The sequence below is a fragment of the Rhizobium sp. 01L419 genome (assembly GCF_056400025.1).
The window spans coordinates 1-55,523 of the sequence record NZ_JBFTSM010000007.1 but is presented as its reverse complement, the minus strand read 5'-3'; the positions used below and the strand labels follow the sequence as shown (position 1 = coordinate 55,523).

59 protein-coding genes (1 of these 59 running past the window's edge) are annotated in these 55,523 nt (G+C 60.9%); 33 read left to right on the top strand and 26 right to left on the bottom strand.

Translation table 11 applies throughout. The features are described 5' to 3' along the window. The 3 genes from AC1DUP_RS15275 to AC1DUP_RS15265 all read left to right on the top strand — a co-directional run. Positions 1 to 472 carry the 3' portion of a hypothetical protein gene (locus AC1DUP_RS15275; RefSeq protein ID WP_113312188.1) on the top strand. 53 nt of this gene lie to the left of the window's left edge, so the window shows 472 of its 525 coding nt (coding positions 54-525); its start codon lies off the left edge, out of view; the stop codon is at positions 470 to 472. 101 nt (positions 473 to 573) lie between these two features. Further along, entirely contained in the window at positions 574 to 966 is a 393-nt protein-coding gene (locus AC1DUP_RS15270; RefSeq protein ID WP_113302074.1) for a COG4315 family predicted lipoprotein, read from the top strand. 177 nt (positions 967 to 1,143) lie between these two features. Then, positions 1,144 to 2,493 (top strand): carbohydrate porin, encoded by a 1,350-nt coding sequence (locus AC1DUP_RS15265; protein WP_477833065.1) that lies wholly within the window; start codon positions 1,144 to 1,146, stop codon positions 2,491 to 2,493. Between the two features lie 30 nt (positions 2,494 to 2,523). Here AC1DUP_RS15265 and AC1DUP_RS15260 read toward each other — a convergent pair whose 3' ends face one another. Then, positions 2,524 to 2,976, bottom strand: a complete 453-nt coding sequence (locus AC1DUP_RS15260; protein WP_113302099.1) for an Lrp/AsnC family transcriptional regulator — start codon at positions 2,974 to 2,976, stop codon at positions 2,524 to 2,526. A gap of 120 nt (positions 2,977 to 3,096) precedes the next feature. Between AC1DUP_RS15260 and AC1DUP_RS15255 the strand changes: the two genes are divergently transcribed. Then, positions 3,097 to 4,074, top strand: coding sequence for a nucleoside recognition domain-containing protein (locus tag AC1DUP_RS15255; protein WP_477833064.1), 978 nt, complete (start codon positions 3,097 to 3,099; stop codon positions 4,072 to 4,074). A 237-nt stretch (positions 4,075 to 4,311) separates the two neighbouring features. Here the strand turns inward: AC1DUP_RS15255 and AC1DUP_RS15250 are convergent, their stop codons facing one another. After that, on the bottom strand, positions 4,312 to 5,193 hold the full coding sequence (locus tag AC1DUP_RS15250) for a hypothetical protein (RefSeq protein WP_477833238.1): 882 nt from the start codon (positions 5,191 to 5,193) through the stop codon (positions 4,312 to 4,314). A 292-nt stretch (positions 5,194 to 5,485) separates the two neighbouring features. Here AC1DUP_RS15250 and AC1DUP_RS15245 point away from each other — a divergent pair, with 292 nt between their 5' ends. After that, positions 5,486 to 5,692, top strand: a complete 207-nt coding sequence (locus AC1DUP_RS15245; RefSeq protein WP_115034688.1) for a hypothetical protein — start codon at positions 5,486 to 5,488, stop codon at positions 5,690 to 5,692. A 124-nt stretch (positions 5,693 to 5,816) separates the two neighbouring features. Further along, entirely contained in the window at positions 5,817 to 6,608 is a 792-nt protein-coding gene (locus tag AC1DUP_RS15240; RefSeq protein WP_113302070.1) for a potassium channel family protein, read from the top strand. Between the two features lie 69 nt (positions 6,609 to 6,677). Here the strand turns inward: AC1DUP_RS15240 and AC1DUP_RS15235 are convergent, their stop codons facing one another. The 3 genes from AC1DUP_RS15235 to AC1DUP_RS15225 all read right to left on the bottom strand — a co-directional run bounded on the left by AC1DUP_RS15235 (position 6,678) and on the right by AC1DUP_RS15225 (position 8,856). Further along, entirely contained in the window at positions 6,678 to 7,589 is a 912-nt protein-coding gene (locus AC1DUP_RS15235; RefSeq protein WP_477833063.1) for an ankyrin repeat domain-containing protein, read from the bottom strand. A gap of 104 nt (positions 7,590 to 7,693) precedes the next feature. Further along, entirely contained in the window at positions 7,694 to 7,897 is a 204-nt protein-coding gene (locus tag AC1DUP_RS15230) for a hypothetical protein (protein ID WP_477833062.1), read from the bottom strand. A 158-nt stretch (positions 7,898 to 8,055) separates the two neighbouring features. After that, complete coding sequence (locus tag AC1DUP_RS15225; protein ID WP_477833061.1) at positions 8,056 to 8,856, bottom strand: SDR family NAD(P)-dependent oxidoreductase; 801 nt, start codon at positions 8,854 to 8,856, stop codon at positions 8,056 to 8,058. A gap of 85 nt (positions 8,857 to 8,941) precedes the next feature. Between AC1DUP_RS15225 and AC1DUP_RS15220 the strand changes: the two genes are divergently transcribed. Continuing rightward, positions 8,942 to 9,856 (top strand): LysR family transcriptional regulator, encoded by a 915-nt coding sequence (locus AC1DUP_RS15220; protein WP_113302066.1) that lies wholly within the window; start codon positions 8,942 to 8,944, stop codon positions 9,854 to 9,856. Positions 9,857 to 9,982: 126 nt separating this feature from the next. On the opposite strand, the gene AC1DUP_RS15215 is transcribed toward AC1DUP_RS15220, so the two are convergent. Next, positions 9,983 to 10,402 carry a nuclear transport factor 2 family protein gene (locus tag AC1DUP_RS15215; RefSeq protein WP_113510447.1) on the bottom strand — a complete coding sequence of 140 codons (420 nt, stop codon included), beginning with the start codon at positions 10,400 to 10,402 and terminating at the stop codon, positions 9,983 to 9,985. A 284-nt stretch (positions 10,403 to 10,686) separates the two neighbouring features. On the opposite strand from AC1DUP_RS15215, the gene AC1DUP_RS15210 reads away from it, so the two are divergent. After that, positions 10,687 to 10,818 (top strand): hypothetical protein, encoded by a 132-nt coding sequence (locus tag AC1DUP_RS15210; protein WP_477833060.1) that lies wholly within the window; start codon positions 10,687 to 10,689, stop codon positions 10,816 to 10,818. Positions 10,819 to 10,824: 6 nt separating this feature from the next. Here the strand turns inward: AC1DUP_RS15210 and AC1DUP_RS15205 are convergent, their stop codons facing one another. Then, positions 10,825 to 11,505, bottom strand: a complete 681-nt coding sequence (locus AC1DUP_RS15205; RefSeq protein ID WP_477833059.1) for an RNA polymerase sigma factor — start codon at positions 11,503 to 11,505, stop codon at positions 10,825 to 10,827. Positions 11,506 to 11,671: 166 nt separating this feature from the next. Here AC1DUP_RS15205 and AC1DUP_RS15200 point away from each other — a divergent pair, with 166 nt between their 5' ends. From AC1DUP_RS15200 to AC1DUP_RS15140, 13 genes are all read left to right on the top strand, one after another. After that, on the top strand, positions 11,672 to 12,193 hold the full coding sequence (locus AC1DUP_RS15200) for a DUF4142 domain-containing protein (protein ID WP_477833058.1): 522 nt from the start codon (positions 11,672 to 11,674) through the stop codon (positions 12,191 to 12,193). Positions 12,194 to 12,207: 14 nt separating this feature from the next. After that, positions 12,208 to 12,528 (top strand): cupredoxin domain-containing protein, encoded by a 321-nt coding sequence (locus AC1DUP_RS15195; protein WP_477833237.1) that lies wholly within the window; start codon positions 12,208 to 12,210, stop codon positions 12,526 to 12,528. A 357-nt stretch (positions 12,529 to 12,885) separates the two neighbouring features. Beyond that, the gene (locus AC1DUP_RS15190; protein ID WP_113296972.1) at positions 12,886 to 13,125 is read left to right on the top strand and encodes a hypothetical protein; all 240 of its coding nucleotides are present in this window, start codon (positions 12,886 to 12,888) and stop codon (positions 13,123 to 13,125) included. A 30-nt stretch (positions 13,126 to 13,155) separates the two neighbouring features. Then, on the top strand, positions 13,156 to 14,841 hold the full coding sequence (locus tag AC1DUP_RS15185; RefSeq protein ID WP_477833057.1) for a portal protein: 1,686 nt from the start codon (positions 13,156 to 13,158) through the stop codon (positions 14,839 to 14,841). Then, entirely contained in the window at positions 14,841 to 15,194 is a 354-nt protein-coding gene (locus AC1DUP_RS15180; RefSeq protein WP_477833056.1) for a hypothetical protein, read from the top strand. Before AC1DUP_RS15185 ends, AC1DUP_RS15180 begins: the two co-directional genes overlap by 1 nt. Then, positions 15,178 to 15,882, top strand: coding sequence for a hypothetical protein (locus AC1DUP_RS15175; RefSeq protein WP_477833055.1), 705 nt, complete (start codon positions 15,178 to 15,180; stop codon positions 15,880 to 15,882). The genes AC1DUP_RS15180 and AC1DUP_RS15175 overlap by 17 nt, the downstream gene beginning before the upstream one ends. Before the next feature lie 6 nt (positions 15,883 to 15,888). Then, the gene (locus tag AC1DUP_RS15170) at positions 15,889 to 16,923 is read left to right on the top strand and encodes a major capsid protein (RefSeq protein ID WP_113296976.1); all 1,035 of its coding nucleotides are present in this window, start codon (positions 15,889 to 15,891) and stop codon (positions 16,921 to 16,923) included. A 62-nt stretch (positions 16,924 to 16,985) separates the two neighbouring features. Beyond that, a complete protein-coding gene (locus AC1DUP_RS15165; protein ID WP_113312289.1) occupies positions 16,986 to 17,396 on the top strand; it encodes a Bbp16 family capsid cement protein in 411 nt (136 codons plus the stop codon). Further along, a complete protein-coding gene (locus AC1DUP_RS15160) occupies positions 17,389 to 17,703 on the top strand; it encodes a hypothetical protein (RefSeq protein ID WP_477833054.1) in 315 nt (104 codons plus the stop codon). The genes AC1DUP_RS15165 and AC1DUP_RS15160 overlap by 8 nt, the downstream gene beginning before the upstream one ends. A gap of 176 nt (positions 17,704 to 17,879) precedes the next feature. Next, positions 17,880 to 19,805, top strand: coding sequence for an SGNH/GDSL hydrolase family protein (locus AC1DUP_RS15155; protein ID WP_477833053.1), 1,926 nt, complete (start codon positions 17,880 to 17,882; stop codon positions 19,803 to 19,805). Between the two features lie 285 nt (positions 19,806 to 20,090). Next, complete coding sequence (locus AC1DUP_RS15150; protein ID WP_477833236.1) at positions 20,091 to 20,816, top strand: class I SAM-dependent methyltransferase; 726 nt, start codon at positions 20,091 to 20,093, stop codon at positions 20,814 to 20,816. A gap of 215 nt (positions 20,817 to 21,031) precedes the next feature. Next, positions 21,032 to 22,969 carry a hypothetical protein gene (locus AC1DUP_RS15145; protein WP_477833052.1) on the top strand — a complete coding sequence of 646 codons (1,938 nt, stop codon included), beginning with the start codon at positions 21,032 to 21,034 and terminating at the stop codon, positions 22,967 to 22,969. A gap of 248 nt (positions 22,970 to 23,217) precedes the next feature. Next, positions 23,218 to 23,427, top strand: a complete 210-nt coding sequence (locus AC1DUP_RS15140; RefSeq protein ID WP_113335753.1) for a hypothetical protein — start codon at positions 23,218 to 23,220, stop codon at positions 23,425 to 23,427. A 54-nt stretch (positions 23,428 to 23,481) separates the two neighbouring features. Here the strand turns inward: AC1DUP_RS15140 and AC1DUP_RS15135 are convergent, their stop codons facing one another. From AC1DUP_RS15135 to AC1DUP_RS15125, 3 genes are all read right to left on the bottom strand, one after another. After that, entirely contained in the window at positions 23,482 to 23,988 is a 507-nt protein-coding gene (locus AC1DUP_RS15135) for a hypothetical protein (protein ID WP_113297107.1), read from the bottom strand. A gap of 55 nt (positions 23,989 to 24,043) precedes the next feature. After that, positions 24,044 to 24,448, bottom strand: coding sequence for a hypothetical protein (locus AC1DUP_RS15130; RefSeq protein ID WP_477833051.1), 405 nt, complete (start codon positions 24,446 to 24,448; stop codon positions 24,044 to 24,046). Positions 24,449 to 24,679: 231 nt separating this feature from the next. Then, complete coding sequence (locus AC1DUP_RS15125; RefSeq protein WP_113296983.1) at positions 24,680 to 24,940, bottom strand: KTSC domain-containing protein; 261 nt, start codon at positions 24,938 to 24,940, stop codon at positions 24,680 to 24,682. 350 nt (positions 24,941 to 25,290) lie between these two features. Between AC1DUP_RS15125 and AC1DUP_RS15120 the strand changes: the two genes are divergently transcribed. From AC1DUP_RS15120 to AC1DUP_RS15110, 3 genes are all read left to right on the top strand, one after another. Further along, positions 25,291 to 26,421 (top strand): acyltransferase family protein, encoded by a 1,131-nt coding sequence (locus tag AC1DUP_RS15120; RefSeq protein WP_113296984.1) that lies wholly within the window; start codon positions 25,291 to 25,293, stop codon positions 26,419 to 26,421. 171 nt (positions 26,422 to 26,592) lie between these two features. After that, positions 26,593 to 27,294 (top strand): GntR family transcriptional regulator, encoded by a 702-nt coding sequence (locus AC1DUP_RS15115; protein WP_113510457.1) that lies wholly within the window; start codon positions 26,593 to 26,595, stop codon positions 27,292 to 27,294. Continuing rightward, entirely contained in the window at positions 27,294 to 27,986 is a 693-nt protein-coding gene (locus AC1DUP_RS15110) for a GntR family transcriptional regulator (protein ID WP_113312203.1), read from the top strand. Before AC1DUP_RS15115 ends, AC1DUP_RS15110 begins: the two co-directional genes overlap by 1 nt. Positions 27,987 to 28,286: 300 nt before the next feature. Here the strand turns inward: AC1DUP_RS15110 and AC1DUP_RS15105 are convergent, their stop codons facing one another. Continuing rightward, entirely contained in the window at positions 28,287 to 30,194 is a 1,908-nt protein-coding gene (locus AC1DUP_RS15105) for a bifunctional sugar phosphate isomerase/epimerase/4-hydroxyphenylpyruvate dioxygenase family protein (RefSeq protein ID WP_477833050.1), read from the bottom strand. 248 nt (positions 30,195 to 30,442) lie between these two features. On the opposite strand from AC1DUP_RS15105, the gene AC1DUP_RS15100 reads away from it, so the two are divergent. The 7 genes from AC1DUP_RS15100 to AC1DUP_RS15070 all read left to right on the top strand — a co-directional run bounded on the left by AC1DUP_RS15100 (position 30,443) and on the right by AC1DUP_RS15070 (position 35,888). Beyond that, the gene (locus tag AC1DUP_RS15100) at positions 30,443 to 31,273 is read left to right on the top strand and encodes a transporter substrate-binding domain-containing protein (RefSeq protein WP_113296989.1); all 831 of its coding nucleotides are present in this window, start codon (positions 30,443 to 30,445) and stop codon (positions 31,271 to 31,273) included. 111 nt (positions 31,274 to 31,384) lie between these two features. Continuing rightward, complete coding sequence (gene aroQ, locus AC1DUP_RS15095; RefSeq protein ID WP_477833049.1) at positions 31,385 to 31,837, top strand: type II 3-dehydroquinate dehydratase; 453 nt, start codon at positions 31,385 to 31,387, stop codon at positions 31,835 to 31,837. After that, a complete protein-coding gene (locus AC1DUP_RS15090; protein WP_113310895.1) occupies positions 31,834 to 32,502 on the top strand; it encodes an amino acid ABC transporter permease in 669 nt (222 codons plus the stop codon). The genes aroQ and AC1DUP_RS15090 overlap by 4 nt, the downstream gene beginning before the upstream one ends. Before the next feature lie 10 nt (positions 32,503 to 32,512). Continuing rightward, positions 32,513 to 33,157 carry an amino acid ABC transporter permease gene (locus AC1DUP_RS15085; protein WP_113296992.1) on the top strand — a complete coding sequence of 215 codons (645 nt, stop codon included), beginning with the start codon at positions 32,513 to 32,515 and terminating at the stop codon, positions 33,155 to 33,157. 97 nt (positions 33,158 to 33,254) lie between these two features. Beyond that, positions 33,255 to 33,983, top strand: a complete 729-nt coding sequence (locus tag AC1DUP_RS15080) for an amino acid ABC transporter ATP-binding protein (RefSeq protein ID WP_113297108.1) — start codon at positions 33,255 to 33,257, stop codon at positions 33,981 to 33,983. Positions 33,984 to 34,012: 29 nt separating this feature from the next. Next, a complete protein-coding gene (locus AC1DUP_RS15075) occupies positions 34,013 to 35,068 on the top strand; it encodes a Gfo/Idh/MocA family protein (protein WP_477833048.1) in 1,056 nt (351 codons plus the stop codon). Beyond that, positions 35,061 to 35,888 carry a shikimate dehydrogenase family protein gene (locus AC1DUP_RS15070; protein WP_477833047.1) on the top strand — a complete coding sequence of 276 codons (828 nt, stop codon included), beginning with the start codon at positions 35,061 to 35,063 and terminating at the stop codon, positions 35,886 to 35,888. Before AC1DUP_RS15075 ends, AC1DUP_RS15070 begins: the two co-directional genes overlap by 8 nt. Positions 35,889 to 35,995: 107 nt before the next feature. On the opposite strand, the gene AC1DUP_RS15065 is transcribed toward AC1DUP_RS15070, so the two are convergent. Together AC1DUP_RS15065 and AC1DUP_RS15060 are read right to left on the bottom strand one after the other, a co-directional pair. Then, entirely contained in the window at positions 35,996 to 39,394 is a 3,399-nt protein-coding gene (locus tag AC1DUP_RS15065; RefSeq protein ID WP_477833046.1) for a hypothetical protein, read from the bottom strand. A gap of 695 nt (positions 39,395 to 40,089) precedes the next feature. Continuing rightward, entirely contained in the window at positions 40,090 to 40,425 is a 336-nt protein-coding gene (locus tag AC1DUP_RS15060; protein ID WP_007823108.1) for a hypothetical protein, read from the bottom strand. A gap of 1,157 nt (positions 40,426 to 41,582) precedes the next feature. Here AC1DUP_RS15060 and AC1DUP_RS15055 point away from each other — a divergent pair. Then, positions 41,583 to 43,499: an adenylate/guanylate cyclase domain-containing protein gene (locus AC1DUP_RS15055; protein WP_477833045.1), complete on the top strand. Its 1,917-nt coding sequence runs from the start codon at positions 41,583 to 41,585 to the stop codon at positions 43,497 to 43,499. Between the two features lie 127 nt (positions 43,500 to 43,626). Here the strand turns inward: AC1DUP_RS15055 and AC1DUP_RS15050 are convergent, their stop codons facing one another. The 13 genes from AC1DUP_RS15050 to AC1DUP_RS14990 form a co-directional block, all read right to left on the bottom strand. Next, on the bottom strand, positions 43,627 to 43,983 hold the full coding sequence (locus tag AC1DUP_RS15050; protein ID WP_477833044.1) for a hypothetical protein: 357 nt from the start codon (positions 43,981 to 43,983) through the stop codon (positions 43,627 to 43,629). An 89-nt stretch (positions 43,984 to 44,072) separates the two neighbouring features. Next, positions 44,073 to 44,402: a hypothetical protein gene (locus AC1DUP_RS15045; protein ID WP_477833043.1), complete on the bottom strand. Its 330-nt coding sequence runs from the start codon at positions 44,400 to 44,402 to the stop codon at positions 44,073 to 44,075. 63 nt (positions 44,403 to 44,465) lie between these two features. Then, entirely contained in the window at positions 44,466 to 45,374 is a 909-nt protein-coding gene (locus AC1DUP_RS15040; protein ID WP_113297000.1) for an RDD family protein, read from the bottom strand. Continuing rightward, on the bottom strand, positions 45,371 to 46,450 hold the full coding sequence (locus AC1DUP_RS15035; protein WP_477833042.1) for a stage II sporulation protein M: 1,080 nt from the start codon (positions 46,448 to 46,450) through the stop codon (positions 45,371 to 45,373). Before AC1DUP_RS15035 ends, AC1DUP_RS15040 begins: the two co-directional genes overlap by 4 nt. After that, positions 46,447 to 47,754, bottom strand: a complete 1,308-nt coding sequence (locus AC1DUP_RS15030; RefSeq protein ID WP_477833041.1) for a DUF58 domain-containing protein — start codon at positions 47,752 to 47,754, stop codon at positions 46,447 to 46,449. Before AC1DUP_RS15030 ends, AC1DUP_RS15035 begins: the two co-directional genes overlap by 4 nt. Then, entirely contained in the window at positions 47,755 to 48,711 is a 957-nt protein-coding gene (locus AC1DUP_RS15025) for an AAA family ATPase (RefSeq protein WP_113297003.1), read from the bottom strand. Next, positions 48,698 to 49,984, bottom strand: coding sequence for a hypothetical protein (locus tag AC1DUP_RS15020; protein WP_477833040.1), 1,287 nt, complete (start codon positions 49,982 to 49,984; stop codon positions 48,698 to 48,700). The genes AC1DUP_RS15025 and AC1DUP_RS15020 overlap by 14 nt, the downstream gene beginning before the upstream one ends. After that, positions 49,977 to 50,708, bottom strand: a complete 732-nt coding sequence (locus AC1DUP_RS15015) for a hypothetical protein (RefSeq protein ID WP_477833235.1) — start codon at positions 50,706 to 50,708, stop codon at positions 49,977 to 49,979. Before AC1DUP_RS15015 ends, AC1DUP_RS15020 begins: the two co-directional genes overlap by 8 nt. A 26-nt stretch (positions 50,709 to 50,734) precedes the next feature. Then, entirely contained in the window at positions 50,735 to 51,178 is a 444-nt protein-coding gene (locus AC1DUP_RS15010) for a DUF805 domain-containing protein (protein WP_477833039.1), read from the bottom strand. 301 nt (positions 51,179 to 51,479) lie between these two features. Then, positions 51,480 to 51,929 carry a DUF805 domain-containing protein gene (locus AC1DUP_RS15005; protein WP_115034661.1) on the bottom strand — a complete coding sequence of 150 codons (450 nt, stop codon included), beginning with the start codon at positions 51,927 to 51,929 and terminating at the stop codon, positions 51,480 to 51,482. A gap of 469 nt (positions 51,930 to 52,398) precedes the next feature. After that, complete coding sequence (locus AC1DUP_RS15000; RefSeq protein WP_477833038.1) at positions 52,399 to 52,929, bottom strand: AAA family ATPase; 531 nt, start codon at positions 52,927 to 52,929, stop codon at positions 52,399 to 52,401. Positions 52,930 to 53,337: 408 nt separating this feature from the next. After that, entirely contained in the window at positions 53,338 to 53,604 is a 267-nt protein-coding gene (locus AC1DUP_RS14995) for a hypothetical protein (protein ID WP_113297008.1), read from the bottom strand. Positions 53,605 to 53,737: 133 nt separating this feature from the next. Beyond that, positions 53,738 to 54,136 carry a DUF1236 domain-containing protein gene (locus AC1DUP_RS14990; RefSeq protein WP_115037906.1) on the bottom strand — a complete coding sequence of 133 codons (399 nt, stop codon included), beginning with the start codon at positions 54,134 to 54,136 and terminating at the stop codon, positions 53,738 to 53,740. Positions 54,137 to 54,833: 697 nt separating this feature from the next. Here AC1DUP_RS14990 and AC1DUP_RS14985 point away from each other — a divergent pair. Continuing rightward, positions 54,834 to 55,241 carry a hypothetical protein gene (locus AC1DUP_RS14985; protein WP_477833037.1) on the top strand — a complete coding sequence of 136 codons (408 nt, stop codon included), beginning with the start codon at positions 54,834 to 54,836 and terminating at the stop codon, positions 55,239 to 55,241. The last annotated feature ends 282 nt before the right edge of the window (positions 55,242 to 55,523 follow it).

Genomic DNA, 55,523 nt, shown 5'->3' with positions numbered 1-55,523 from the left:
CTCGGCTGCTGCTTCCGCCGACAAAAGACCGCTGAACGCCGAGGCCGCCAGCAAGATCAGGGCGGAATTCACAAGGCTGATGGATCTCGCCAACCGGCACGACTTCAAGGGTCTTCACGCCATGTTCTGGCAATCCCCCTCAGCCCTTCTCGTCGCCAAGAGCGCCGTTCCCGCCGAGGGAAACTGGGCAGGTTTCTGGGGCAACGAAGCGATCGACCGGAAGCTGCACGACATCGGCACATCCGGCCCGGTCGTGCTCGAGCCGGACTACACGAAGCTCAAGATCGTCGGCTTGACGCCTGACGTGGCGAAATCCTACGCGCCGATGAACATCACCGTCTCATACGCGGGCCAAGACGGGACGCCCAAACCGTTCCTGATGATCATCGACTGGCTGCATATCGGAAAGGACTGGAAGGTTGCTTCAGAAATCATTCTGCCGGTGCCGCCGGCACCTGCTGCAAAGGGTTAGCTGCCCGCAAACTGGACCTCACCACCCCTGAACCAAACGCCGCCTGTGACCGGCAGGAACCCACCTGTTCAGGCACAGAGGAGCGGCAGAAAGGACCAGAAATGTCTGGAACCACGAAAAGCCTGGTAATCTCGCTTGGCCTCGCCCTGATCTCGCTATCGGCTGCAGAGGCAAAGACCGCGTCGCCCGCCACGGTCGTCACCAGCGGACAGCAAAAGCTGCTGGCAGACGCCGACGGCCAGTCGCTTTACACTTTCGACAAGGATCAGCCCGGAAAATCGGCATGCACCCTGCTCTGCGCCCTCGCCTGGCCTCCCTTCGCAGCACCGGCCGGCGCCAAGGCATCCGGTCCCTGGAGCGTTGTCACCCGACCGACAGGGGTAACACAGTGGGCTTATAACGGCTCGCCGCTCTATACCTATCACTTCGATTCCAGGCCTGGAGACATCCACGGCGACGGCGCCGAAGGTGTCTGGCATATCGCCAAGCCGTGAAGGCATAGTGTCTGGCAAAGCGTACCGAACTGGCGGCAGGACAAGCCGGGTCTACAATACCGTAGCCGACAAACTTGCCCTGCTGCGCAATTCGTTCCAAGGATAGCAAGCTCATATTCGCGCAAAGGCGCTATCGGCCAGCGCCTCCCGACGTCAGCCCCCGGAAGAGGGAAGAGAATGAGACAGGTATCCGGCGCCGCCCTTTCGTTTGCGATTGCTGCCTGCGGCGCGGGAGCACGGGCGGACGATACGGCACCGCCATCCTATGCGGAGACGACACTCACAGGCGATTGGCACGGCTACCGCAACTGGCTGCGCGATCAGGGCGTCACGTTCACGATGTCGCAGACCAGCGATGTGCTCGGCAATGTCTCGGGCGGCGTGAAAAGGGGCGCGGCCTATGACGGCCTCTTCCAGTTGCAGGGCGACTTCGACATGGGCCGGCTGGCAGGCTGGACCGGCGGCGCCATCCATATTTCCGGTTATGCGATCCAGGGCCAGGGCCTGTCCGGCAAGGATGTCGGCAACCTCCTGACGGTCACCTCGGTGGAGGCCGATCCCGGCTTCAGGCTGGGAGAATTCTATCTCTCACAGAGCCTGATGAACGACACGGTGACGCTGAAGCTCGGCCAGATTCTGGCGGACCAGAATTTCGCGATCAGCAATACGGCCAGCCTTTTCGTCAACTCGACATTCGGATGGCCCGGCATTTTTGCCGCCGATCTTCCCGGTGGAGGACCGGCCTATCCCTTCGCCGTTCCGGGCGCTCAGATCATCATCAAGCCCGACGATGCCTGGACGCTGCAGGCTGCCGTCTTCAATGGCAGCCCGACCGGTTCTGACCCCGATGGCAATGCCAATGGACTGGGCTTTCCGATTGGCGATGGGGTGCTGGCCATTGCCGAGGCGGCCTATGCCTATGCGCCCGGAAAGGGCGAGCCCGGCTTGCCGGGCACCTACAAGATCGGCGCCTGGTATAATTCGGAGCAGTTCGACAGCCTGACCACCGCATCGAACGGCGTTTCACTCGCCGATCCCCTGTCGAGCGGCAGCCCGCGCCGCCTCTCGGGCAATTTTGCGGTCTATGCCGTCGTCGATCAGACGCTCTGGCAGGAGCCTGACAGCAAGGACAATGGCCTCAACGGATTTGTGCGTGTCGCGGTGGCGCCGCAGCAGGAGCGCAACAGCATGAACTGGTATTTCGATCTGGGCCTTGCCTATAAGGGGCTTCTGCCGGGCCGCGACGATGACACCGCCGGCATCAGCTTTGCCTATGCCAGCATGAGTTCGGGCATGTCGGATCAGGTAAGGGCTGAAAATGCCTTAACCGGGACGTCGCAGCCGGTTCCGAGTTCCGAGGCCGTGATCGAAGCCACATACCAGGCTGCCGTGACGCCATGGTTTACGGCGCAGCCGTTCTTTCAATATGTCATCCGCCCCGGCGGCAATGCCGCCGATCCCGACAAGCCGAACTCGCGGATACAGAATGCAGCGATTTTCGGATTCAGGGCCGTGACATCCTTTTGAAACCGGCGGCCGGCAGCCACGGCGCGCCGATCAGAGCCTGATGGCCGTTTCCTCTTTCGCCGTCCGGATAACGATCATGGTGAAATAGCGGGCAACATTGTTTTCGTCGCGGAAAAGACCTTCGCACAGAGAGTCGAATTCCTCCATATCGCGCAGGCGCAGCATCAGAACGACATCGGTTTCGCCGGTGACGGCATAGGCTTGCGAGACGGCCTCCTCGGCGATCGCGATATCCAGGAAGCGGCGCATATGCGCTTCTCCGTGCAGCTTCAGTTCCACCGTCACCAGCGCCTTGATCCCGCGTCCGGCCCTTGCGGGATTGAGGATTGCGACGATGCGGTCGATCACACCAGATTTGTGGAGCCGCTGCACGCGGCGCAGGCAGCTGGAGGGAGACAGGCCCACCTCCTCGGCCATGTCGATATTCGTGCGCGATGCGTCGCGCTGCATCAGGTTCAGAAGTTTTCGGTCGATACGATCCATTCCCCGGAGCATATCGGTCAAACGCGCCATTGCAATAAAATTGCACGGATCTGCAATCTTTGATCACAAATTCGAAGTGAACAGGGCTAGCAGATTGAGGCACCATAAAGGGGGTCTCAAATGTCGTTCTTATCGCTCATCCGGCGCAACACCACGGAAACACTCGCAATCTACTGGGTGCTTGCCCGCATAACGGTTCCAATCGCGATCCTTGCCGAGCTCTTGTCGAGGATGGGAGCGGTGAAGGCTGTCGCCCCCGCCTTTGCGCCCGTCATGAACCTGATCGGACTGCCTCCGGAGCTGGGCCTCGCCTGGCTGACGGGCATGCTGGTCGGGATCTGGGGTGCGGTTCCGCTCATTTTCACCCTCGTTCCCGCATCCTCGCTCAGCGTCGCCGATATCACGGTATTCTCGGCCCTCATTCTCTTCGCGCATGGCCTGCCGATCGAGCAGAAGATCATCCAGAAGGCGGGTCCGGGCATGATCGCGACGACCACGCTGCGCATTGCGGGCGGCCTGCTCTATGCCTTCCTGCTGCACCATGTTCTCACCGCGACAGGCTGGCTGTCCTCTCAGGTCCATCCTGTCTGGCTGCCCATCAGCGCAACGCCGGACTGGGCCGACTACTTTCTTGGACTTGCGCAGACCATGGTCTGGATGCTGGTCATCCTCATCGTCCTCTCCTGGGCTCTTGAAATCCTCAAGGTGACCGGGCTGCTGGGACTGATGATGAAGGCTCTTTCGCCTGTGCTGCGCCTCGCCGGCATCAGGGGCGAGGCCGAACATCTCACGGCTATCGGCCTGTTTCTGGGCATTTCCTACGGCGCCGGCCTGCTGATCCGCGAGGCACAATCGGGAGCGATATCACCGCGCCAGATCTTTCTGTCCTGCGTGTTCATGGGCTTCGCGCACAGCGTGATCGAGGATACGATCGTGGTGATGTCGCTCGGCGCGGATCTGCACGGGGTCCTGACCGGCCGGCTCATTTTCGCCGTAGCGGCATGTGCCGCGATTGCCGCCCTGCTTCGCCGCCTGCCTGACAAGGCATTCTTCGCGCAGATGTTTCGCCTGAGAAATATGGAAGCCGAACGGCGATAGCACCGGACGGCCCCGTGGATTGCGGCTGTGGGAAAGTGGTCGGACCGGTCGCTAAAGCAATTCCAGCAAAAGTGCGAAGCGGTTTTGCGTCTGGAATTGCGTGAAAACACAGAGATAGAGCATCTCCGTCTTTCTGAGAAAGACGGAGATGCTCTAATGCAGCGCGCCCCTTGCCTTCCCCGGGGGGAGAGCAAGGAGCGCGATACCTTCCGGAACGCCGGGACGATGCGTGACCCGCTAAACCAGCGGACCGCGGCTTGTCGCGATCAGGTCCTCTTCCTCATCCCGTTGATGCCCGCCAAAAGCGGCGGCGGCGGCGGCGATGAAGGCCCCGACGAGCAGTGACAGCGATCCGATCAGCGCCGATGTCGCGGCCGCCTTTCGTGCCTTGTCGGCAGCTTCCTGCGCGGCAACCTTCGCATCGTCGATCTGCTTCAGCACGGTATCGACCCTGGCGCGGGCATCGGCTTCGGAAAGCCCGGTGCGGGCCGAAACGATGCTGGCGATATAGGTCTTGTCGCCGTCAGGCACCGAGCCGTTCACCGCTCCCTGCAGCAGGATGCGGGAAATCTGGGCAGCGGCGGCGCTATCGTCCTCGTTGGCGCGATTGGCGACATTCTGCGGCCTGAGCAGCGCATCCGTGAAGTAGGACGTGGAGGCATCAGGCGTATCCGAAGAGGCCGCTGCGGCAGAGGTGCCGGCGACCCCGGCGGCCATCGCAGCCTGGCCGGCGGCACTGGCGCCGGCGCCCGCAAGCGAGCTCAGCGACGATGCCAGGAAGCCGGCGACGAAGACGGTGGCAAGCGCCCAGCTGAGGAATCCGTGCGCCGTATCGCGGAAGAAGACCTCGTTGGTGTGGACGGCGGCCCACTTGGTCCGCAGCCGGCCGGTAATATAGCCGCCGAAGGCCGACGACAGCCATTGCACGACGACCAGCCAGATCGCCGCGGTGACGCCGATTGTGGCGGCCGAGCTGCTCTGTCCCGACCACGGAGATACCATGGTGAGACCGACGCCCGAGCCGAGCAGCAGCAGGATGAGCGTAATGCCCGTCGCCGCCACGGCGCCGCCGATGATCGGCCCCCAGGCGACGGCTGATTTCGAGGATTCGACCGGCATCACGCCGGTTTGCCCGCCTTCGAGGGCGGAGCCCTGGATAACAGGTCTGTCTGCAGCAAGAGACATGTGAGCCTCCTATCGCATGAACAGGACGAGCAGGATGACGATCGGCAACGGGATACCCAGAAGCCAGAGAAGAATACCGCGACCCATGAGAAAATCCTCCGTGATTAGAATGTGTTCGCGAGGACCGAACGCCGGCACATGCTGTTTGTTCCCGAGCCCGCAATCCCGTCTTCGATGGAACGGGCGAGTCCGCGCCGCGTTGGGTCTCTATAGAAAGGAGGCCCTCATGCCCCATAAAACAAAACCGCTCGTCGAAGTCGCCGCCAGGACCGAGGACGGCCGCGTGCCGCTCGGCATCATGAACACCAAGCAGGCACTCGACCTGCCCGAAGAGCTGGATGTGGAGATCTCGCACCCCGACAAAGAGGCTGGGGTGACCGATCATTTCATCGACAGGAATGAGCTGCGAAAGATCAGACGCAAACGACAGTGACCTTGGCCCGTGGTGGCACCTGCCTCCTCCTCCGAGCCGGGAGGACGTGATCTCTTCGAGAACTCGGAGACGGCGCTTCACCACCAGCCATTGATGCCCGCCATCCGCGAGCTATTTCGCCGTCATGGATCATCTCTTCGACGACGACACGCATCACAAGAGCCTGCGCGCGGGGCTGCGGCGCATTGAACGGGGCGAAGGCCGCAAGGCCATTCTCCTGCAGTCCATCTTTACCGTCATAGATATCGCGATCCTCGCCTTCTTCGTGCTCGGCCCCTATTTCCGGGCGGCGCCCACCTATCTCGTCATCGATTACGTCATCGCCGTCTGGATCGCCGCCGAGATCGCGGCGCGCGCCATTGCGGCACCCTCGCTGCGCAGCTGGATACTGCGGCCGATGACCTGGATCGATTTCATCGTGCTGGCGACGCTGCTCTTCCCCGATGCGCTCTTCAACTTCGCCTTCCTGCGGGTCATGCGGCTTTGGGCGATCGGGCGAAGCCCGCTCCTGAAGGAAGTGTTGCGCCGGATGAGCTGCGGCTATGCGCTGGATGTCGTGCGCGCGGTGATCAATTTCCTGGTCTTCCTCTTCCTCGTCACCGGCTTCGTCTACACCTCCTTCTTCTATAACCAGCCAGGCGGCGAAGGCTTCGTGGACGCGCTCTATTTCACCGTCGCGACCGTCACCACGACAGGCTTCGGCGACATCACTCTGCCCGGCACGCTCGGCAAGCTGACCTCCGTCGTGACGATGATCGTCGGCATCTCGCTCTTCGTGCGGCTGGCCCAGGCTGTGGTGCGGCCCAACAAGGTGACCTTTGCCTGCCCGCAATGCGGGCTGCAGCGCCACGATGCCGATGCCGTTCACTGCAAGGCCTGCGGCGAGGTACTGAACATTCCCGATGAGGGCGCGTGAGATCTTTTAAAGCGCCTTGCATGGCGTCATGCATGGACAATCCAGCGACGGACCGAGCCGGACGCCTGCTCAGGGCAATGGAACCGGCGAGTCGCTGAGCGACCGCAGATAGGCGATCACATCCAATCGATCGGCTTCATCGGGCGCGCCGCGAACCTCCATGTTGACGCCTGGCGTCGTGAGAGTGGGGCCAGCGATGAAAATATTGAGATCCTCGTAAGTCCAGAAGCCACCCCAGGCCGACAGGGTTCGGGAATAGCCGCCGAATTTTGTGGATGCCTTTTTGCGTCCGACGACGTTCCACAGGTTCGGCCCCCTGTTGGGGACATCCTTCGGACGCGTGACATGACAGGATGAGCAGTTGGTGGCGAACAACTTCGCCCCTTTTGCCGCGTCACCATTCGCCAGCTTCGCAGAAATCGGCGCGGGCTTCCGAACGATGACGCCATGCGTCAGCAGATATTCGGCGATTTCGGCATGGTCGTCATGCCTCGCAAGATGATAAGGCGTGATGATAGCCGGCAGCCGTGCGGGATCGCCACGCACCCAGATGGCGTTGACATCTGCGCCGGCTTCAACGAGCGCCTTGACACAATCAAGACAGCCGCCCGCGACGGCGAAGTGCAACATCCCCTCTCCCCTTGCCGCAGCGTTGGGGTCAGCACCACGCGCCAGCAGAAGCCGGATGAGATCGGCGGAGTTTTTCACCACCGCGCCGGTGATCGGCAGGCCGATTGCCGACTGGTGGTTCACATTTGCCCCACGCTCGATCAGCAATGTTACGGCTTCGAGATTCCCGTTGCGAACTGCGAGAAAGAGCGGAGTGGCTCCCTTGTCCTGCTCCTCAATGTCGGCGCCTGCATCGAGGGCGGCCGCGATGGATGTGATGTCACCGGTCTTTGCCGCCTCGTGGAGTGGGCCGCCCTGAGAGCTGGTCAGAGCACAAAGATAGATCAGCACGCTTCCAATCAACCCACGCATCCGGCTGTCCCTCCGCCAACATGGTGATCGGCAATCATATACCCGATCTCCCTGCCGGGACAGGATGAACACATCAGGCGAAGCTGCAGGATCGCGAGGGCCTGCTACACGGCAGCCGGAGCCGCTCCATGCCTCGGCCATTGCGGCCGCTGCGCTGCAGGATGCCTGACGGCCTCGCCGTCAGCCTCGTCGTGGCAGGTCGCCTGCAGCTTCATGGCGCTGCCTTCGATTTCGTCGAGCAGGGTTTGAACGCTATCGAACCGGACAAGAAGGCGGTGGGTGAGTTTCTTGAATTTCCGTTGGGACATGATCAGGCTCCTTTGATCCGGGAACGCCGGACATGGCGGAAAGTTCAAGGTGGTTGGTGGTCATGGCGACTGGGTCTCGACCGTCAATCCAGGCGCCAGGTACCGAAAACCCCGCCCCACTTATGGGTAGGGGTTTTTGGGAGGTACGGCTTTACCTTTCAAAAGGCCGAGCGGATCGTGCCGCCATCGACGCGCAGTGTCGCGCCGCTGATATAGGCGCCATTGCCGCTCGCAAGATAGACGACGGCGGCGGCGATCTCCTCGGGACGGCCGAGGCGGCCGATATCATTCGGCACCATGTCCTTGACGCAGCCGCTTTCGATATCCTCCCAGCGATCGCCCCAGCCATGCGCGGGCGCTATCTTTTCCAGGAGCTCCTTCACCGCCGGCACCAGGATAGCGCCCGGCGAGACGATGTTGGAGGTGACGCCCGTATCCTTCAGCCGCCGCGCCAGCGAGACCGCGAGATTGTGGCGCGCGGCAAGCGAGGCCTCGTAATCCGGCTGCATCGGGATCGGCTGCGATGCCAGCCCGCCGCCGATCTGGATCACCCTGCCCCAGCCGCGCCCGACCATGGCCGGCACGATCGCCTGGATCATCCGCACCGCCGAGATGACGTTGATCTCATAGGTCTCGGCCCATTTCTCCGGCGTTGCCGTATGCCAGTCGAGATGGTGATAGTGGCCGGCATTGTTGACGAGAATATCGATCTCGCCGCCCGCAAGCGTCTGGGCGACCACCGCTTCGGCCTCATCGCCCCTGGCGAGATCGCCGATCGCCACATCCGCCCTGCCGCCGGAAGCGACGATGGCGCCGGCAATCGCCTCGGCCCTCGCCCGGTCGCGCCCATGCACGACGACATCAGCCCCTTCCGCGGCCAGCATCCGCACCATCGCTTCGCCAAGCCCCGCCGAAGAGCCCGTCACCAGCGCGCGTTTGCCGGAAAGCTGCATATCCATTGTCTTTCTCCATCTGCTGATCTTGGATGGATGGACAATAGGCGATAGGAATTATCCCGATTAGACGTTTAGATCGGGACGATTCATGCCGATATCCCGCACAATGCAGAGCAGCGGATTTACCGAAATCAGGGCGGCGATCTCGGTCGCGGAGCACCGCAGCTTCCGCGCCGCCGCCGATGCGCTCGGCATGTCGCCGACGGCGCTCAGCAGCAATGTGCGCGCGCTCGAGGACAGGCTCGGCATCAGGCTTTTCAACCGCACCACCCGCAGTGTCTCGCTGACCTCGGCCGGCGAGGAATTCATCGCCAGCGTGGCACCCTCGCTAGCATCGATAGAGCGAGCGATGGAAGCCGCCGGCAGCCACGGCACGCGACCCTCGGGCACCTTGCGGATCAACAGCTCGGTCACCGGCGCCCACGAAATCCTGACGCCCCTGATCCTGACCTATCTGCAGCGCTATCCGGCGGTGCAGGTGGAAGTGACGACCGAAAGCCGGCTCGTCGATGTGGTGCTCGACGGCTGCGACGCCGGCATCCGGCTTGCCGAATCCGTCCCGGCCGACATGGTGGCCGTGCCCCTGCCGTTCGGCCTTGATTTCTGCGTTGTCGGCGCACCCCGATATCTCGCCGATCATCCGCCGCCGAACACGCCCCTCGACCTCGCGAACCATCGCTGCATCAGGTCGAAGGCGGCGGGTGGCAGCATCTATCGCTGGGAATTCGAAAGCCATGGCGAGGCGCTGGAGGTCGATGTATCAGGCGGCCTGACGCTGGACGAGCAATCGCTGATGCTGAAGGCGGCCATCGCCGGCATGGGCCTTGCCTATATCTCCCGCGCCATCGCGGCGGAAGCGATCACGGCCGGCAAGCTCGCCACCGTGCTGGAAGACTGGCTGCCCCGCCAATCCCCGCTCTGCCTCTACTACCCGCGCAACCGCAACACATCAGCGGCATTGCGGGCGCTGATCGAGCTGATCCGCGCCGGGGGCGGCGGGTGAGCGGAGGAGCAATCTTCAGGCCGCTTGGTCGATTTCCTCGATGGCCTCGAGTTCCGCCTGAAGCGCCGGCGCTTCGGTAGCAGAAAGGGCGCGATGATATCGAGCCCTCGATGGTAATCAACGATTTCAGACAGTCGCCGATCCCCTCGCGCCCAGCGGGTTGCGCCGGAAGAGTTCGCCGACCAGCCAGCTGTCCAGATAGGCGCGCACTTCCACGATCGTCTCACCCTCAAAGCGGCAGAGCCAGCAATAGTGGTTGTCGAAGCGCATGCCGTCGCGGGCCGTCGCCATCGAGCGCAACTCGACGATCGCCCAGTCGCCGTCGATGAGGATATTCCGGGTGGAGAGCTGGGTGCCGTCAGGCAGCACCTTGTGCAGCTTGGCGAAGGTGCCGGCGAGGAATTCCTGTTTCGAATGGTAGTGGCCGGCGAGCGGATGGGTGCCCATGACCGTCCAGTCCACGTCATCGGCGACATGGGTGAAGAAGCCTGCGCCGTCTCCGTGTTCGAGATGCGCAAAGAGCGCTGCGACATCCTGTTTGTTCATGGCACTTCCCCCGAGTAGCCGAACGTTCACCGGAGATCGCGTTACAGGTAAAGCCCGGTAGAAATAGGAATGATGCAAGTATTGATAGCATAAGTTAGAGAGCGCTGAAACAGCGGGGGAATGTTGCTGGCGAGGCAGATACTTCCGGTTCTTGTCTTGAGGACCTTCTCTCGCACAAAGCTATCTTTTGTGCCCCTTCTTCCTCACCGCCACCCCTAACCCTACAGGAACGATATCCACCTCCAGATGTTATCCGGACGCCAAACACCGGATCGGATTGCCCCATGCGACTATTGATGATGTTAATCCTTGCGCTGATGGTCACATCTGTCATCGGCATATTGGGCGTACAGATGTTCGATGGCGGCAGCAGCAAGACGCCGCCGGCCGTCATCCAGCAGTCCGAGCCGAAATAGGCGCCCTCACCGCCCCATCAGCTCGCCCATCACCCGCTCCGTCAGCTGGTCGCATTTCCAGCCGGCGAAGGGGAAAGCATCCATCGCAATCGGCCCGATCATCTGGTCGAGCTCGCGGCGCAGGAGCGCGCGGGCGCGGTGCAGGCGGCTGCGCACGGTTTCGGGTTTGAGGGAGAGAAGTTCGGCGGTTTCCTCGACGCTCATTTCCTCGATGACGCGGGCGATGAAGACGAGGCGGAATTCCTCCGGCAGGTTGTCGGTCGCCTCTTCCACGAGTTTCAGGATCTGTCGCTGCGCCATGGTGATCTCGGGATTGTCGATGGGCGAACCGGTGGGGAAATCGAGAATGCGGCTTTGCATCTGGGCCGTATCGACGGAGACTTCGGGCGTGCGGCTCGCTTTGCGGAGCCGTCCAAGCGCCTCGTTCATGACGATGCGCGTCAGCCAGGTGGAAAAGGCGCTGGCGCCCTGGAAATCGGCAAGGTGGCGAAAGGCCTTGAGATAGGCATCCTGCAGGGCGTCTTCGGCCAAGGCATCATCGCGCAGGATGCCGCGGGCAATGCGGAAGAGCCGCCGGTTATAGCGCCGCATGATGGCACGGAAAGCGGCGGGATCGCGCGCCAGCGCCAGTGCCACCAGCTCCGGGTCGCTTTTCTCTGCTGCCGCTCTTTCCACCTGCTGCGCCATGGCTCATCCTTTTTCCGCATTGGATGCCGGGGCAAGACGAATGTTCCCGACATCTGGAAAAATCTTTTCGGGCCGGAAAAATCTTTTCGGGAACGCCTGCCCGATGCCGGCATCCAATTCTGCGTAGGAAACATCGACCGGCGGTATCAGCCGGATGGAGGACCAGATGCAGAAACACCTTATCGCCGCTCTCTCGGCTTTCGTGCTGTCAGCCCCCGCGGCTTTTGCCGCCGGCGCAGCACCCACCGATCCGCAGATCGCCCATATCGCCTATACGGCCGGCGTCATCGATATCGAGGCGGCCAAGCAGGCGGTCGAGAAATCGAAGGACAAAGAGGTCGTCGCCTTCGCCAAGGATATGATCCGCGACCATGAGGCCGTCAACAAGCAGGCGCTCGATCTCGTCAAGAAGCTCAAGGTGACGCCCGAAGACAATGCCACCAGCAAGTCGCTGGCATCGGATGCCAAGAAGGAACGGGAAAAGCTCTCCAAGCTGAAGGGCGCGGAATTCGACAAGGCCTATGTCGACAACGAAGTCGCCTATCACAAGACGGTCAACAACGCCCTGAAGACGGGTTTGATCCCGGCAGCCCAGAACCCCGACCTGAAGTCCCTGCTCGAAACCGGCCTGAAGCTTTTCGAGGGCCATGAGCAGCATGCCGAGCATGTTGCCTCCATGCTGAAATGAGGGTCATGGGTGTCATGACGGTCATGGCAATCCTGCCGAAACTCTGCCTTGCGGCCGCACTTTCGCTTTGCGCAACGGCCGCAAGTGCCGCCACGATCGAGGTCACCATCGAAAAGCTGGAGTTCAAGCCGGCGGTGGTGACAGCGCGGCCGGGCGACACAATCCTCTGGCGGAACCGGGATGTGATGGATCATACGGCGACATCAAAGGGGAAATTCGATGTGGTGATCCCGGCGGGCAAGTCGGGATCGACTGTGGTGAAGGGTGATGGGGCGGTGGATTATACCTGCCGGTATCATCCGAATATGAGGGGGCAGATCGAGGTGGGGCGGTAGGGAGTGCCTTGGACATGTATATGTCGTCGACCTTCAGCCCGGTCTGTACCAAGGAAAGCCCCTCCCCAACCCCTCCCCACAAGGGGGAGGGACTAATCTGCGGCGCCAATTTCGCTACTCCCAAGCGTTGAAATCGTCTGAACCGGAAGCGGCGAGTTAAGCCCCTCCCCCTTGTGGGGAGGGGTTTGGGGCGGGGTCTTTACGAAAAGCCCATACCTGACTGATCCCCCATGTCACCCCCTCAACCTTTCATCCGCACGCTCCCACCATCGAAGCCAAACCGGCCGGATGGAGGGCAGTCATGACCACCGCACCCATCCGCTCCGACCCACATCGCCACCACGATCGGATGACCCCATGTGCATGTTCTCCTCGCCGCCGAAAGCCGAGCCACCGCAGGCGCCACCCGAATACGCCCAGCAGAAGACGCCTGACTATGCCGCAGCCCAATCCACGGCCGCGCGCCGTGCCTCCGACAAGGTGAAGGGCGCTCCCTCCACCATCCTCACCTCTCCGTCAGGCGCGCCGCCGCTTGCCGATACGCAGTCGCCGGCGCTCTCGGGCAATAGCGCCAGGAAGACGTTGCTCGGACAGTAAGGGCCCAGACACAAGGCATTGGACAACAGCATGGAAAACCTCCGTCGCGACAACGAGACACAGATTGCCTATCACCGCCGGCGGCTCGCCGAGCTGAAGGAGGTTCGCCAGCCCTGGGAGGCGGAATGGCGCGCACTTGCCGAGCATATCGAGCCGACGCGGCTTCGCCTCTATTCCGATCGGGAAGGCCCGCGCTCGCGCGACAAGATCATCGACAGCACCGGCAGCCATGCCTATGAGACGCTGAAATCAGGCATGCATTCGGGGCTGACCTCGCCGGCGCGGCCCTGGTTCCGGCTGACCACCTTCGATCCCGATCTGAAGAAGCAGGATTCCGTCAAGGTCTATCTCGCCGCCGTGCAGGACAAGATGCGCGAGGTCTTTGCGGCCTCCAATCTCTACCGCGCCTTCCATATCGGCTATGGCGATCTTGGCCAGTTCGGACAGTCCGTCGCGATCCTCGTCGAGGATGAGGAGACCGTCATCCGCGTGCAGCAGCTGGTGCACGGCCGCTTCTGGATATCAAGGGATCACAAGGGCAAGGCGACGACCCTTTACCGGGTGTTCCGCTGGTCCGTGCAACGCATCATCGAGCGCTTCGGTTACGACAATGTGCCGGAGCGGCTGCGCAGCCTCTATGACAGCTCGAAATATGGCGAATGTTTCGATGTCTATCACGCGATCGAACCCCGCTACGACCGCGACCCCAAGCTGATCGACAAGCGTAACAAGGCCTTCCTCTCCAATTACTGGGTCGACGAAACAGGCGGCGACCTGCTGGAAGAAAGCGGCTTCGACAGCAATCCGATCATCGCACCCGCCTGGGAGCTTTCCGAAGACGATCACTACGCACTCTCGCCCGGCCAGAAGGCGCTCGGCGATATCCGGATGCTGCAGCTGGAACAGACGCGGAAGCTCGAAGGCATCGACAAGAAGGTGCGCCCGCCGATGAACGCGCCGACCTCGATGCAGAACAGCCCGGCCTCGCTGCTGCCGGGTGCGGTGAATTACGTGGATGATCCGACCGGCAAGGGTTTCAGGCCTGCGATGGAGGTGAACCTCAGCCTCGCGGAACTGCGCGAAGATATTCAGGAAGTGCAGAACCGCATCGAGAAGACCTTCTTTGCCGATCTCTTCTTCGCCATCACCAATATGGAGGGCGTGCAGCCGCGCAACCAGTTCGAGCTGACCCAGCGCAAGGAAGAGCAGCTCTTACAGCTCGGCCCCGTGCTGGAAAACGTCTTCGGCGATCAGCTGGGGCCGACCATCGACCGCACCTTCGATATTCTGGCGGCCCGCGACGAACTGCCTCCGCCCCCGCCGGAGCTGCAGGGCACCGAGCTGAAGGTGGAGTACATCTCCACCCTCGCCCAGGCACAGCAGGCGGTAGCAACGGGCGCCATCGAACGCGGCGTCGCCTTCATGGGCCAGGTCTCAGCCGTCAAACCGGAAGCGCTCGACAAGCTCGATGTCGACGAGGCGATCGACCTCTATTTCGATGCGATCGGCGCCCCGCCCTCGATGATCCTCGCCGATGCTAAGGTCGAGGATATCAGGGCCCAGCGAGCCCAGCAGATGCAGGCGGCGCAGACCGCGCAGATGGCCTCGCAGGTAGCACCTGCCCTCAATCAGGGCGCCAAGGCCGCACAGGTGCTGGCGGACGCCAATGACAACCCGAATGGCGCGGCACTTCTGCGCCAGCTGGGGCTCGCCTGATGGACCATTTTAAGGATCAACCATCTGTCCCCCACACCATCGGGCGAGACGAAATCACGACGGCGTTTCGCGAGGTCTTCGCGACCGCATCCGGCAAGCGCGTGCTGTTCTGGATGCTGGAACAATGCGCCGTCTACCAGGAGGCCTATGCGGGAGAGCTTGGCAACGCGACGCATTACACGCTCGGACGGCAGGGTGTGGGCCGGCGGCTGATCGCCGAGCTCGACCGCATCGACCCGACGCTCTATCCGCGCCTGCTGCTCGCCATCGCGGATCTCAAGGCAAACGACAAGGCAGCGGCGGTTAGCCGCGCGAAAAGCGAGGAAGGGCAAGACCATGACATCGATGCTTAGCAGGAGGCTGTTTCCGGCCATCCTGCGCAATGCCGAAGGCGCCGGCTCCGGTGGCGGCGAGACGGCCGCGCCCGAAAACATTCTCTTCCCCAACGAGGAGACGTCACCGGAAAGTGACTTCGGCACGGGCGATCAGGATCATGCCTCCGCCGAAAATCATGAGGCCGCCAAGCCCGCGGAAAACGCCGATAGCGACCCTGATGACCGCGTGCCCGACGATGGCCGCTATTCGCTCACCATGCCCGAAGGCATCGAGGTGGATCAGGAGCTGGTCGAGGCGCTCGGCCCTGACTTCCACGAGATGGGCCTGACCAACCGGCAGGCGCAGCAGCTTGCCGACCGCTTCATCGAGATCCAGGGCCGGCGCGGAAAGGCCGCTTCCGAAGCCTGGGCCGGCCGCGTTCACGGCTGGGCGGACGAAGCCCGCAAGGACCGTGACATCGGCGGGGCGAAATGGGGCGGCACCGTGGGCTCGGCGCAGCGCGCGCTCTCCCGCTTGGGCACCCCGGCGCTGCGCGAGTACCTGAATACCAGCGGCGGCGGCAACCACCCCGAAATGATCAGAATTTTCGCAAAGGTCGGATCGATGATCCAGGAGGACAACCCACCGAATGGCGGCGCGGGCGGACACGGCAGGAAAGCCGAAACCGCGCACCTGATGTTTCCCAAAGACGCACCGAAGGGCTGATAAGACATGGCTACCATTGGCAGCTACTACCCCAATCTCGTTGACGCATTCAAAGGCTCTGCCGAAGGCGCCGTCATCGAGCTTCTCTCGCAGCAGAACCCGATCCTCGACGACGCGATGGCCGTCGAGTGCAACATGGATGCCGTGCACCGCCATATGGTGCGCACCGGCCTGCCCTCCGTTTCCTGGGGTCGGCTCTATCAGGGCATCAAGCAGTCCAAGGCCACCATGCAGCAGGTGGACGATACGACGGGCTTCGTGCACGCCCGCTCCGAAATTGACATGCGCCTGCTCGATCTGGCACCCGACAAGGCCAAGGCGCGTCTCGTCGACACCATGCCCTTCATCGAGTCGTTGAGCCAGGAAATGGCCTCTGGCCTCTTCTACCACGACACGGCAACGGCCCCGGAGAAGTTCAAGGGACTGTCCGCCCGCTACTCCGCCTATAACCCCAACCTGCCGAACCCGGCGCAGCCGAATATCGCCAGCCAGGTGGTCCATGGCGGCGGCACGGGTGCGGACAATACCTCGATCTGGTTCGTCACCTGGGGCGACCATGCCACCCACCTTCTCTACCCGAAGGGCACAAAGGCGGGCGTGAAGATCGACGACAAGGGCGAGCAGCGCGTGCTGGATGCCAATGGCGACCCCTATTATGCCAAGGAAACGCTCTACACCTGGCATCTGGGCGCAGCCGTGAAGGACTGGCGCTACAATGCCCGCGTCGCCAATATCGACGTCTCCGACATGATGGCCGGAACCGTCGATCTCTGGTCGCTCTTGCGCAAGGGCTATTACCGCCTGCAGTCGCGCCGGCTGAACGCCAAGGCGAGCCGCATCGCCATCTACATGAACAAGGATGTGCTCGAAGTGCTCGACGTGCAGTCCACCGACCGGGCGCTGACCTCCGACCGGCAGAACACGGTGCACCTGACCACGCAGTTCGTCGAGGGCCAGGAGGTGAAGTTCTATCGCGGCATCCCGATCCGCGAAACGGACGCCATCCTCAACACCGAAGCGGCCGTTCCCGCACTCGTCTGATCGTCTCTATCAAGCCCCGCCGTGATGAGCGGCGGGCACTCCCCTCAACGAAAGGCATCACAATGATTTTCGACCGGCAGACGCTGCTTTCGGACGCGCAGGTTATAACCGCGACCGGCCCCAGCACCAATGTCATCAATCTCGGCCCGATCAAGCAGGGGCTGACCCGCGATATCGGCAAGGGCGAACCGATCCCCTTCCTCATTCAGGTGGTGGAAAGCTTCAACAATCTGACCTCGCTCGCCGTCACCATCCAGACGGACGACAACGAGGCCTTCGCCACGCCGAAGGCCGTGATCACGACGACGCTTGTCCTCGCCGATCTCAAGGCCGGCAAGATCATCCCGCCGAGCCACATCCCGCGCGGCACGGACGAGCTCTACCTGCGCCTGCTCTACACCGTGACCGGCACGGCCCCGACCACGGGCAAGATCACTGCCGGCTTCACCGCGGGCGTTCCCTCGCATGGTTGATGTCATAGCCAACGTTTCAGGCTATTTCGGCGGCGCCAGACGCGACCCCGGCGAGCGCTTCAGCTTGCCGGACGCGCTCTGGAAGGACGAAAAGCGCCGTCCGAAATGGGTGCGGCTTGCCCGGTCCGGCGACAAATCCACCGGCAAGGCTGAAGCCGAACCGGCCGAGAAAAAGCCAGCCGCAAAAGCAGCCAAGCTTCCCATGTCCCCCGAGCCAGTTGGCAACGGGGTCCAGGAAGCGCTCGGCGGCCCCGCCCCGGACTGGCTGCCGGACGATATCACAGACTCCTCCCAGCCTGGCGACTGACGCAAGCTGATTGACAGGCCACCTCTAGAGCGCCGTGCGTCCATTCGGACGCACAAAGGACGCTCTAGCTTTTTGAATCTGCGCATCAGGCTTTCCGAAAATCGATTCCGATTTTCGGGCCGATACTGTAGCGGCTTCGGCCGCTCTTTTTTCACGCGAGCGAGAAAGACGCGCCGATGGCGAAACTCTATAATATGCAGCGCGTCCAGGGCGTGGTGATCGTGCCCGACGGCACGCACATGTTCAACAACCGCCCCGTCATCGGCATCCGCGATGTCGGCGACACCATCCTGTTCGTCGACAACAAGCCAGTCCCGGGTGTCGAGATCGTCACCAATGGCGCGACCGTCTATAACGACCTGCCCGTGCTCGGCGCAGTCAGGATATCGGATGGGCGCAGCCTTTACGGCAATGCGCCTGTTATTTCGGTCAAGGGTGGTGGGGCACCGGGTTCCCTGTCGGATGTTTTCCTGACCGGGACGCCGATGAATACGCTCGAGATCACCGTCCAGCCCGCCACCTATAATGTCGTCCCTGCGAGCATCAGCCGGCAGATGCAGGTTTCCGACGACGGATCGACCGGATGGGTGGATATCGGCAGTCCGTTCAGTGGAACAAAATTCACCTTGGGAACGCTGGCGGGGAAATACCTGCGCGTGATCGAGACCGCGATGGCCGAGAGCACGCCGATTGCGACAACCAGCGCAGCCATGGGGCCGGTCGTGGCCTTTGTCGCGCTGCCAGGCATGCCGCTCGCAGCCGGCGCCCTGCTGGGCGCCACGGGTGATAGCTACATCGCCTACAACAACATCGATTTCAGCGCCAACATCCCCGACACCGCAGCCGGCCGCGCCGGCTTCAACATCGGTATCGGCCTGATCGAGTGGGTCAAACGTCTCGACCCTCGCTTCCGGGCCGACCAGTGGTTTGATCCGACGTCACCGCTGGGGCTGAACACCTCGGGCTTCAACAACGCGAAATCGGCCGATCATCTTGCCTTCTCAGGCGCCGGCTTTCTGGGCGGGATCGTCCCCCGTCTCGACGCCTTCCTGCTTGGCGATTTCAAGGCCATGATCTTCGAAGGCGGGTCGAATGCCATATCATCGGGCGATGACGGCCAGTCCTCGCTCCGGTATCTGATCGCCAAGTTCGACGAGGGTCTGGCGAAGATCCGCAAGGCCGGCAAACTCGCCATTGTCGTAAAGGTGCCATATCGCGGGGATTGGCCTGCAGGCGACGACCGCCATGCCAGGCGTATCGCGTTCAACGCATGGATCGCCACCCAATCCACCCGCGATGGTATCGTGGCTATCGTCGATCTCGACACGGTGCTCGCGCCTGGCGGCGTCCCTGATACGACCATGTATCTAGACGACAAGATACACCAGAGCCCGAAGGGCGCCCGCGCCATCGGCGAGGATATCCTCCTTCCGGTCATTCGAAGCCTCTTCTCTGCCGGAACCTTCATCGACCTCAACCCGGCCAACAATAACCTTGCTCCGACCGGCATATCGCAGCTCAATGGCGGCACTGCCGGGACATGGGCCAATACCAGCGCGAACCGAACCGGCACCGGACAGGTCGCAACCGGGGTTGCGATCAGCGTCCTGCGCAATGTCTCGGCCGTGGCTTCGCTCGTGGATGTCGGTGGAGGCTATAAAGCCCAGCGCATCGACTACACCCCGCTTCAGGTCGATATCGGGGCCTACTTCGAGCTTCTCGCGCAGTCCATTTCCGTGCCGTTCACCCTCGATCAGACGAAATGGTATCGCGCAATGTGCGAGCTTCAGGCGTTCGACGGCACGCCGGCTTTCATCGAATTGCGGTCCATAACCCGCCAGGGCACGACAAACCGCTCAAGCGGCTTCAGTGGCTATCGGCTCTCCTCGGACACTTTCGTTCTCGGCACCGGCCGCCCCGGAACGTACAAGCTCATCTCCGAACCGTTCCGATGGGATGCGGCCTGGGGAACCGCCGACCGTGTCGGTATCGAGATCCGCATCACCGGCGACCGCACCGCACCGCCATCAGCCATTCAGTTTTCGAAGATCAAGGTCATGGAAGACGTCGATCCTGTTGCGCTGTGGGGGTTCGGCGCGTAGCACCACCTCTTCGTCTCTTGAACGGAAAAAGGCCTCGCTGACGCGCGAGGCCCCCCAATCCGGGCAGAATACTCATTGGCAATACCAGTATTGTTTGAAGTTGCGGTAGATCGCAACCTGCTAATTTTTACGTGTATGAAATGAGGATAAAAGCCGCCGCTGACGCGCCGCTATTCGCTGGCCGATCCAGACGGATCGTGCCAGCTCGCGCGCGCAAACCGCGCAAAACCGATTGACCAGCAGCCTGCGGGTGCTACCGTGGCGTCCATCGGGTCGCTGGAGTGCATGAACGGATCGCTGGAGGATGTGATGAACTCTTCGAGAATCTGGCTTGGACGACACAACGAGGAATTCGCCAGGAGCTTGCCCGCAGGGTCGATCGTGCTTGATGCTGGAGCGGGAAGCCAGCCCTACAGGCACCTTTTCGGCCATTGCGTCTACGAGGCCGCCGACTTCGAAATGGTCGACAAGGAATATGCGAAGTCCACCTATGTGTGCGACCTTTCAAATATTCCAGTTGCCGAAGCCAGGTTCGATGCCATCGTGCTGAACCAGGTCCTGGAGCATCTGTCGGACCCGGTTGCCGTGCTTGAGGAGATGCACCGCGTCCTCAAGAATGGCGGGACGATGATTTGCTCTGCACCGCTTTTCTACGAGGAGCATGAGCAGCCTTACGACTTCTTCAGATACACGCAATTTGCGTGGCGCCATCTCCTCGCAAATGCGGGCTTTGAAATCATCAGCCTGGATTGGATGGAGGGATATCTGGGAACCGTCGCCTATCAGATGGAAACGGCTTCGAAGCATCTGCCGCGCGGCGCAAAGAACATCGCTCCGGGCGCGCTGGGGGTTGCAGCCGTTCCGCTGCTGGCATCCGTGCGTATGGCATGCAGGCATCTGGCCCGGGTATTCTATCGTCTCGATGCGCGGCAGAAATATACCCAGTCTGGTTTTCCGAAGAACTACATTGTCGTGGCAAAAAAGGCGTTTGTCGCCAAGCAAGCCGCTTAGAGCGCCGTACGTCCATTCGGACGCACCAGCGACGCTCTAACGCCTTGAATCTGTGCATCAGGCTTTCCGAAAATCGATTCCGCCCTTTCATCGAGCTGTGACGTGACGGCCAAACCATCGCCACCATTGCGTCCAATGTTGCATCCGGTCGCCTTATCGCGGCTATCCCGGAGCTGGCGACCAGCTCGATCGCACCTGATGATGGAAGGCTCGCATTGGACAGCACACGCCGGAACCTGATCGTCGGCCTCTCGGCGATCTCAGTCGGCAGCATTGCCGCTGCCTTGACCGCGGGCGCCCGGCCGGCGCTCGCAACGCCGGTGACTGCTGCCGGGAATGCTGCCCGGAACGCTGGAGGGCAGACGGTGCGCCGCGCCGTCGCCTATGGCACGAATGCGGGTTATCAGAAGGATGCATCCGGTTCGCCCCAGATGGCCTTCGTTCGGCGCAAGGAATATTTCCTGCCCTACAATGTCAAAGCGGGCGAACTGATCGAGTTTTCCTTTCCGCTTTGGACGCTGGAGCGTCCGCCGCGCAATCCGGTCCTCGAGGTCGATCTCGCCGAAGCCTATGATTTCATGCTGTCGATGGAATATCCGTTCAACGACAATTCGGCATCCTCGCCTGATCTTGCCAAGCGCTATCGCTGCCTGAATACCAGGGATGACAAGGCGATCTATTCCTATGTTCCGGGCCAGGCGGAACGCATGATGGTATTCACGGTAAAGGCCCCGGCCGACATTCCGGCCTTTACCGCAATCGGCGGCATCCTGCTGCACGAATGCGTCGCCGGGCGCTCCGGCGCGGTGAAGAACAAGGCCATCAACAGCGTCGTCAATGCCTCGACCTTCATCGGCCGCCGGGACGGTTCGTTCAATGCGACGACCTCGCTGATTGCCGACGATCCGACGATGACCCGGACGACATTCCACGCCGCCAATGCCGGTCAGACCGGCAATCCCGGCACCATGCTGGTCGGCGCAATCAGGATCGCCGTTCCCGCACATGCCGTTGCCATCATGTCGATGGGCAATTCGAAGCTTCAGGGTGCCAACGAGGGTACCGCCGGTTCCGGCACATTTGGCGATGGCGGCGGCGACCGCTGCGGCAATACGGGTTGGGGCACGCGCCTGGCATACAAGCTCCGCCTCGGTTGCGTCCAGATGTCCAGAGGTGCCGACAGCTATAACTATCAGCTCATATCAGGCGTCAGTCGCCGCATGGAGTTTGCCGCCTGGTGCAATCCGACGCATCTCCTTCCCTGCGATCCGCACAACGACACGTCGCAGACCTCGACACCGGCCTGGTCGCAAAAGACCTGGGTGGTCGACGACACCTGCAGGGTCAACGGCAATGCCTATATCGCCGATGCCGGCGGCGCCTCCGGCTCCGTTGCGCCGAGCGGCACGGGCGGCAACATCGTCGACGGCGATGTCCGCTGGACCTTTATCGGGCCGGACGACATGGCTTCGACCGCCGGCATGTCGCTTGCCGGCAAGATGCGCAAGCTCTTCCGGCAGTACAGGGCTGCGATGCCTGACGTGAAGATCATTCCGCCGACGCTCACGCCTGACACGACGTCAAGCGTCAATGCATCGGCCTATACCTATGACAGTGACACCGGCGCCCTCACTCTCACCATCCCCGACGCTTCAAAACTCCTCCTGAAAAGCAACGTTCGCGTGGCAGGCCTCACCCCGAAAACCTTCAACACGAGCTGGAAGAACTACGCGCCGATCGCGGCCATCAACGGCAATCAGATCACCGTGAACCTGCCCGTTGGCCTCAGCTCTCCCATCGGAAATGCCTCAGTCAACCTCACCTGGAGCGATCCGAGCTACCAGACCCCAAGGTCCGGTTATGCCGCCCATGTCAGCTTCCGCTCCTGGATCAACCGGTTCCTGCGGACGAACCCGAACGGAGCGCTCGACATGGTCATCTGCGCGGATGCCGGCAAATGGGGCGAGGCCGGCAACCCGACGACTCCGGCAGCAGAAACCGGCGCATGGGCTTCCCTTCCAACCGACGGCGCCTCTCCCGGCGGCGCGTTCACCTCGGACGGGACGCATGAGACATCACAGGGCAACGACTATATTGCCACCAGGCTCGCGGCCGACCCGGCTCTCGTGCAGGTATTGCAGAAGGCCGATTAGCAAATACGGGAGCATGCTTCGCCGGCATGCCCGCACAGTGTGACGCCCGTTATATCTTTTTATGGCGGTCCGGGTTAGGTGATGAACGAAGGATCAGAGGTCATACCGCAATTCTTCCCTGTCGCGTTTGCAGCATCGGCAGGGGATCAGTGAAGATGGACAACAGGAAAGTCCATCGGCGCTGACGAACCGCAACAGACTTGAGAAAGCCGCTGCTCAGGCGAACGCTCGCCTGACGACAAGACTCGATGAAACCATTGAATTATCTACTGATGATCTTCGTTGCACCGCCGCTGGTGGCGCTCGTGCTGGTGCTTCTTTTCATGATCGTCCCATGGCCCGGCGATCAGCGCGCAGACCCGCGCCCGACCGGAACGATCGGCGTCAGGAAAGGCGACAGGATCGGCAGCCCCGGCGACAGGTTTGCGCCTGCGCGATCCGGCGGTGACGTTCAATAGGATTGCCGGGCGCGCTGCCGCCCCTCGCCCTCTTGCCCTCTTGTCCGGCTGCTCTCAGCGCTGCTTCAGCTCCAGCCGGACCCTGTAGAAATTCTGGGCGTCCGTCATCGCCTTCACGTCGCATTGCTTCGTGCCGACTGCCACGGTCGCGATCTCGCTGACATCAGTGCTCAACCAGATCGGCGCCGCGCGCGTGTAGGAACGGCCGGGAAGCGCGCGCCAGTTGGCAAAGAAGATACCGACCTCCTGCCCCGCCGCATTGAGGAAGCTTGCGACGACGCAGACCTGATCGTCGTCATCGGGATCTTCGTTCCGCAGCGTGATGCGGGACATGATGGAATTGGTCTTCGGGTCCGGGCGAAAGGCGAAACTGTAATATTGCGGCCGCTTCCAATCCCACTTGTCCTGGACGACTTCGCAAAATCCATCCTCGACATGAAGGCATTGCTGCGCCGCCTGAACGCGCCAGACATAATTTTGCCACCCGTCCTGATCGGGAACGGGAGCATGATCGCTGGTGAGCAGGCCCAGGGCAATGGAGAGTTGCTTGAGAGTCGACATGCCCAATGCTGGCTAAATTTGCTGCAGCGCGCAAGCCATCCTCCCCTCGCTCCCGTCAGGATTTCCTCGCGAGTGGCGGCAAAGAAACAAAGGGATTGCTGGAATCGTAGCTCGCCTTCGGCTTGCCCTTGCCGGTCTTCAGCAATCCCGGCGCAAGCTGGCCCTTGGGGCCGAAGAGATAAGCGCTTCCGGCGCAGAGATGGGCAAGCGCGCGGTAGTCGAAATACCGGAAGGTGCTGTCGGCAAGGAAGGCGGCTTCGTTATAGGCCTTGCCCTTGATGTCCGCAAAGCCGGTCTCGGTCATATAGGAAAACAGCGCTTTCTTGTTCAGCTGCGCGCCGCTGCAGAGATTGCCGAGCGCATTGGCAAGCTTCACGACCCTCAATGTCTGGGCATCCGGGTTGTCGAGCGGCTTCATCGCCTGCTTGACATAATAATTCGTCGCCGGATCGTTGGTCATGGATTTCTTCCAGAAAGCCGGCATTTCCTCAGCCGTGGCCAAGCCCGCCGAAACGGTCACGGCAATTGCGGCAAATAGGCAGGATCTGAAACTATGGGCCAAGATATCCCCCGTCCGAGCAGCCCAGACTGGCTTCGATTCGCCGTGCGACGCAAGGTCAAAAATCTTCGCCGGGAGACGCTTCCTCGATCGGCGACGCTGTGAGATTGCCGAACGCCGCCTGCGCCGCGATCAGGAAAACTGGCCGCGCCGGCCGAGAATCGCCTTGAATGCCCCGAGGCGGCCTTCCGCCCCTTCCGCCGAGCGCGGAAACGCATCACGGATATGGCGCGTGTAATACCAGCCGGGCGACGTGGCGGTGATCAGGTTTTCATACACGACCGGGGGTACGTTGAAATATCGGCGATGCCCCTTGAGGCGGATCTCGATATCGAGCACTCCGGTCGACGGGTCGTAGGCAACGGATTTCACCAGCTTTGACGAGAGTTCCATTGTCGCTCCTGTGCTGCATCGCACAATGGAAACACTCTTAAGAAAATAGTCAAGCATTTGTATACCTTGTCGACGCGAAGGCCGTCGCCCCGTCCTCAAATTTCCGCACCCCGAATGCCTGGTGCATGATCCGCCGAGGACCCGGGGCGAGTGCATGTCATGCGGGTGATCGGCGATCTGATGGCGGTAAAAAGCGGCCCCAGCTGCGGCTTCAAGGGCTCTCCTTTTCTTGCCGCAGTGCAATAAAAACTTGTGCCGCCGCTCGAAAAATGGTCCATTTCGCTTACTTTGACGGGTGGATGCTGAAATTCCATAACCTTACGCAAACCTTAAGCAGAGGAAATTCACACATGACGAGTGTTGCCGGTGGTCGAGTCGATTGCCTCGATGGCCTGCGTGGCTTGGCGGCCCTATGGGTCCTGGTTGGCCATGCTCACCTCCTCACCCGCTTCTCGGTTCCCGTCATAGGCGATCCCGATCTCGGCGTTGATCTTTTCATCATGCTGTCCGGTTTCCTGATGGTCTTCCACTATCAGCGCCGGCGCGATCGGGAGCCGTGGGAGGCCAACAGCACCTGGATCACCTTCTGGGTACGGCGCTATTTCCGGATTGCGCCGCTCTATTACGTCCTGCTTGTCGCCGCCCTGACGCTGGGACCCCTCATCTACAATGCCCGCATGGTGATTGATGGCTTCAATGGCGTGACGCCGCAGCTGGCCGAGCGCTATCTGGACAGCAGCCTGGCCAATTATCTTGCGCACCTGACCTTCCTCTTCGGTCTCAGCCCGCACTTCGCCTACAGGACGGCGCTGCCGGACTGGAGCATCGGCCTCGAAATGCAGTTTTATGCCGCCCTGCCCTTCGTCATGATCCTGGTCGGCCGTATCGGCTGGCTCAAGGGCCTTGTCGGCGCGGCCGTTGTTGGCATCGCGATAGCCTATGGGCTGGGCAAGATCGGCGTTCATTTTCCGATGCCGACCTTCCTTGCCTACAAGATGCACATCTTTGCGGCCGGCATGCTGCTTGCCGGCGCGCTGAGGACGGACAGGGCGCGGGCCTATCAGTTTGCGGCAATCAGCGTCGTTCTGGTGCTTGCGCCCATTGGTGGCGAACACGACCTGAAGCATGAGATCGTGCGGGTGGTTCTGGTCCTGATCTTCTTCGCCTTCATCCATACGCACCGCCTGCCGGAACCAATGGCGAGAATATTCAGGCCGATCGGCTCCTGGCTGGGCAACGGCTTTTTCCATAGCCTCGGCGAGCTCTCCTTCGGTGCCTATCTCATTCACCTCATGGTCATGCAGCCGGTCATCGCCTATCTGATCCAGACGACCGACGTCTCCAATCCGGTGCGCTGGGCTCTGACCCTGGCCATCACCATGCCGATCGTCTACGGGCTGGCCTGGGTTGGCTATAACCTCATCGAAATGCCGGGTCAGAATATCGGCAAGGGCCTGACGAAGCCCCGCGCCTCCGCCTGACAGGCAACTGCGAAAGCGCCGGATAGCGCGGCCTCACGGCTGCGCTTCCCGCCCTGTCGGCGCGCAGGAGCACGCCCTTACCCGCCCTATACCCCAAAATCCGTTTTCCGTTGAACGCACCCGAGTTCTCCCGCTATATATAGGAGAAAATGCAAAATCTCGGAGACAAGTATGCGGCAGGAAGATATCGAGGAAACCGTCGCCGAGAGTGGCTACAGGCAGATTCGGGCGGATATCATCTTCGGGCGGCTTTCGCCCGGGCAGAAACTGAAGCTTGAGAATCTCAAGGGCGCCTATGAGACCAGCGTCAGCACGCTGCGCGAAATCCTCAACCGGCTGACCTCGGAAGGGCTCGTCGTTGCCGAAGGGCAGCGGGGGTTTGAGGTCGCAGGCGTTTCCGTTGCCGACCTGCGCGAGATCGCCGCATTGCGGCTGCTGCTCGAAGAACATGCGCTGGAACAATCCTTCGAACAGGGAGATGTGGAATGGGAGGCGCAGCTGGTCTCGGCCCATTACAAGCTGGCGCGCATGGAAAAGGTGATGGCGACAGGCGATACCAGCCATGCCGAGGACTGGAAGCGTTATGACTGGGAATTCCACCAGGCGCTGATCGCCGCCTGCGGCTCGCGCCTGCTGATGGAAACCCATTCTTCCGTGTTCGACAAATATCTGCGCTATCAGATGGTGGCGCTCTCCTATCGCGGCAGCGTCGCCGAAGAGGAGCACAAGCAGCTTCTGGAGGCCGCCCTCAAGCGCGACAGCAAGACCGCCAAAGAGATCCTGCAGCGCCATATCCAGGCGGGCGTCGAACATGCGCTTGGCAAGGGGCTGCTATCGGCCCTGCCCGCGCAGGCCAGGCGGATGACAGCCTGATGCGCAGCGAAAGACCAGTGCCGAAGACGGCAGGCGATACCTCCGAGACGATCAGCGATGTCGTCTTCCGGCAGGTCCGGCAGGATATCATCTCGGGTGCGCTGGCGCCGGGCGCCAAGATCAAGCTCGAACAGGCCAGGGAGCATTATTCGATCAGCGTATCCTCGTTGCGCGAGATCCTCAGCCGCCTTGCGATGGAAAACCTGGTGCTTGCCGAGGGCCAGCGCGGCTTCGAGGTCAGCCCGGCATCGATCAAGGAGCTGGAAGAGCTGGCGGATCTGCGCACCGTGCTCGAAACCCACGCGATCGGCCTCTCCTTTGCCGCCGGAAACCTGGAATGGGAAGGCCGCATCGTCGCCGCCCACCACAAGCTGGCAGCCGCCGAGAGGAAGCTCCTGGCAGGCGACGCCTCACGCACCGTCGACTGGGTGCGCTACGACTGGGAATTCCACCAGGCAATCGTCTCCGCCTGCAATTCGGCGACGCTGATGGCGACGCTGTCGTCGGTCTTCGACCGGTTTCTGCGCTATCACATGCTGGCGCAGAGCTTTCGCGGCAAGGCGGTGGTGGATGATCACAAGCTGCTGTTCGAGCTGGCGCTGAAGCGGGATGTCGAGGGTGCAAGAGCGGTTATTCGGCGGCATGTGCAGAGTGGGGTGGCGCATGTGCTGACGAGTGGGCGGATTGGGTGAGAGTGGGATCGCTCTCGACCTGAAACATGGGTTACAGTTTGTTGCTGATTATGGCCTTGGTAGCGCCCGGAGCCCCCTCACCCTAACCCTCTCCCCGATGGGGCGAGGGGACGTGCCGTGCGACGCCTTTGAGAAGGCCGAAACGGTTCGGCAAATCCCTTCTCCCCTGGGGGAGAAGGTGGCCCGAAGGGTCGGATGAGGGGGCCATTGACGCGAATGGCCGATAGAAAACCCATTCTCCACAAAGGATAGGCTGACCACAATAACCCTCACCCCATCACTTTAAACAGACACCACCCCTCACCCCGCATCCCTCGGAATCCCCTCCGGCCGCATCTGCTTCTTCAACGCCGCAATCCGGAAAATCGCGTTCGGCGCCCCATAGCCGCGATAGCTCCGCCGCTCCACCACCTCGAAGAAGAAGCCCTCCCCATAGGTCCCGCTATAGAGCTGGAAATACTCGCCCTCCCCATCCCTGTCATAGAGAATGTTCTCCGCCTTCAGCCGCTCGGTCAGCTCCGGCTCCAGGCCAAATCGAGCCTCCACGTCGTCGTAATAGTTCGGCGAGATCGGCAGCGGCTTGAAGCCTCTGGCGCGCAAGGCTGCAGCGGTGGCGAAGATATCGTCGGTCGAAAACGCCAGATGCTGGATTCCGGAGCCGAATTTTTCGGCCATGAAGTGGCCGGCAAGCGTGCGGCGGTTTTCCGCGCCGTTCATGGTGATGCGCAGCGTCCCGGACTGGTTTTCGATCACCTGGCTGCGCACCACGCCGGAGGGATCGATGATATCGACCATGGGGGTTTTGCGGGTTTCGAAAATCGAGGTGTAGAAGAGCAGCCAGGTCAGCATTTCGTCATAGGCGACAGTCTGGGCGATATGATCGACGTGCAGGAGGCCGGCATCGCCGGCGTGCTTTGCATCGCCCTCCGCGCCCTCCTCTGCCACCGGCAAGAAATCGATCTCCGAAAAGCGGCCGAGCGGGCTTTTCTCATCGATGAGATAGATCAGCCCGCCGCCGACGCCGCGGATCGCCGGCAGCTGCAGCTCACCCTCGACGACGGCCTGGGTGAAGGGCTCGGCATCGAGCGCCAGCGCGCGAGCATAGGCTTCGGTCGCATCCTCGACGACAAGCGCCACCGCATAGGCGAACGTGCCGTGCACGGCATAGGCGGCATTGGCAAAACCTTCGGGATCGACATTGATGAGGATGCGGATATCGCCCTGCTGGAAGAGCGTCACCTTCTTGGAGCGATGCACCGCCGCCTTGCGGAAGCCGAGTGCCCGCAGGATGCCAACCAGCTCCACCGCCTCCTCGTCATCGGTGGCGAATTCGATGAAGCCGACGCCCTTGACCTCGGCTCTGGCAGGCATCTCGATGCCGATCGGCGTTTCCACCTTGCGGCGGATCTGGTCGGCAAGGTAGATCAGCGAGCGGTGCCCGTCTGCAGCGATTGCCCGTGTCGAGCCGCCGCGGAACTGGTCGTTGAAGATCTCCAGTGAGAAGAAGCCGTCATAGCCGGTCGACGCCACGGCCTCGGTGAATTCGGTGACCGGCAGATCACCCTCGCCCGGCATGTTGCGGAAATGCCTGGACCAGTAGAGCAGGTCCATGTCGATCAGCGGCGCATCGGCCAGTTGCACGATGAAGATCTTTTCCTTCGGGATCGAGCGTATGGACGTGATGTCGATCTTGCGCGACAGCGAGTGGAAACTGTCGAGGATCAGCCCGACATTCTCGTGGTCGGCGCGGCGCACGATCTCCCAGGCATCGCGGTGGTCGTTGACATAGCGGCCCCAGGCGAGCGCCTCGTATCCCACCTTCAGCCCGCGTTTCGCCGCCCTCTCCCCCAGCTCGCGGAAATCGGCCGCCGCCCGGTCGAGGCCGCCAAGCGCTGCCTGCGAGACATTGGAGCAGACGAGAACCATGTCGGTGCCGAGCTCCTGCATGATGTCGAACTTGCGCTCGGCACGGTCGAAGGTGCGGCTGCGCAATGTATCCGGCATGCCCTCGAAATCGCGGAAGGGCTGGAACAGCGTGATGACAAGGCCGAGATCGCGCGCCATTCGGCCGACATCGGCGGGGCTGCCGTCAAAGGCCAGGAAGTCGTTTTCGAAAATCTCCACGCCGTCGAAGCCGGCGCGTGCAATCGCTTCGAGCTTTTCCGGCAGCTCGCCGCTGACCGATACTGTCGCAATCGAGGTCTTCATATCAAACAAATCCTCCTCGTTATCGGGCCCGATGGCTGAGGCCAGCGACCCTCCTCATGGCATTATGGCGAATGTCGTGAGGATTTCAATTCAATTGACCAAATGAAAAGTCTCATATGATTTTCAAAAACTATGTTGATTTATGGGTGACCCTCTGGCAAACATGATGGGGAACAGTCGGGAGAGGATGACTGTGAGGTCGCGTCTGAAGCAATTTGGGCGACCGCCAAAAAAGGAGGAGAATTCCAATGCTGAAATCGTTGCTGACGCGGCGTGGCGCCATGCTGGGTGCCGCCGCTCTCGTGGCCGCCATCGGGCTTGCAAACCCGGCCGCTGCCGTCACCCCGGATGAAATCAAGGCCCGCGGCAAGCTGATCGTCGGCATCCAGGGCGACAATCCGCCATGGGGCTTCGTCACCAGCGCCGGCAAGCAGGATGGCTTTGACGCCGATATGGCCACGGCCTACGCCAAGGAACTCGGTGTCGAGGTCGAATTCGTGCCGCTCGAAGTCAATAACCGCATCCCGGCGCTGACATCGGGCCGCGTCGATGTGCTCTTCGCCACCATGGCGATGCTGCCTGACCGAGCCAAGGCCGTCCAGTTCAGCCAGCCCTACAATGCCAATGCCATCGTCCTGATCGGCCCGAAGAACAAGTCGATCAAGACCAATGACGATATGGCCAACATGACGATCTCGGTCGCCAAGGGCGCCGCACAGGATACGCAGGTCACCAAGAATGCCCCGCCGACCGCCACCATCCGCCGCTTCGACGGCGATGCGGCAAGCGTCCAGGCGCTGGTATCAGGCCAGGTCGAGGCGCTCGGCGGCAACATCTTCTACATGGACCGCGTCGAAAAGGCCCGTCCCGGCGAATTCGAAAACAAGCTGGAATTCCAGAAGCTCTATAACGGCGCCTGCACGCGGCTCGGCGAAAAGGAACTCAACGCCTCGATCAACGCCTTCATCGACAAGATCAAGGCCAATGGCGAGCTGAAGACGATCTACGACAAGTGGATGAAGGTGCCGGTTCCGGAATTCCCGAAGAGCCTCGAGGGCATTTCGTTCACGGCGGGCTGAGCGACAGGTTTCTGACAATCCGAGTACCAAGGCGGGCGTTCCGACGCCCGTCCACACCACCCTTATGCCCAAGACCAAGCAACTAGCATTGCCCCGTTCGAGGTGCGCGACATGACCAGAACCATCTTCGTCCTCAACGGACCGAACCTCAATCTGCTCGGCGAACGCGAGCCCGCCATCTACGGCTCCACGACGCTTGCCGACATCAGGCAGATGTGTCTCGCCAGGGCCAAGCCGCTCGGCTTTGCGATCGATTTCCGCCAGACGAATTTCGAAGGTGAACTGGTGGAAAGCATCCATCAGGCCCGCAAGGAGGCCTGCGGCATCATCATCAATCCCGCCGCCTACACCTTCACCTCGATTGCCCTGCTCGATGCCTTGAAAACCTTCGATGCGCCGAAGATCGAGCTGCATATTTCCAATGTCCATGCCCGCGAGGAGATCTATCATAAGTCCCTCGTCTCGCGCGTCGCCACCGCCATCATGATCGGCTTCGGCGCCCGCGGTTACGAACTGGCGATAGAGGCCATGGCAGGAATGGTGGGAGCGGCAAAAGCAGCATGAACTACCAGCTGGATTTCACCCCCGTCATCGATGGCCTGCCGAGCCTGCTGCTCGGCTGTCTCGGCACCTTCCTGCTCGCCATCTGCGGCATGGTGCTTGCCGTCATCATCGGCATCGGCGGCGTGGCGCTGAGGGATTCCCATATCAAGGCGGTGCGCTGGCTGGTGATCGGCTTTGTGGAGATCATTCGCAACACGCCCTTCCTGGTGCAGATCTTCTTTCTCTTCTTCGCCCTGCCGCTGATCGGCATCCGGCTGGACCCGACGCCGACGGCGATCATCGCGCTCGGCATCAATGGCGGCGCCTATGCGATCGAGATCATCAGGGGCGGCGTGCAATCCATTCCGGGCGGCCAGATGGAAGCGGGCCTCGCGCTCGGGCTGCACAAGGTGCAGGTCTTCCGGCTGATCATCCTGAAGCCGGCGCTGCGCGCCATCTACCCCTCGCTGACGAGCCAGTTCGTGCTTCTGACGCTCTCGACCAGCATCTGCTCGGCCATCTCTGCCTATGAGCTGACCTCCGTCGCCCAGCGCATCGAATCCGACAGTTTCCGCAGCTTCGAGGTCTATTTCACCATCACGATTTTCTACCTGATCATCTCCTGGCTGATGATGCGCCTCTTTGCGCTCTTCTCGGCCCGTTATTTCACCTATCCGGTCAAGTGAGGGCACCATCATGGGCAGCGAAGAATTCATCTTCCTTCTGATCGGCCTCAAATGGACCGTGTTACTCTCGGCCGTCGGCTTCGTCTGCGGCTGCATTGCCGGCCTCGGCGTGGCGCTCGCGCGCACCTGCGGCATGCCGTGGCTGGAGCGGCTGACCTCGGCCTATATCGCCGTCTTCCAGGGCACGCCGCTGCTCATGCAGCTTTTCGTCACCTATTACGGGCTGGCGCTCATCGGCTTCAGGCTCGATGCCTGGGAAGCGGTGGCGATCGGCCTGACGCTGCATGCCAGCGCCTATCTCGGCGAGATCTGGCGCGGCGCAATCGAGGCCGTGCCGCGCGGCCAGACGGAGGCGGCCAAGGCGCTCAGCCTCAAATATGTCTCGCGCATGAAGGATGTGATCCTGCCGCAGGCGCTGCGCATATCCCTGCCGGCAACGATCGGCTTCCTGGTGCAGCTCATCAAGGGCACGTCGCTCGCCTCCATCGTCGGCTTCACGGAGCTGACGCGCGCCGGCAACATCATCTCCAACCAGATCTTCCAGCCGCTCACCGTCTTCGGCGTCGTCGGCATCCTCTATTTCCTGATGTGCTGCCCGCTGACCATTTTCGGCGCCCGCCTGGAGCGGCGCTTCAATGCCGCGCACGCGCGCTGATGCCGCGATCTCACGAACTGGACCAAAGACCATGACAGCAGCCCCCGCTCCATCCCCCGATCAGGTCACGCCCAATCTGGTCACGACTGGCGAAACCATGATCACCATGAGCCATGTGGAGAAATGGTACGGCGCTTTCCAGGCCCTGCACGATATCAACATCACCGTCCACCGGGGGGAGCGCATCGTGCTCTGCGGCCCCTCCGGCAGCGGAAAATCGACACTGATCCGCTGCATCAACCATCTGGAGACCTACGAGAAGGGCGAGATCCGCGTCGGCGGCATATTGCTCGGCAATCAGGCCAAGGCGATCGACGCAATCAGGCGCGAGGTCGGCATGGTCTTCCAGCAGTTCAACCTCTTCCCGCATCTCACCGTGCTGCAGAACTGCATGCTGGCGCCGATGCGCGCACTCGGCATTTCCAAAGCCGAAGCCGAAGAGCGCGCCCGCACGCTGCTCGCCCGCGTCAAGATCGGCGAACAGGCCGATAAATTCCCGGTGCAGCTGTCGGGCGGCCAGCAGCAGCGCGTGGCGATAGCGCGCGCACTCTGCATGCGGCCCAAGGTGATGCTCTTCGACGAGCCGACCTCGGCACTCGACCCCGAGATGGTCAAGGAAGTGCTGGATACGATGATCGGCCTTGCCGAGGAAGGCATGACGATGATCTGCGTGACCCATGAAATGGGCTTCGCCCGCCAGGTCGCCAACCGGGTGATCTTCATGGCGAGCGGCGCAATCGTCGAGGAAGCGGCACCGGCCGAGTTCTTCACCAATCCGCGCCACGAGCGCACCCGCAAATTCCTCGGCGAAATCCTGCGCAACTAGCCCGCCCCGCGGCTTCAGGGAGAAGCTCCATGTCAAAACGCCCCCTTGAGATAGCCATCATGGGCGCCGGGCTGATCGGCAAGCGCCATATCGAAGGCGTGATATCAGAGCCGCGCACCACCCTTGCCGCCATCATCGACCCCTCGCCCGCCGCCCGCGACGAAGCCCGCGAAAACGGCCTCCCCTGGTTTGCAAGCCTTGCCGAAGCGCTGGCAAACACGCGGCCCGATGGCGTCATCGTCGCAACGCCGAACCAGCTGCATGTGGCAAACGCTGACGATGTGGTGGCAGCAGGTATCCCCGTTCTCATCGAAAAACCTGTTGCTGACGATGCCAGGGCAGCCGCAGGCCTTGTGAGCCGCGCAGAACGGGCCGGCGTGCCCATCCTGGTCGGTCACCACCGCCGCCATAATCCCATTATCAGGCAGGCCAAACACCTCATCGACAGCGGCCGGCTCGGCCGCATCCGCTCCGTGCATGGCAGCTTCTGGGTCGCCAAGCCCGATGACTATTTCGAGGTGACATGGCGCCGCGAACCCGGCGCCGGGCCGATCTTCATCAACCTCATCCATGATGTCGATCTCTTCCGCCATCTCTTCGGCGAAGTCGAAAGCGTGCATGCGATGGAATCCAATGCCGCCCGCGGCCATGCGGTCGAAGACACCGCCGTCGTGCTCCTGCGTTTCGAAAGCGGCGCGCTCGCCACCCTCAGCGCGTCGGATGCCGTGCCCTCGCCCTGGAGCTGGGAGCGGACCTCAGGCGAAAACCCCGGCTTCCCCCGGGAAGACCAGTTCTGCTACCAGATCGGCGGCACCGAAGGCGCGCTCGCCATCCCCGATCTCACGCTCTGGACCAATGCCGGCCGCCCCGACTGGCGCGAAAAACTCACCGAAGAACGCCTGCCCGTCACCCCGGCCGATCCGCTGACTTTGCAGCTCCAGCATTTCTGCGATGTCATCGAAGGGACGGCCGCGCCCCTCGTCAGCGGCCGTGAAGGGCTTGCGACCCTTGAGGTCATCGAGGCGATCAAGGCATCCGCCGGCACGGGAAGGACTATATTCAAAAAAGGCAAATCTCATGATTAGCGGCACCACAAGGCTGATCGCCCATCTCGGCTACCCGACGGAAAGCTTCAAGGCGCCGCTAATCTACAACCCCTATTTCGAGGAACAGGACATCGACGCCGTCGTCGTGCCGATGGGCTGCCGGCCGGAAGACTACCCCGCCTTCCTGAAACTCGTCTTCCGCCTGTCCAACATCCACGGCGCCCTCATCACCATGCCGCACAAGATCCCGACCCTGGATCTGCTCGACGAGATCTCCACCAACGCCCGCGTCGCCGGCTCCTGCAACGCCATCAAGCTCGGCAAGGACGGCAGCCTGATCGGCGACATGTTCGACGGCGAAGGTTTTGTCCGCGGCCTCAAGCGCAAGGGCCAGACCATCGCAGGCGCCAAAGCCCTCCTCATCGGCGCCGGCGGCGTAGGCTCGGCCATCGCCGCCTCGCTAGCCAGCGCCGCCATCGGCCACCTGGCACTCCACGACGACAACAAGGCCGCCCTCGAAGGCCTGAAAGCCCGCCTCAACACCTACTACCCCGCAACCAGGGTCACCACCGGCTCCAACGACCCGGATGGCTTCGACATCGTCATCAACGCCACGCCGCTCGGCATGCGCAAGGATGACCCGCTGCCGCTGGATGTGACGCGGCTCTCATCCGAGATGTTCGTTGGCGAAGTGGTGATGAAGGAGGAGATCACGCCGTTTCTCGCGGCCGCAAGGGAGCGAGGGTGCCGGTATCAGGTGGGGACGGATATGCTGTTTGAGCAGATACCGGCCTATCTGGAGTTTTTTGGGTTTGCGACGACGACCGCGGAGCATTTGAGGCGGGTGGCGCGGTTGTGAGGGATGCGAGAGCTCCATCGAAATGCCAAAGCGTCAGGCAGCGCGCTCTGTTCACAACGTTTCTTGAAGACCGAAGAGACCTAGCTCTCTCACTGCGACCTGAAGACTCATTCAAACCGTTCGTCTCGGTTACGGTCCCGCTTGGTTTCCCACTCTCGCTGCTCGGCAATCTCCCGTGTAAGCCGTTTTTTTTCATCGATCACAAAGGATATTTGGTCAGCTGGAATCAACCCTTCCACATCATCAAGGAGCCGCAAATTCGCCTCAATTTGCGCAGCAAGCGACCCACTCCAACTCGACGGTTGAAACCGTTCGATAAATGCATTCAATACGCTTTTAGGACTGGTGGCCTGAGTAAGGAGGGCTCTCGCCTGTTCAGACCACACTCGTGGCCCATCTTTCTCAACGCTACGCGCGAATGTTATGAACGAGGCTGCGATCGGATAGCGAATACTAGGATCTCGATTACACCAATCGGTGAGTACACTGCGGGGTATTTCGTCTGCAGGGTTGGTGCGATGATCATCCAGATAGTCAAAGACACCTAGGTTAACATCACGCCCGCACTCGTTGCCGAACAATGCGTCCAAGACAGCGATAGGCTGGGTGCAAAGCAGCGCACCAAGCAGACCGTCATTGTCGAAGGCGTAAGTCTCGTAGGCGGCGACGGCCTGCCTCAATCTCCTAGCGACTTCTGCCGCAATCGGGCCAGCTTCCGGCCCCGTTAAACAGGCGCGTGCGATACTTGCCAAATTGTAGTCATCACGTTGATCATCCTTCCCGAACCTAATTCGTTGGAGAAGCTCTTGGCCAGCCTGGAGAACTTGCGGTTCGTGTTTCCGTCTTTCGGAGCTTTCCAAGTGTACGTGCATCGAAAGTATTTCGACCGCGACATCTATACCGCCAGATTGCTGCATGATGCGCACAAGCAAATCTCTAAGATCGCTGCCCGATAGGTGCTCCGTCGCTCGCCCATACGCCAAGTCTCGATACGTCCACACCGGCGCTTGACTGGAACTGAGCGCTTGCTTCAGGCGCTCAACACCGCGCGCATCGAGGCCCACTGCGAAATTCAATGCTGGAACGAATGGGAGCAAGACGGTCTGGTCGAATGCCGTATCAAGAAATTCCTGGGCCAGATCGCGTTCGCGTCGGGATAGTTCGGCAAGATAACCCTTGAGCACCTGGATATTGCGCTGTTCGAGAGGAACTTGCTCAAGCTGTTTCAGAAGTTCTACCCACGTGCCTCGGCAGTCTGTCGAAGCGCTTGCGAGTCCACGGCCAAAAGACCATGTCCGTATTCCTCCGAGCAACAGGCTGGGCATTAGCATCTCGAATGCAGCATCGTCGGATGCAACGGCAACGCCAAGTTCGTAAGCGAGCGCCTCCAGCCGCTCGTATTGGCTCGCAATGTCATCGTCGGGCTCCATATCTTCCAAGTCGAAACCGAAGGATCTGTCTCCTAAAACGATCGCTTGAACACGTTGCGGGAGATTTGACGGCCTCAGTTTAGCTTCAAGAGCGCTTAGCCGCGAAACCTCGTCGGAAGAGAGCCGGTTTTTATCGAAGCGTATCGTTTGACGGCACGCTGCCCACCCCTCTCGCCAGAAAGCCTCACTCGCAAACTCGAAGCACAGTTTCTCCAGTTCGTCATGCACTCGCGCAGCGGTCCACAAACCACGCAAATTTTGAGCCAATAGATCGCGCAACTCGGATTTGAGATCGCCCTCGACAAGCGCCAGTTTTCTGATCAGCGACAGCGCACCGCTATACCAGCCGGCTACTTCCCCGTCGCTTCGAGGCCAATAGCCGTAATCCCTTGAACGTGCCCCGAACTCAAAGCCGTAGGCAGCGCTGAAGTGTGTCGTCTTCAAATAATTCCTGAGTGCTGCCAATCCGAGCGAACGCTTATTTTCCTCACCTGATCGAAGCAGACCTTCGATTACGCGCAACCGTTGCTCGGCCGTGGCATGTGTCCCAGAAAGGTGAATATTGAATAGGGACGCAAACGTGTCAGAAGCCTCTTTGGCGTCTCGGTGGTCCATATTTTGGGTCGCGGCTTGCACGAGGAGGAAGCAGCTCCGTTCGAACAAGATGGGGTCATAAGCCAACGAGCGCAATAACAACCGGTATCTTGGCCATATTAGTGTGTGTCTCGCCAGACTGCTGCGATCCGCCCGCTCCAAAGCCGCTAGCGCATCTCCTGGCGCCACCGGCGCAATATTTTCAAACATCGTTCGACCAAGGTCGTTAAGCCCCCCCGCGTCGCCCAGGAGGCCTCCAGATGCAAGCCATTTTTCAGCTATTGCTATCGCTCGAGGATGCTGATGCAGGAACGACAGCCGTCGAGAGAATGAGCGCGCAAGGCGATCCGTTCCACCGCTTACGAGCTGTTCGTTTATGAAATCAAAAGGTATGTCTTCGAGCGCGCGGGCGGCCAGCCGGTTTGCAATGGCGTGCGGCAACACAGCTCGCCATACATTTCGCTGCTGGACGAGGTCGCGGCGAAGCAACTCCCCGACATAGCGGTAGAGCTCCTGAGGCGCTTGATTTGCCAGCAAAGCTAGGCGCGGCAGCTCTGCCTCCTCCCCGGTGAATGCTTCGCCTTGGAAAGAGTAAACCAGCGCGCAAACCTGCGCGGCCCGCAGCAAAGCGTCGTTCGGATCATGCCGTTGACGGAACAGACGTTGGAAAAGCTCATCGTCCGAAAGGCCAGCAATGGATTCGGACCGCTCTACCGTACTTGCAAGCGCAACAGCGATCCGTGCGTTACCGCCGGACGCCTCGGAAATAGTACGCGCGTCGACCTGAGAAAGATGCGGGTAGCGCCGCCTCACCAATTTCTCGATTAACTCGGGAGAAGACGTGTCCAGAGTAACAACGTGGGTTCCTTCCTGATGATCGTCGCGAACATCGTATTCAACAGTGAGAACACTGAGCGTACTGCTCGGCGCGGAGCACAGTTCCGACAGTCTCCTGTGAAGGTCCGGTGGGCAATTGTCGACAATCAGTATCGCGCGGGCGCGATTTGCGATTAGATCAGACGCAAGACCAGTTGGCTGAGGATCCGGATTGTCATTAAGGTTAGTGTAAATCGCAAGCGATGGCGGAAGCGGGCGGAATCCGATCCGGGCATCGAACAGTGCCTGTACAAGGCGGGTCTTCCCAACACCAGAGAGACCAACGAGACGCACCACTTTGCCGGCCTGAGAAAGTTCGTCACGAAATGCATCTATGGCTTCTGTCACCGGCTGCGCCGCGGACTCATGATGGCTGCCCAGATGAAGACGTAGTTTGTCATCAACCAGATATTCGGACTCGACGCCTTCTGCCGCGCCGCTCCACGCTGCATAGGGTCTCCAGCCGATCACAGAACGACCCACGCGCTCCTTGACCCAGGTTATAAGACCAGGATGACGTCTTACCCAGGTTGCCAAGCGCGTGCGATCATAGAAGTCGGTTTCGAGCTTGCCGGCATTGGTAACGTCCATCAGTGCTTCACGCATCGCGCTTCGCCGATTACGAAGAGGAGTGTCGGCTGTAGAACCATGTGAACTGACGATGATATATGCACCGGCTTCGTCGGCCAGTTCTTGAATAACAGGCCGAATGCGCCCGGTAGGACGCATTTCACGTAGGATCTCTGTCCTCGGCATATCTGGCGTTTTTACTTGGAAGCCTGTCGAAGTGCGCGGAATGAATCCGTCAACGGCTACTCCGCGCTTCAATGCAACTCGAACATCTAGGCCACCATCTGCAGCAGTCTGACTACCACCCCAAGTCACAGCCGCAGGCGAAAGGCCTCGACTTGAAATCTCGGCCTCGCACAGGCGCCCGACGAGTTCCCTCAGGTCAGTGTCGTTGAGCTGGGCGATTTCGTCGGATGTGACATCGAACATGGATCAGTGATGGTGGTTCAGAATATTGCCTTGGTTAGTTGATTCTCACGATATCAGAAACGGCTCATTCTTTCACTCATGATCGGTGCATTGATACATAATTTCTAGCCATGATTGCGGGTAGTTTATTTCGAGTTTGGTAGCGCGAGCAGTCGTTACTGTTCCACCATCGCGCCGACGCGCGGCGGCTGGATCTCTGTAACATCCTTGGCGCTAGCGCCAGGACACAGAGATGACGATGGAGAGGTAGCCAGCCGCTGCCCTTGCCGCCGACTTCCCACTCTTTACTCCCCACCCCTCACCTACAACTTACACCCCTTCGACAAAGCCGCACTCTCCATCGCCGAAACCTTACCCTTCGACACCGCAACCTCGCCTTCCTTGTCCCCACCGGCCACGCTGCCGATCGGCACTCCCACCAGGAACACACCAAACGCGTCGCCATTGGCAGCCGAGATCTGCTGTTTCGAGAGGCCGTCGAGCTTCACCTTTTCCTTGCTGTGTTCGCTGGCGATCTGCGGACAGCTGAGATTGGTGTAGGCCTGCATCGGGATATCGGCCTGCACGATGGCGTCAGGTCTTTTCGCGCAGGACGTGAGCGCTGCGGCAAGCGCCGCGGCGAGAATGAGTTTTTTCATTGGATAACCCCAGTTAGCAGGCGATTCCTAGCATTGCCGCCCGCCTGGCGCGAGTAACGCGCAATAACAACCACAGAAGAATTCTCAGGCGCGCCCGTTGGCCTGATATTGGCGAGGGCGATCTCCTCACCCAGCGATGGAGGAAGGACGGCGGCTTTGAGCGGGCGAAATCATTGCACCTGTCATCCCTCGACAGGATGCCTATCGCAAGACCCCGTGAGCACGCACAACCGGCCCTCCACCTAACCCTTTTGGATGAATTGCGAATCGGCTGCGCCGCGACGAAAGTGGATGCGCGGCGGTAGTAGGATTACTAGGACCGAAACCGATGCGGGGGGCTCGCCGAGTATTGAGTGGGAGCCCTTCATTTGTTTCCAGGCCGTGCTTTGAACGGTGCGGATGGATGATCAATGCCGCTTCCGGCCGGAAGCGGACACCCCCATCATGAAGAGATAGCGAACTCCCCGGCCCGTTGGCCCGCCTCTGCTGTTGGGCCAGTCAGCATCGCTGGCTATGGTCATGGTGATGTGGGGTGCGGCCATCGAACAGGGCCGCCGTGCCGCGAGAAATCCGGACCGAAAGAGGCCGAAACCTCCTGATTTTGAGGCCAGTTACAAGGGCCGCCACTCAATACATATGCGAGCCCTTATACCTGCTCAGTCCGCCAAAAACGCGTTAGGCGCGTGAAATAATCATGGATGGGAGCAAGAGTCGCGTGAAAAGTGCGTGACACGCCGCTACGCCCCTATCCACCGGGGGGAAGGCATCGCACGAGAACGCAAAGGAAGCCGCCGAGGGGCATCGGCGGCTAACAGGAGAAAGTTGAAAAGGGTGCGCCGGGTCAGGGTCAGACACCCTTTTCGCGCTGAATTTTTCAGGGTCAGCGGGAAAGTATGTAGCAGAGAGCGGATCGGCTTCAATCGGACCAAAGTCCGATGCCTGACCCTTTGCTGCAAGGCGCACGTTCGGCAAGCGCTGTTTATCCCATCGATACCGCATCCAGCCTGGCGGCCCGAGCGGGCTCCTGCCGCCAGCGCCTTGTGCAACGCCTCAAAAAGCAGTTAGCTGCGACAGTTGGGTACGCTCATTCCTGCACGGCCGGATAGTATCGAGACGATGCCCGTGCTGAAACGCGCCCGCATTTCGAGGGAAGTCTCGTGCGCTGGTCCAGACCCTTAAGACTGCATCTCGGCGTTCTGGTCGTCGCATCGCTGCTGTGCACGTCGATGCCGATCATCTGGCTGGCCTTCAGCCGCGGCAGCGATGCTGCGGTCAGCGCCGGCGTGCAGCAGATGCGCGAGATGAGCCTGCGGCTGATCGAAGGATACCGCAATACGCTGCAGGGCGGCATGGAGGCGGTGGCGCTGGCATCGACACTGCCGCAGCTCGCCTCCCCGCCGCCTCGGGATATCGAGGCAAAACAGGAATTCCTTCTGGAAGTTCTGCGAAACATCCCCAATGCCACGAGCATCTACACCGGCTATCCCGATGGCTCCTACCTGCAGGTCATCAACGCGCAGAGGCAGGATGTTCGCCGCACACTTGCCGCACCTGACGGGACGGCTTTCGCGATCAGGACGATCGCGGGGCGGGAAACAGCCGATGTCATCTCGACGCTTCGCTTTCTCGACAGCGAGGCAAGAGAGATCAGCGGGCGGGATATCGACTATGCATCCTTCGATCCGCGCCAGCGCCCCTGGTATCAGGCCGTCATCCAGGATGGCGCGCCGGTTTCCGTCGGCCCCTATGTCGCCGGCACGCTGCAGGTGCCGACGCTGACGATCGCGGCACCCATGCGGGGCAACGGCCGGGTGGTCGTCGGCATCAACATCCATCTTCAGACCGTCAGCGCCCTCCTGAACGCGCAGGGGATTTCGCCGCGTGCGCGCGCCTACATCATCGATGCCGGCGATGATCTCGTCGCCCATTCCGACCCCGATATCATGAGCAGGATCATCGCAATATGGTCGAGAGCATCGGGTGCCTTCGATGCGACGGCCAACGGCTTCGACACCAGCGTCGAAACCGTGGCGAGGCTCAGGCGCGATCCCGCCTTTGCCAATGGCGGCCTGGCGCGGATCGAGCTCGACGGCGAACGCCAGCTCGTGCAGATCGCCCCCGTCGGTGTCTCCGGTCTCTTCAAGGGAAGTGTTGCGGCCATCGTCGTGCCGATGGAGGACCTGGTGGCGGAGGCAAACCGCCTGCTCGTGCGCAATCTGCTGATTGCCGCCGCCTTCGTCATCGCGGGTGTGGCCGCATCCGTACTGCTGTCGCGCATGGTCAGCCGCTCTCTCTATCGCCTCGCCGACGAAGCGCGCAGGATTGGCGATCTCGATGTCAGCGAGAAGGCCGTCTCGCATTCCTGGATATCGGAGATCAACACGCTGGCGAGCGCGCTGGCCGCCAGCCGCCATGCCATCAGCCAGTTTGCCCTCTATGTCCCGCGCGAAGTCGTCCGGCGCATCGTCAGTCCCGAGGGCCGAGCGGTCGTCAAGGCGACGCGGCAGGATGTCACCGCGCTCTTCACCGACATCAGGGACTTCACCACCATATCCGAGCGGAATTCGCCCGAAGACGTGGTCGATACGCTATCGGCCTATTTCGAACTCCTGAACACCATCGCCGAGCGCAATGGCGGCACGGTCGTGCAATATCTCGGCGACTCCATCTTCGTCATGTGGAACGCGCCCGTGCAGGATGACAGCCACGCCGAACACGGCTGCCGCTGCGCACTCGCCATGAAAGCGGCGATCGACACCCTGAACGAGGAGAACCGCCGGACCGGCCGCCCCGAACTCCTCACCCGCTTCGGCCTCCACACCGGCCCCGCCGTCGTCGGCAGCTTCGGCGCAATCTCGCGCCAGCAGTACACGGCCATGGGCGATACGATCAATGTCGCGTCACGGCTGGAAGGGCTGAACAAGGACTTCGGCACGTCGATCCTGGTGAGTGCGGCTATTCATGACGCGGTGGGAGATCGCTTCGAGTTTCGGCCGCTGGGTCTGTCGCAGGTCAAGGGGCGGGCCGAGAGGGTGGATCTGTGGGAGCTGGTCGGGGAGAGTGGATCGCCGTAACGACCAGAGAATGAAACCGCAACGCCGACTGGAAATGCTTCGGCTTCCTCAACGGCTTCGTTTGGCACGCCCCTCGCCTGCCTTGATGACGGAGGGTGGAGTGAGCGGCGAATTCCTCCACCCGGCCTTACGAGCGAGATTGACAGGTATTTGGCCCGATAAGGCGCCCGACGAGCAGCCCCACCAAAGCCAGAAGATAGACAACCAACACGGCTGCTGTTTCCAGAGCCAATGGCAGGAACAGGAAGCCGTCCCCAGGCCCCTCCTCTTCATCTGACGCGAGATGTGGCGATCCCACGGGATCGAACATGAAACCGGACGCCAGCACCCACAGAAATGCCAATATATGCAGCGCCCACCTATACCGCTTGGATGAACGCCCGGCAAAATGAGCCCAGAGGGGCACCATGATATTCAAAACGAAAAAGATCGGCAGCGCGATGAGTGGAGCCACTATTGTTGGGTAAGAAGGGTCATAGTCCATAAAGCCTCACCTCCGCGCCTATCTCAATACATCGGCCGGATGACGCCGCCATTGTCGCGTGCGGGGTCATTCATGCACTCCGGGTCTCGTCACTGCCACCACTTGGCTTTTTCAACGACGACTTTCCGTAGCAAGTTGCGATTGTCGTGCGCCTGGATCTCAATGGTTTTGCCTTTGTTTCCTTTTTTCATCTCGGCACAAATTGCAAACATCGCCGAAAGCGTTGGATCGAGACCGGGACTCGACATTCCAAGTATGCGCGCAGCTTTCATTGCCGATTCTGCCGTCATGTTGAAACCGCATGCCGATTTCGTCATGGCATGAAAGGTGATTGCCGCTGCGGCTGTGCGATCGTCAGCCTGGGCGTGGCTCGCGGCAGAAAAAACAAGCACGAAAGCGCCTAAAATCCGCAGGTTCAATACACCATCCCCTCCAGTATAATCTCTGGCGCAGTAAGCCGGCGAACCCCACTCACCCCCGCCTCAAACAAGCTTCTTCGCCTCTGTCTTCGTATGCTCGTGATACTTGTTCTCCCGCGCCTTTCCGAACAGCTTCAGGCTCTCCAGATGCTCGCGCTGGGCGCGGTAGAAATCATTGAGGAACAGCATCTCCTGGCCGGGCTTCACGGCATCCTCATAGCGGATCCTTCTCGTAATCGTGCGCACGATCTTGATGATCTCTTCGGTGTGCGGCTTCTTCGTCGTATCGCGAAGCACGTCCTCCAGCGTCTGCAACTCGTATTTGCCGTAGATATCGAGATGCTCGGGCAGGAATTCGAATGCCGGCTGCGACGAAGCCTTGGCAGGAGACGACAGCGCGAGATCCGACAGCAGCACGGAGCGCGGATTGTCGACCACCAGTGTGCCGGCGATCATGTCGCCGATGCGCTGCCGGCGGCGGTTGGCGAGCGGAACGATCACCACCACCAGGAGCCAAACGGCCGTCAATCCACCTTCCAGCCCCGACTGTGCGCCGATCGTGCCCAGAAGGCCCATCGGAGCGAAGATCTCCACCTCTTTCATCAGGTTGCGTGCGGTCACCTGATGCGGCGTCAGGCGTCGGCCATCGACGTTGATGACGCGAATGCCGGTGATTTTCTTTCCGAGCGTGCGCCCGTTCCAGATCAGCTCCGAGAGCACGTAGTAGGGGGTCCGCAGCAGAAAGCCCATCAGGGTGATCAGAACCGTCATGGCGCTAAAGGGCAAGGCTCCCGTGAAGACGACGGCAAGCGCGATAATGACGAAAAGCAGGGTCGTGAAGATGATATCGAGTATCTGCGCGCCCAAACGGGCCCCGATCGAGGCAATCGCGAAACTGATCGGCACGCCCTCCGGCGGGATGAACTGCATGACGCGCTTGCCGTCTGTCATCGTCTGGTCCGGCTGCTTCATCTGACAGCTCCACGCGAAGCCTTGCCCTCGCGTCCTGCAAGCGAGAGCCATGCGACCCAGAAGACACCCATGCCCCAGCCGATGGCGATCCGCCAGACAGGTTCCTGGACGAGCTGGCGCAGGAAGCCTTCGATAAAGGCTGCCACGACCAGCATCAGGGCCGCAAGGATCGCGAGCTTGACGGCATCATGCCCCTGGTGGCGCAGAGCCTCTTTGCGGGTTCGCGCGCCCGGAAGAAGAACGGCAAGCCCGAGCCCTGCCCCGCCGGCGCAGGCAATGGAGATCGCCGCAAGCTCGGTGACGCCGTGAATGGAAAGCCAGGCGAAGGCGTCGTAGCCCAGCCCTTTCTGCCGGAACATCACGAAGAAGGCGCCGAGCATCAGGCCATTGTAGAAAGTCAGAATGAAGCTCGGCACCGATGCGAAGACGCCAAGCGCAAAGATCATTACGGCGATCCCCGTATTGTGGGAAAAGAGGTAGGCCGAAAAGGCCGCGAGCCCATCGCTCTCATGCCGCTCATTGCCGTAGATCGTCGAGCGCAGGTAATCGGCCGACGCATCCGGCGTGCGCTGATTGGCGAGCTCCGACGGCACGAACGTATAGAACCAGCTCGGATCGCTGCTGCACAGCCTGTATCCGGCAAGAGCGCCGAGAACGAGCGCCAGGAACCCGATGAAGAGAGGCAGGGCCGAGCGGCGCACCGCCTGCGGAATGCCCTTGAGCAGCAGGCGGCTCATCAGCCCGCCAAGGCTTTCCTGCGGCGCATAGACGACGAGATAGGCGCGCGCGCAAAGGCTTTCCAGATAGGCGATCAGCGCCCGGTCGAGCGAAATATCGCGCGCGACGCTGAGCGAATTCATCGCCTGCCGGTAGCCGGCCGCGAGGTCTCGCACCTCGTTATAGCTGAGTGCAGCAGCCCCGCCCTCCTCCGCCCGGCTCACCAGTTGGTCCAGCTGGCGCCAGTGCGCCTCGCGCTCCAGCCGGAAGCGGGCCGAGCGCAGGAGGTCGTTCTGCACCCCGCCGGCATGGAGCGTCGCGCCACTATCCATCCTGGGGTCGATGCGCAGATCCGTCATATCATCTCGCGGGATTTGATTTCGATGTAGCGGGCAATGAGATCCGATGTCAGCGCCTCGGGCGTGCTGTCGAGGCAGAGCACGCCGAGACGCGAAAGCTTCTCCATCACGGCTCGCCGCTCCTGCACGATCTGGCGGGCCGCGACCGAGCGGGCGATGGCATTGAGCGTCGTCTCCTCCGGCTCCGTCAACTTTGCCAGCATCGGATCGCGCAAGGCCACGTAAACGATGAAATGATGCCGGGCGAGCACCTGGATGTTCTCGATCATCAGCTCCGCCGTGATGCTGTCGACGAAATCGGAGAATATCACGATCAGCGACCGTCGCTTCAGCCGTCCCGACAGATGCGTCAGCCCTAGCGTATGGTTGGTTTCCTGCGTTTCGTAGCGCAGCTCGGCGCAGACCGTTTGCAGCCGTGCAAAGGCCGCGCGCCCCGGCAGAGCCGGCCGGAAGAGGCGCGGCCGGCTGTCGAAACTGTAGAAACCGACGAGATCGCCCGCAAGCCCCGCCGCCCAGCACATGGAAAGAGCCGCATTGATGGCGCGGTCGAGCTTGGTGAAACCGCCGAGCTGTTCAGCCATCAGCCGCCCGGAATCGACGCAGAGGATGATCTGGTGGTTCTTCTCCGCCCGCATCTCGCGCACCACGAGATTGCGCATGCGCGCCGAGCGCTTCCAGTCGATGCTGCGCGGGTCCATACCACTGGCGAATTCCCGCAGCTGATGGAATTCCGATCCCTCGCCGCGCAGCCGCAGATCCTTCTGCCCGGCTTCGAGCGGCAGGATCTGCGTCTTGATCGCACCTGAAAGCACCGGCGAGATATCGGGAATGACGGAGATCTCGCGCGCCACCGGCAGGCGCACGATCCTGTCGATGAGCTTCAGGCGCGAGGGCCATTTCAGCCAGAGTTCACGCACCGAAAATTGCCCGCGCCGCGTCAGCTGCAGATCGAAGGACGCCTTCGCCGGCCCGGAAGCGGCACGCTCCAACGGCCGCTCGCCGATAACGAGTTCGGGCGCGGCATCGATCCTGATGTCGATCCCCTCGGGCAGCTTGCCCTTCTGCCTGTTGATGGCAACCGTGAATGGGACCGTGTGGCCGACAAAACCCTGCGGCGGCAGATCGACATCGACAGCCATTCGGCCCGATAGCGCCGAGAGGACGAGATCGCCGGCCGTGACGACCGCAAGCACCACCCACAGGAAGACGAGCGCCATGTTCATGTCGCGCCACCACACGCTGACGATGACCGTCAGCGCCGCCATGGCAAGAACAAGGGCGATCAGGTGCGAAGACGGCCGCATCTATCGGGGCGCATCCACGCGGTTCCGTAGGCTGCGCAGCACATCGTCTGGCGTGCGCCCGTCGATCTCTGCCGAAGGCGACAGCACGATGCGGTGGCGCAAAGCCGGCGTCAGCAGCGCCTGCACATCGTCAGGCAACCCGTAATCGCGCCCTTCGAAAGCAGCCCGCACGCGCACGGCGGCGGCCACGGCATCGGCGGCACGCGTGGAGGCGCCATAGAGAATATCGGGATCGGAGCGCGTGGAGCGCACGAGATCGACGATATAGGTGAGGATCGACTTGTCCAGATGGATCGCATCGATCAGCGCCCGGCCCGCAGCAAGCGCCTCGCTGGTCACCAGCGGCCGGATACCGGCTTTGCTGATATCGGCCTTCAGCGCCTGATCGGCATGGCGCGACAGGATCGAGATCTCTGTCTCTCGGTCGGGAAAATCGACCACAAGCTTGAACAGGAAGCGGTCGAGCTGCGCCTCGGGCAGCGGATATGTGCCCTGCTGCTCGATCGGGTTTTGTGTCGCGAGCACGAAGAAGTCAGGCCCGAGCGAATAATCGACCCCGTCAAGGGTCACCATCCGCTCGTTCATCGCCTGCAGCAGCGCCGATTGCGTCTTCGGCGGCGCGCGGTTGATTTCGTCGGCGAGAAGAATGTCGGTAAAGACCGGCCCCTTGGTGAGGTGGAACTGGTTCGTCTGGAAATTGAAGAGATTGACGCCCAGCACATCGCCGGGCATCAGGTCCGGCGTGAACTGGATGCGGCGGTAATCGAGCGCCATGGCGGCTGAAACCGAACGGGCGAGCAGCGTCTTTGCCGTGCCGGGAGGACCCTCGACAAGGCAGTGCCCGCCCGAGAATATCGAGATCAGGACGAGATCGATGATCGCATCCTGTCCCTGCACCGCCTTGCCGATCTCTCCACGAACCGCGGCGATGAGATTGCGAAATTCACCTAGATCCAAAGTCGATGCTCCCTAGCGATTTCCTGAATGTCTCGAGATTGCGGTGCAGATCCGCAGGTTTCATCAAATGCCCGCGGTCAATCAGCGCCTGAGCCGACGAATGCAGCGCCTGCGCCGCCTCGTGATCGCGGCGCGCCAGGCGTTTGAACAGCCGATCTATGCCCGCCTCGTTTCCGGCTCCGGGGCCGAAGAGCAATTGCGCCTTGTCCGCAAGCAGATGGAGCACGAACTGCGACACCATCCGCCCGTCATTGCCCGACAGGCGAAGCAGCCTTGCGGTGGCCTCGATCGCCGCAGACTTAGACAGCTCGATATTCCCGGACGCATCCTTGAGCGGCGGACCGAAACGCCAGAACCCGCGCCAGAAGCAGATCGCCACGACGATGAACAGGGTTCCCCAGATGACAGAGAGCGGATAGGCGAAGAAGCGTTTGAGATCGGAGCCGGAGCGCTCGTAGGGGCGGCCTTCGTCTTGAGGCGTCACCTCATCGAGCGGGGCGCCAGATGTGTCCAGATAAACCGGACGTGTCTCACTGGCGGAACGCAGCTGCTTAATAAGGGATATGGCAAACGCAGCGTTTTCGGCGAGCGCCAGCCCGTGATTATTCAGCAGATCGGGATCCGACAATAGATAGACGCTAGGAAAATTTTCGCATTGAACGAGCAGCGCGCCCGTCTGCGTACCCGCGAGTTCCTTGCAAGCGCTTGGCAAGCTTGCCAAATCGAAAGTTTGCGCCTGATACAATGCGATCTTGACAGGGTGTCCCTCTCTCATGCCCGGATGCGCTTCCGCAAAACCTGGCCCATTCCGAGTGAGACGTAAATTTACGGGAGCAATCCAGTGAAGATCGCCGTTGATATCGTCGAGCGGGTGCAGCCCCGATTGTTGGGCAATTCCATCCTTCGCCACGCTGCCGCGCCATTTTGGCATTATTATCAGCGTCGGCAATGCGTAACGCATTGACTCACGAACCCAGCCCTCCAGACTGTGGATTGCCGTTTCTTCGTCCATCGTCTCGTCGTCTTTCGGGCCCGCGTTGAAGCCCTCGGAAATCGGCAGGGGAAGGATGCGAAGCGAGACTTCCGAACCCGCCCTCGTGACATGCGGATCGGAGCGGATGACGGGAATGCCCTTGGCTTCCAGCCACACCTGCAGACCCTTGTTGCCGAGCGGCGAGTGATCGAAATCATCGTTGCGCGACAGCCCGAAAAGCGCCAGCGCCGCGAGCCCGACCAACAGAACGAGGATCAGAATGGGCCCCGAATTACGCATGGCCGAGCCTGCCTGCCGACAGCAAACTGCGCGCGACGTTCAGAAGCGCGCCGAAATGGCTTTCCGCGACCGCGCGGCCGCCATAATGGACGAGCTCCGCCTCGGAGAGCAGATATTCCAGCCGCTCACGATCGGGCATGGTCTCCGGCAGGCGGGCGAACAAGGCCCGTTCCGTATCCGAGCGGAAAAGCCGCGTTCCCGTCACGTCGGCCGCGTGCAGCAGGCAATGCCGAAGCAAGAGCACCAGCGCCTGCCGGCGATCGGCCATGGCGGCAATCCGCTGCAGGAAATCGACAGGCTTCTCCTCGCGCTCGGAACCAGAGGTGCGCCAGCTCTCCGGCGCCTCCCCCTGCCGCTTCTTCACATCGCGCGGTGCGGACGACAAGAGCACACCGCCATTGCCGAAGCGCATCGCCAGACCGATGATGACAAGAAGAGCGACAAGCACCAGCACGACCGCCACGGGACCGCTAATGGCCGACTCCTCCAGCGGGGAAAACGAACGATTGTCGCGCGAAAGGGTCGCGTTCGGCTCGGCCTTGGGCTTCACCTGATCATCGCGATAGGTGAGCTTGCAGCGCACGCCATTCAGCGCGCATTGCGCGGCATATTCGCTGCCGACCATGCTGGGAGGCTGAGCGCCCTCACCGCTTGGCTGACCGCTGCTGTCCTGCGCCAGCGCAGGGGAAAATTGGGCCGAGGCGGCCAGCGATAGAGCCACCAGCAGGCCGGCGTGACGGAGGATGCGGCTCAGGCAAAAACCTCCGCTCTCATCTCGGGACGCAGCGGATCCGGCCCGAACTTGTTCGGACCTTCCGTGCCCTTGAGCACGGTAATAACGAGGCCCGCGAGGCCCGCAACAACATTGAGGTAGGGAATGAAGTTTGCGATAAAAATCGCGAGATACCACCAGCCCGAGATGTTGCGATCATGGAAACGGCGAACCGTGAGGGACATCTGCGGCAACAGCATTGCGAGAACAAACAATCCGGCGATGACCCCGATGGCAATGAGCAGTGACGAAGGTCCATCCTGACCACCGGAACCGGCGGTCAAAGCAGCCAAAATTCCAAGTCCGATCAGCACCAGCCCGTAGAACAGCTGAAACCACCAGCACTCCGAGCGGGAGGCTCGACCGGAGAAGGTCGCATATTTTTGCGTCAGAACCGTCCGAACAGCTTCGGTAAACCCCATAAAAATGCCCCCATTTCTGCTGCTGCAAGCCTAGTGACCTCTCACCATCGCCTTGGAATGACAGTTGTTTCGAATGAGAAACAGCTACGATTCAAACGCAGCATTGCAATAAATCAGTCGTGTCCGTCACTATTCAAAAATGATAACGCTTTTGCGTTCAATTTCTTCACTGGAATTAGGCGTTCGCTTCCATCGGAAGCGGACCGCCGCGCCAACTGCCTGTCCCGCCCCTGCACAAGGAAAACAGAGTCAAGATGGCAATAGCGCAGCCAGCAAACCCGACATCCGCGATGGCGATACCTTAGGCAAAAACCTCGGCTCTTACTTCCGGACGCAGCGGATCCGGGCCGAACTTGTTCGGGCCGACAGTGCCCGGAAGCACGCTGATTACGAAAACGGCGATGCCTGAAATCACATTGACATAGGGAATGAAGCCCAGGACCACCAGCCCGAGATACCACCAGCCGGACATGTTACGATCATGGAAGCGGCGAACAATCAGCGCCAGCGTCGGAATAATCGTTGCAAGTATGAGCAGACCCCCGATCACACCGATGGCAATGACCGATGACGAAGCCCCATTCTCGACCCCACCGGAGGCGGCTGTGATCCCGATGCCGACAATGATGAGCACCGTCATCACCAGGATATAGAATAGATAGTACCACCAATATTCCGAGCGGGAGGCCCGACCGGAGAAGGTTGCATATTTCTCTCTCAGAACTGTGCGAACAGCGTCAGTAAACCCCATTGAAATGCCCCCATTTCTGCTTGCCGCAAGCGCGGTGACGACTCACCATCGCCCTGGAACGACAGTCGTTTCGAATGAGAAAACAGCTACAATTCAAACGCAGAAATTGCAATAAGCGACGTGCATCGGTCTCGCCATTTGAAAAAGCAACGATCACGCGTTGAGTTTTTTTCATCTTAGGACCCGGCGTCAGGCATCCCATCCTGTCAAGGACGGAAGCAATGATTGCATGGGGCGCACTGCACCGGGCAGGGCTCACAAGGTCGAAAAAGAAGGACGGCCAGCGTGATCTCGCGGCAGCGACGTGACGTCAATCGGTCGCCCGACCCCGTTCTAGAGATAACGGCAGTCGCGTCCTCCGGCGCTTGTGGCAGATCGAAGACAATTCGTCCAATCCAAATCGCGTTGCCTGGCATCGCGCGATTGCAGACACCCGAGAAGCCGGAGTACCTGAAACATCGCGACACGTTTAGCCGACCACTCCGCATCGCGACAGAATATCGTCGACAACGGAGGCGAGCGGCTGGGTGGCGTCAATGGTCGTCGCATTCCCGGGATTGTCTTCTTTCGTCGCATGCAGTCGCAGAACCACGTCCCGTTCGGCCGGTTTCCCGCCGAACTCGTCTTCGGGTCTGCTGGCAAGCCGGTTCTTCAACGTCTCCAGGTCGACATCGAGAACGAAAACTGCGTCAAACAAGTCGATAAAGTGATGAGAATTCCTTGAGCCGCCGCAGAAGAAGGAGACCGGATGGCTTTTATCGGCCGCCAGCGACCTGACCCTGTCGACATCCCAAAGGTGGTGCTTGTGCGCGAAGGCCACATCCGGAATGTTCTGCTCCAGCGCAGCACGATCCAGCGGTTCGCCCGTCTGCGGATCGCCTTTGTAAGCCAGCGCACGGTCGCCGTGGATAACGTCGTAACCGCGCCGCTGCAATTCGGTGGCGACTGTGGTCTTGCCGGTCCCGGAAACGCCTTCGATCAGATAGTTCCTGACACCCATTTCGCTCTCGTTCGATCAACCGGACGCTCTCGGCAATCCCCAAATACCCTTGGGGCCAAGCACTCTCGGGTCAACTACCCCCACCGCCTTATGCGCAGAATTGTAATGGATTTCCGACGCTTCAATTCTAACGGTTTGCCAAGATCGACGGTCCAGAAACTGCGCGGGAACTGGCGGCTTAACCCGTCCCGCAATCGAGCAGCCGGAAGCACGGGAAAAACGGAAAGAAGATGCCGAGGGACGTTGGTGGCTTTTTTGCGGAAGAAGTTGAAAAGGGTGCTCGGGGCCAGGAAGAGACACCCTTTTCGTGCTGATTCTGGAGGCATCAGCGGAACAGAAATTAGCGGGCGGATCGTGGACTTCAATCGGACTAAAGTCCCAACCTCCCCGCCATTGTCGAACGATGTTTCAAGCCCGGCTTCTCACCGGTCGCCCGGTCGTCTGCACCTGCTCGCATTCAATGAGCTCGCCGCTGTCGCGGAGTTGCAGTATCCCGAGCTGGACGACCTTGATCAGATCCGCCATCCGCTCGCCGCGGCTATTCTGGTACTCGTCTAGGGTAGGCGTACTGAGCGTGACATCGGTCAGCCCGGAGATGCGGTTGTCTTTCACTGCTTTGGCGCCGAGAGCCCAAATCCGGGCAAACAGCACCCGGTCTGATTCCGTGTTTGACATGACAATCCACTAGCTGGTCCCCGACCGTAAAATCCGGCGAGGAGAAAGGTGACGCCGCCGTTGCTGCAGATGTGCGGCGGACGTCGTTTCTGTCGAGGATGGGCCTACGCGGCTCAGCCGCATACGGACCCGATCAGTTGATGATCTGGATCACCTTTCGCGACGACGGTTCGACGATGACGCGCTCGTTGTTGATGATTGCATATGAGTATTTCGAATTGTCCGGAACCGGTGTCACGACGACGGTTTGCGGAAGCGGCTGACCGACGACGACCTTCTCCTTGACCACGACGCGGGTCGAGGGTGCAGGTGCCTCACGGACATAGGTGACGACCTTTTCCGGCGGCGGATCAATCACCGTGCCGACAATGGCACCGGCAACACCACCGACGGCAGCACCAACCGGCCCGCCGACGATCGCGCCGGTGACTGCGCCGCCTGCAGCGCCGTTAACCGTCGAAGACTGCGCGAACGCAACGCCCGACATCAGTGCCGCGGCTGCGGCCGCACCTACGATAAGTTTGGAAAGCATGTGATCCTCCTTTTGTTCAAGCGGCCTTTTTGACCGCTGCTGAACCAACGGCAGGAATCCTTCGCTGTTCCCGCCATGCGACCTCAGTCCGGGGGTGACCCAGACTAAGGTCGGAGGTTGCGAGGGGCGCTCTGAGATGGCGATATCTGGGAGTTGGTTGGGGTGGCGGCGCAACGAAAGGGAGCCCAAAATGATACGGGCGGATCTTGAGATAAAACGCGTCATCAAGGGTGCCTTCAATCGGAAGGAGGCAACAATTTATGGCACGTTGTATCCTCGCGGCCCGTTATCACAGCTGATCATGATGGCAATGTCATTCGGATCAGGTGACGGCGACACCTTAAGAACTGCCACACTCCAGTCAAATTGGATGATATGCCATTTCTTGTCGACCGAGTGTGCAACGTCCCTGATAGCATCAGATCAAGCCTGTCACCAGGCATCGGCATCGTCGTACGCGGCTGGGGAACGCGTCTGGGGGTGTATGCGCGTGACTTGAGCCTGACCTGAACGGACCTCGCTTCTAAGGGCCTCCGTCCGCAACTCCCCATCACCCATCATCAGGTGATGGTAGAGCCAATTCGATTAAAAGTTGAAAGAAGGTCTAGGGCAATCTGGAAAGCAATCGCCGTGATTGCCATTTAATCGATGGGCCGTCGTTGGTCCTAAAAGTGCTTTAGCCGGGAGAATTTTGAGAATGTATATGTTGGATTACGAACGTTGGCTAACTGATGGGGCGCTTATGCGCCTGCGAGTGTTGATTGAAGAGGCACAAATCAATCCTGCGCTGATCGAGCCAGGCCAGGAAGCCGCAGTTGCAGCGCAGCAGCAAGCTCAGGGAGCGATCACTGAAATCCATGACTCAGTGACGATGTATGGACCGTACGACAATGACTTCGATGAAGCCATGCACTGGGCTGGCTTCGAGGAAAGGTTAAGGCTGGCAATTCCCATCTTCACCGCTCTTAACAATTTCACGTATCCGGCATCTCCATATCTGAGCACTAGCCTCAAACGCTCTATTCGTGAATCCGAAGACGGAACGCGGACGTTGAATAGGGCCGCACTCGCGATCGCCGACTACGTCAGCCAGCTGACGCCCTAAGCGTCAAAGCTACCTAAGCAGTCAAGACTATCTTTAAGATCGCGATTTGCCCGGTCAGAGAAGGTGACCGGGCATTTTATTTAGCCGCCGATCTACATGGTAGACAAAAATAATCGGGCGCTGTTGCCTGCCCCCACCACATGGGGTAATCGCAGGAGCCATGCCCCTTCGGATTCGAACATTATCTTGGAAGGCGGCTGTTCCCCGATAAGATGAGGTACGGGCTCTCGACTGGACGCCGGGCCCAGCATCAATGGAGAACAGCCATGGAAGAGTATATCG

Coding starts and splice junctions, on each gene's coding strand:
- AC1DUP_RS15270 (WP_113302074.1), top strand. CDS start 574: ATGTCTGGAACCACGAAAAGCCTGGTAATCTCGCTTGGCCTCGCCCTG.
- AC1DUP_RS15265 (WP_477833065.1), top strand. CDS start 1,144: ATGAGACAGGTATCCGGCGCCGCCCTTTCGTTTGCGATTGCTGCCTGC.
- AC1DUP_RS15260 (WP_113302099.1), bottom strand. CDS start 2,976: ATGGATCGTATCGACCGAAAACTTCTGAACCTGATGCAGCGCGACGCA.
- AC1DUP_RS15255 (WP_477833064.1), top strand. CDS start 3,097: ATGTCGTTCTTATCGCTCATCCGGCGCAACACCACGGAAACACTCGCA.
- AC1DUP_RS15250 (WP_477833238.1), bottom strand. CDS start 5,193: ATGCCGGTCGAATCCTCGAAATCAGCCGTCGCCTGGGGGCCGATCATC.
- AC1DUP_RS15245 (WP_115034688.1), top strand. CDS start 5,486: ATGCCCCATAAAACAAAACCGCTCGTCGAAGTCGCCGCCAGGACCGAG.
- AC1DUP_RS15240 (WP_113302070.1), top strand. CDS start 5,817: ATGGATCATCTCTTCGACGACGACACGCATCACAAGAGCCTGCGCGCG.
- AC1DUP_RS15235 (WP_477833063.1), bottom strand. CDS start 7,589: ATGCGTGGGTTGATTGGAAGCGTGCTGATCTATCTTTGTGCTCTGACC.
- AC1DUP_RS15230 (WP_477833062.1), bottom strand. CDS start 7,897: ATGTCCCAACGGAAATTCAAGAAACTCACCCACCGCCTTCTTGTCCGG.
- AC1DUP_RS15225 (WP_477833061.1), bottom strand. CDS start 8,856: ATGGATATGCAGCTTTCCGGCAAACGCGCGCTGGTGACGGGCTCTTCG.
- AC1DUP_RS15220 (WP_113302066.1), top strand. CDS start 8,942: ATGCCGATATCCCGCACAATGCAGAGCAGCGGATTTACCGAAATCAGG.
- AC1DUP_RS15215 (WP_113510447.1), bottom strand. CDS start 10,402: ATGAACAAACAGGATGTCGCAGCGCTCTTTGCGCATCTCGAACACGGA.
- AC1DUP_RS15210 (WP_477833060.1), top strand. CDS start 10,687: ATGCGACTATTGATGATGTTAATCCTTGCGCTGATGGTCACATCTGTC.
- AC1DUP_RS15205 (WP_477833059.1), bottom strand. CDS start 11,505: ATGGCGCAGCAGGTGGAAAGAGCGGCAGCAGAGAAAAGCGACCCGGAG.
- AC1DUP_RS15200 (WP_477833058.1), top strand. CDS start 11,672: ATGCAGAAACACCTTATCGCCGCTCTCTCGGCTTTCGTGCTGTCAGCC.
- AC1DUP_RS15195 (WP_477833237.1), top strand. CDS start 12,208: ATGACGGTCATGGCAATCCTGCCGAAACTCTGCCTTGCGGCCGCACTT.
- AC1DUP_RS15190 (WP_113296972.1), top strand. CDS start 12,886: ATGTGCATGTTCTCCTCGCCGCCGAAAGCCGAGCCACCGCAGGCGCCA.
- AC1DUP_RS15185 (WP_477833057.1), top strand. CDS start 13,156: ATGGAAAACCTCCGTCGCGACAACGAGACACAGATTGCCTATCACCGC.
- AC1DUP_RS15180 (WP_477833056.1), top strand. CDS start 14,841: ATGGACCATTTTAAGGATCAACCATCTGTCCCCCACACCATCGGGCGA.
- AC1DUP_RS15175 (WP_477833055.1), top strand. CDS start 15,178: ATGACATCGATGCTTAGCAGGAGGCTGTTTCCGGCCATCCTGCGCAAT.
- AC1DUP_RS15170 (WP_113296976.1), top strand. CDS start 15,889: ATGGCTACCATTGGCAGCTACTACCCCAATCTCGTTGACGCATTCAAA.
- AC1DUP_RS15165 (WP_113312289.1), top strand. CDS start 16,986: ATGATTTTCGACCGGCAGACGCTGCTTTCGGACGCGCAGGTTATAACC.
- AC1DUP_RS15160 (WP_477833054.1), top strand. CDS start 17,389: ATGGTTGATGTCATAGCCAACGTTTCAGGCTATTTCGGCGGCGCCAGA.
- AC1DUP_RS15155 (WP_477833053.1), top strand. CDS start 17,880: ATGGCGAAACTCTATAATATGCAGCGCGTCCAGGGCGTGGTGATCGTG.
- AC1DUP_RS15150 (WP_477833236.1), top strand. CDS start 20,091: ATGAACGGATCGCTGGAGGATGTGATGAACTCTTCGAGAATCTGGCTT.
- AC1DUP_RS15140 (WP_113335753.1), top strand. CDS start 23,218: ATGAAACCATTGAATTATCTACTGATGATCTTCGTTGCACCGCCGCTG.
- AC1DUP_RS15135 (WP_113297107.1), bottom strand. CDS start 23,988: ATGTCGACTCTCAAGCAACTCTCCATTGCCCTGGGCCTGCTCACCAGC.
- AC1DUP_RS15130 (WP_477833051.1), bottom strand. CDS start 24,448: ATGACCAACGATCCGGCGACGAATTATTATGTCAAGCAGGCGATGAAG.
- AC1DUP_RS15125 (WP_113296983.1), bottom strand. CDS start 24,940: ATGGAACTCTCGTCAAAGCTGGTGAAATCCGTTGCCTACGACCCGTCG.
- AC1DUP_RS15120 (WP_113296984.1), top strand. CDS start 25,291: ATGACGAGTGTTGCCGGTGGTCGAGTCGATTGCCTCGATGGCCTGCGT.
- AC1DUP_RS15115 (WP_113510457.1), top strand. CDS start 26,593: ATGCGGCAGGAAGATATCGAGGAAACCGTCGCCGAGAGTGGCTACAGG.
- AC1DUP_RS15110 (WP_113312203.1), top strand. CDS start 27,294: ATGCGCAGCGAAAGACCAGTGCCGAAGACGGCAGGCGATACCTCCGAG.
- AC1DUP_RS15105 (WP_477833050.1), bottom strand. CDS start 30,194: ATGAAGACCTCGATTGCGACAGTATCGGTCAGCGGCGAGCTGCCGGAA.
- AC1DUP_RS15100 (WP_113296989.1), top strand. CDS start 30,443: ATGCTGAAATCGTTGCTGACGCGGCGTGGCGCCATGCTGGGTGCCGCC.
- aroQ (WP_477833049.1), top strand. CDS start 31,385: ATGACCAGAACCATCTTCGTCCTCAACGGACCGAACCTCAATCTGCTC.
- AC1DUP_RS15090 (WP_113310895.1), top strand. CDS start 31,834: ATGAACTACCAGCTGGATTTCACCCCCGTCATCGATGGCCTGCCGAGC.
- AC1DUP_RS15085 (WP_113296992.1), top strand. CDS start 32,513: ATGGGCAGCGAAGAATTCATCTTCCTTCTGATCGGCCTCAAATGGACC.
- AC1DUP_RS15080 (WP_113297108.1), top strand. CDS start 33,255: ATGATCACCATGAGCCATGTGGAGAAATGGTACGGCGCTTTCCAGGCC.
- AC1DUP_RS15075 (WP_477833048.1), top strand. CDS start 34,013: ATGTCAAAACGCCCCCTTGAGATAGCCATCATGGGCGCCGGGCTGATC.
- AC1DUP_RS15070 (WP_477833047.1), top strand. CDS start 35,061: ATGATTAGCGGCACCACAAGGCTGATCGCCCATCTCGGCTACCCGACG.
- AC1DUP_RS15065 (WP_477833046.1), bottom strand. CDS start 39,394: ATGCGTGAAGCACTGATGGACGTTACCAATGCCGGCAAGCTCGAAACC.
- AC1DUP_RS15060 (WP_007823108.1), bottom strand. CDS start 40,425: ATGAAAAAACTCATTCTCGCCGCGGCGCTTGCCGCAGCGCTCACGTCC.
- AC1DUP_RS15050 (WP_477833044.1), bottom strand. CDS start 43,983: ATGGACTATGACCCTTCTTACCCAACAATAGTGGCTCCACTCATCGCG.
- AC1DUP_RS15040 (WP_113297000.1), bottom strand. CDS start 45,374: ATGAAGCAGCCGGACCAGACGATGACAGACGGCAAGCGCGTCATGCAG.
- AC1DUP_RS15035 (WP_477833042.1), bottom strand. CDS start 46,450: ATGACGGATCTGCGCATCGACCCCAGGATGGATAGTGGCGCGACGCTC.
- AC1DUP_RS15030 (WP_477833041.1), bottom strand. CDS start 47,754: ATGCGGCCGTCTTCGCACCTGATCGCCCTTGTTCTTGCCATGGCGGCG.
- AC1DUP_RS15020 (WP_477833040.1), bottom strand. CDS start 49,984: ATGCGTAATTCGGGGCCCATTCTGATCCTCGTTCTGTTGGTCGGGCTC.
- AC1DUP_RS15010 (WP_477833039.1), bottom strand. CDS start 51,178: ATGGGGTTTACCGAAGCTGTTCGGACGGTTCTGACGCAAAAATATGCG.
- AC1DUP_RS15005 (WP_115034661.1), bottom strand. CDS start 51,929: ATGGGGTTTACTGACGCTGTTCGCACAGTTCTGAGAGAGAAATATGCA.
- AC1DUP_RS15000 (WP_477833038.1), bottom strand. CDS start 52,929: ATGGGTGTCAGGAACTATCTGATCGAAGGCGTTTCCGGGACCGGCAAG.
- AC1DUP_RS14995 (WP_113297008.1), bottom strand. CDS start 53,604: ATGTCAAACACGGAATCAGACCGGGTGCTGTTTGCCCGGATTTGGGCT.
- AC1DUP_RS14990 (WP_115037906.1), bottom strand. CDS start 54,136: ATGCTTTCCAAACTTATCGTAGGTGCGGCCGCAGCCGCGGCACTGATG.
- AC1DUP_RS14985 (WP_477833037.1), top strand. CDS start 54,834: ATGTATATGTTGGATTACGAACGTTGGCTAACTGATGGGGCGCTTATG.